Origin of the sequence: Porphyromonas sp. HMSC077F02 (assembly GCF_001815465.1) — a bacterium.
Taxonomy (GTDB): domain Bacteria; phylum Bacteroidota; class Bacteroidia; order Bacteroidales; family Porphyromonadaceae; genus Porphyromonas_A; species Porphyromonas_A somerae.
This window is the reverse complement of sequence record NZ_KV820669.1, coordinates 1-57,671: the sequence shown is the minus strand read 5'-3', so window position 1 is coordinate 57,671 and position 57,671 is coordinate 1. Positions and strand designations below refer to the sequence as shown.

General features: G+C 45.9%; 48 protein-coding genes (1 of these 48 running past the window's edge). 20 read left to right on the top strand and 28 right to left on the bottom strand.

Annotated features, from left to right (window positions below; all coding sequences use genetic code 11):
• The 14 genes from HMPREF3027_RS04985 to HMPREF3027_RS09605 form a co-directional block, all read right to left on the bottom strand.
• Positions 1–45: the beginning of a GH3 auxin-responsive promoter family protein gene (locus HMPREF3027_RS04985; RefSeq protein WP_070707422.1), read on the bottom strand. 1,467 nt of this gene lie to the left of the window's left edge; 45 of the gene's 1,512 nt are visible here — the first part of the coding sequence; its start codon is at positions 43–45; its stop codon lies off the left edge, out of view.
• A gap of 12 nt (positions 46–57) precedes the next feature.
• Entirely contained in the window at positions 58–300 is a 243-nt protein-coding gene (gene xseB / locus HMPREF3027_RS04980; protein WP_070707419.1) for an exodeoxyribonuclease VII small subunit, read from the bottom strand.
• The gene (gene xseA / locus HMPREF3027_RS04975; protein ID WP_070707417.1) at positions 293–1,726 is read right to left on the bottom strand and encodes an exodeoxyribonuclease VII large subunit; all 1,434 of its coding nucleotides are present in this window, start codon (positions 1,724–1,726) and stop codon (positions 293–295) included. The genes xseB and xseA overlap by 8 nt, the downstream gene beginning before the upstream one ends.
• 6 nt (positions 1,727–1,732) lie before the next feature.
• Positions 1,733–2,323, bottom strand: coding sequence for an RdgB/HAM1 family non-canonical purine NTP pyrophosphatase (rdgB, locus tag HMPREF3027_RS04970; RefSeq protein ID WP_070707416.1), 591 nt, complete (start codon positions 2,321–2,323; stop codon positions 1,733–1,735).
• Positions 2,320–3,255: a YitT family protein gene (locus HMPREF3027_RS04965; RefSeq protein WP_246830533.1), complete on the bottom strand. Its 936-nt coding sequence runs from the start codon at positions 3,253–3,255 to the stop codon at positions 2,320–2,322. Before HMPREF3027_RS04965 ends, rdgB begins: the two co-directional genes overlap by 4 nt.
• A 65-nt stretch (positions 3,256–3,320) precedes the next feature.
• The gene (gene leuS, locus HMPREF3027_RS04960) at positions 3,321–6,113 is read right to left on the bottom strand and encodes a leucine--tRNA ligase (protein ID WP_070707414.1); all 2,793 of its coding nucleotides are present in this window, start codon (positions 6,111–6,113) and stop codon (positions 3,321–3,323) included.
• A 182-nt stretch (positions 6,114–6,295) separates the two neighbouring features.
• Positions 6,296–9,145: an aminomethyl-transferring glycine dehydrogenase gene (gcvP, locus tag HMPREF3027_RS04955; RefSeq protein WP_070707412.1), complete on the bottom strand. Its 2,850-nt coding sequence runs from the start codon at positions 9,143–9,145 to the stop codon at positions 6,296–6,298.
• Between the two features lie 75 nt (positions 9,146–9,220).
• Entirely contained in the window at positions 9,221–9,844 is a 624-nt protein-coding gene (locus HMPREF3027_RS04950) for an MBL fold metallo-hydrolase (RefSeq protein WP_070707410.1), read from the bottom strand.
• Positions 9,845–9,852: 8 nt separating this feature from the next.
• Positions 9,853–10,500 carry a 16S rRNA (guanine(527)-N(7))-methyltransferase RsmG gene (gene rsmG / locus HMPREF3027_RS04945; protein ID WP_083317517.1) on the bottom strand — a complete coding sequence of 216 codons (648 nt, stop codon included), beginning with the start codon at positions 10,498–10,500 and terminating at the stop codon, positions 9,853–9,855.
• Positions 10,490–11,368, bottom strand: coding sequence for a DUF3298 and DUF4163 domain-containing protein (locus HMPREF3027_RS04940; RefSeq protein ID WP_070707408.1), 879 nt, complete (start codon positions 11,366–11,368; stop codon positions 10,490–10,492). Before HMPREF3027_RS04940 ends, rsmG begins: the two co-directional genes overlap by 11 nt.
• Before the next feature lie 5 nt (positions 11,369–11,373).
• The gene (gene recQ / locus HMPREF3027_RS04935) at positions 11,374–13,581 is read right to left on the bottom strand and encodes a DNA helicase RecQ (protein WP_070707406.1); all 2,208 of its coding nucleotides are present in this window, start codon (positions 13,579–13,581) and stop codon (positions 11,374–11,376) included.
• 340 nt (positions 13,582–13,921) lie between these two features.
• Positions 13,922–15,193, bottom strand: coding sequence for an ATP-dependent Clp protease ATP-binding subunit ClpX (gene clpX / locus HMPREF3027_RS04930; protein WP_070707404.1), 1,272 nt, complete (start codon positions 15,191–15,193; stop codon positions 13,922–13,924).
• Between the two features lie 17 nt (positions 15,194–15,210).
• The gene (gene clpP / locus HMPREF3027_RS04925; RefSeq protein ID WP_018028208.1) at positions 15,211–15,918 is read right to left on the bottom strand and encodes an ATP-dependent Clp endopeptidase proteolytic subunit ClpP; all 708 of its coding nucleotides are present in this window, start codon (positions 15,916–15,918) and stop codon (positions 15,211–15,213) included.
• 263 nt (positions 15,919–16,181) lie between these two features.
• The gene (locus HMPREF3027_RS09605) at positions 16,182–16,325 is read right to left on the bottom strand and encodes a hypothetical protein (protein ID WP_168165875.1); all 144 of its coding nucleotides are present in this window, start codon (positions 16,323–16,325) and stop codon (positions 16,182–16,184) included.
• A gap of 552 nt (positions 16,326–16,877) precedes the next feature.
• Here HMPREF3027_RS09605 and HMPREF3027_RS04920 point away from each other — a divergent pair.
• The 4 genes from HMPREF3027_RS04920 to HMPREF3027_RS04905 are packed head-to-tail and all read left to right on the top strand — an operon-like array spanning position 16,878 to position 22,910.
• Positions 16,878–17,585, top strand: a complete 708-nt coding sequence (locus tag HMPREF3027_RS04920; RefSeq protein ID WP_018028206.1) for a Crp/Fnr family transcriptional regulator — start codon at positions 16,878–16,880, stop codon at positions 17,583–17,585.
• Between the two features lie 4 nt (positions 17,586–17,589).
• Entirely contained in the window at positions 17,590–18,957 is a 1,368-nt protein-coding gene (locus HMPREF3027_RS04915; protein WP_018028205.1) for an MATE family efflux transporter, read from the top strand.
• Positions 18,954–20,090 carry a metallophosphoesterase gene (locus HMPREF3027_RS04910; protein WP_070707401.1) on the top strand — a complete coding sequence of 379 codons (1,137 nt, stop codon included), beginning with the start codon at positions 18,954–18,956 and terminating at the stop codon, positions 20,088–20,090. The genes HMPREF3027_RS04915 and HMPREF3027_RS04910 overlap by 4 nt, the downstream gene beginning before the upstream one ends.
• 6 nt (positions 20,091–20,096) lie before the next feature.
• Positions 20,097–22,910 carry a M16 family metallopeptidase gene (locus HMPREF3027_RS04905; protein ID WP_070707399.1) on the top strand — a complete coding sequence of 938 codons (2,814 nt, stop codon included), beginning with the start codon at positions 20,097–20,099 and terminating at the stop codon, positions 22,908–22,910.
• A gap of 111 nt (positions 22,911–23,021) precedes the next feature.
• On the opposite strand, the gene HMPREF3027_RS04900 is transcribed toward HMPREF3027_RS04905, so the two are convergent.
• From HMPREF3027_RS04900 to xerA, 3 genes are all read right to left on the bottom strand, one after another.
• The gene (locus HMPREF3027_RS04900) at positions 23,022–23,606 is read right to left on the bottom strand and encodes a superoxide dismutase (protein WP_021902684.1); all 585 of its coding nucleotides are present in this window, start codon (positions 23,604–23,606) and stop codon (positions 23,022–23,024) included.
• 248 nt (positions 23,607–23,854) lie between these two features.
• Complete coding sequence (locus tag HMPREF3027_RS04895; RefSeq protein WP_288171408.1) at positions 23,855–24,148, bottom strand: HU family DNA-binding protein; 294 nt, start codon at positions 24,146–24,148, stop codon at positions 23,855–23,857.
• Between the two features lie 224 nt (positions 24,149–24,372).
• Positions 24,373–25,281, bottom strand: a complete 909-nt coding sequence (gene xerA / locus HMPREF3027_RS04890) for a site-specific tyrosine recombinase/integron integrase (protein WP_083317516.1) — start codon at positions 25,279–25,281, stop codon at positions 24,373–24,375.
• Positions 25,282–25,413: 132 nt separating this feature from the next.
• On the opposite strand from xerA, the gene dxs reads away from it, so the two are divergent.
• The 5 genes from dxs (at position 25,414) to HMPREF3027_RS04865 (ending at position 32,298) form a co-directional block, all read left to right on the top strand.
• Positions 25,414–27,315, top strand: a complete 1,902-nt coding sequence (dxs, locus tag HMPREF3027_RS04885) for a 1-deoxy-D-xylulose-5-phosphate synthase (protein ID WP_070707395.1) — start codon at positions 25,414–25,416, stop codon at positions 27,313–27,315.
• 6 nt (positions 27,316–27,321) lie between these two features.
• Positions 27,322–28,665, top strand: a complete 1,344-nt coding sequence (gene trkA / locus HMPREF3027_RS04880) for a Trk system potassium transporter TrkA (RefSeq protein ID WP_018028198.1) — start codon at positions 27,322–27,324, stop codon at positions 28,663–28,665.
• Positions 28,666–28,675: 10 nt separating this feature from the next.
• Positions 28,676–30,172 (top strand): TrkH family potassium uptake protein, encoded by a 1,497-nt coding sequence (locus HMPREF3027_RS04875; protein ID WP_070707393.1) that lies wholly within the window; start codon positions 28,676–28,678, stop codon positions 30,170–30,172.
• Between the two features lie 19 nt (positions 30,173–30,191).
• A complete protein-coding gene (pdxH, locus tag HMPREF3027_RS04870) occupies positions 30,192–30,842 on the top strand; it encodes a pyridoxamine 5'-phosphate oxidase (RefSeq protein ID WP_070707391.1) in 651 nt (216 codons plus the stop codon).
• A gap of 862 nt (positions 30,843–31,704) precedes the next feature.
• Positions 31,705–32,298, top strand: coding sequence for a cupin domain-containing protein (locus HMPREF3027_RS04865; RefSeq protein WP_083317515.1), 594 nt, complete (start codon positions 31,705–31,707; stop codon positions 32,296–32,298).
• A gap of 170 nt (positions 32,299–32,468) precedes the next feature.
• Here HMPREF3027_RS04865 and queG read toward each other — a convergent pair whose 3' ends face one another.
• From queG to HMPREF3027_RS04845, 4 genes are read right to left on the bottom strand one after another with little or no spacing between them, the layout of a single operon-like run.
• Positions 32,469–33,398: a tRNA epoxyqueuosine(34) reductase QueG gene (queG, locus tag HMPREF3027_RS04860; RefSeq protein ID WP_070707389.1), complete on the bottom strand. Its 930-nt coding sequence runs from the start codon at positions 33,396–33,398 to the stop codon at positions 32,469–32,471.
• Positions 33,399–33,404: 6 nt separating this feature from the next.
• Positions 33,405–34,175, bottom strand: coding sequence for an MBL fold metallo-hydrolase (locus HMPREF3027_RS04855; protein ID WP_083317514.1), 771 nt, complete (start codon positions 34,173–34,175; stop codon positions 33,405–33,407).
• A gap of 1 nt (position 34,176) precedes the next feature.
• Positions 34,177–35,223, bottom strand: coding sequence for a UDP-N-acetylmuramate dehydrogenase (gene murB, locus HMPREF3027_RS04850; protein WP_070707387.1), 1,047 nt, complete (start codon positions 35,221–35,223; stop codon positions 34,177–34,179).
• Positions 35,224–35,233: 10 nt separating this feature from the next.
• Positions 35,234–36,523 (bottom strand): replication-associated recombination protein A, encoded by a 1,290-nt coding sequence (locus tag HMPREF3027_RS04845; protein WP_070707385.1) that lies wholly within the window; start codon positions 36,521–36,523, stop codon positions 35,234–35,236.
• 314 nt (positions 36,524–36,837) lie between these two features.
• Between HMPREF3027_RS04845 and HMPREF3027_RS04840 the strand changes: the two genes are divergently transcribed.
• From HMPREF3027_RS04840 to HMPREF3027_RS04795, 11 genes are all read left to right on the top strand, one after another.
• A complete protein-coding gene (locus HMPREF3027_RS04840; RefSeq protein ID WP_246830532.1) occupies positions 36,838–38,358 on the top strand; it encodes an ArnT family glycosyltransferase in 1,521 nt (506 codons plus the stop codon).
• Positions 38,359–38,372: 14 nt separating this feature from the next.
• The gene (locus HMPREF3027_RS04835; RefSeq protein WP_070707514.1) at positions 38,373–39,104 is read left to right on the top strand and encodes a glycosyltransferase; all 732 of its coding nucleotides are present in this window, start codon (positions 38,373–38,375) and stop codon (positions 39,102–39,104) included.
• Between the two features lie 25 nt (positions 39,105–39,129).
• A complete protein-coding gene (locus HMPREF3027_RS04830) occupies positions 39,130–39,759 on the top strand; it encodes a lipid-A-disaccharide synthase N-terminal domain-containing protein (RefSeq protein WP_070707383.1) in 630 nt (209 codons plus the stop codon).
• A gap of 7 nt (positions 39,760–39,766) precedes the next feature.
• Complete coding sequence (locus HMPREF3027_RS04825; protein ID WP_070707381.1) at positions 39,767–40,789, top strand: NAD-dependent epimerase/dehydratase family protein; 1,023 nt, start codon at positions 39,767–39,769, stop codon at positions 40,787–40,789.
• A 43-nt stretch (positions 40,790–40,832) separates the two neighbouring features.
• Positions 40,833–41,051 carry a large conductance mechanosensitive channel protein MscL gene (locus tag HMPREF3027_RS09530; RefSeq protein WP_141756230.1) on the top strand — a complete coding sequence of 73 codons (219 nt, stop codon included), beginning with the start codon at positions 40,833–40,835 and terminating at the stop codon, positions 41,049–41,051.
• A gap of 105 nt (positions 41,052–41,156) precedes the next feature.
• Positions 41,157–42,209, top strand: coding sequence for an aldose epimerase family protein (locus HMPREF3027_RS04820; protein ID WP_083317522.1), 1,053 nt, complete (start codon positions 41,157–41,159; stop codon positions 42,207–42,209).
• Between the two features lie 32 nt (positions 42,210–42,241).
• Positions 42,242–43,684, top strand: a complete 1,443-nt coding sequence (locus HMPREF3027_RS04815; RefSeq protein ID WP_070707377.1) for an MFS transporter — start codon at positions 42,242–42,244, stop codon at positions 43,682–43,684.
• A 7-nt stretch (positions 43,685–43,691) separates the two neighbouring features.
• Positions 43,692–44,849, top strand: coding sequence for a galactokinase (galK, locus tag HMPREF3027_RS04810; protein WP_070707375.1), 1,158 nt, complete (start codon positions 43,692–43,694; stop codon positions 44,847–44,849).
• 241 nt (positions 44,850–45,090) lie between these two features.
• A complete protein-coding gene (gene rpsU, locus HMPREF3027_RS04805) occupies positions 45,091–45,282 on the top strand; it encodes a 30S ribosomal protein S21 (protein ID WP_018028120.1) in 192 nt (63 codons plus the stop codon).
• A 154-nt stretch (positions 45,283–45,436) separates the two neighbouring features.
• On the top strand, positions 45,437–46,423 hold the full coding sequence (locus HMPREF3027_RS04800) for an aminodeoxychorismate synthase component I (RefSeq protein ID WP_070707373.1): 987 nt from the start codon (positions 45,437–45,439) through the stop codon (positions 46,421–46,423).
• 2 nt (positions 46,424–46,425) lie between these two features.
• Positions 46,426–47,022, top strand: coding sequence for an aminotransferase class IV (locus tag HMPREF3027_RS04795; RefSeq protein WP_070707371.1), 597 nt, complete (start codon positions 46,426–46,428; stop codon positions 47,020–47,022).
• Between the two features lie 128 nt (positions 47,023–47,150).
• Here HMPREF3027_RS04795 and pnp read toward each other — a convergent pair whose 3' ends face one another.
• From pnp to HMPREF3027_RS04760, 7 genes are all read right to left on the bottom strand, one after another.
• Complete coding sequence (gene pnp, locus HMPREF3027_RS04790; protein WP_070707369.1) at positions 47,151–49,373, bottom strand: polyribonucleotide nucleotidyltransferase; 2,223 nt, start codon at positions 49,371–49,373, stop codon at positions 47,151–47,153.
• A gap of 45 nt (positions 49,374–49,418) precedes the next feature.
• A complete protein-coding gene (locus HMPREF3027_RS04785; protein ID WP_070707367.1) occupies positions 49,419–49,868 on the bottom strand; it encodes a GatB/YqeY domain-containing protein in 450 nt (149 codons plus the stop codon).
• Between the two features lie 12 nt (positions 49,869–49,880).
• The gene (gene ftsZ / locus HMPREF3027_RS04780; RefSeq protein WP_246830531.1) at positions 49,881–51,230 is read right to left on the bottom strand and encodes a cell division protein FtsZ; all 1,350 of its coding nucleotides are present in this window, start codon (positions 51,228–51,230) and stop codon (positions 49,881–49,883) included.
• Between the two features lie 11 nt (positions 51,231–51,241).
• Positions 51,242–52,705, bottom strand: a complete 1,464-nt coding sequence (ftsA, locus tag HMPREF3027_RS04775; RefSeq protein ID WP_070707363.1) for a cell division protein FtsA — start codon at positions 52,703–52,705, stop codon at positions 51,242–51,244.
• A 113-nt stretch (positions 52,706–52,818) separates the two neighbouring features.
• Positions 52,819–54,453: a DEAD/DEAH box helicase gene (locus HMPREF3027_RS04770; protein ID WP_070707361.1), complete on the bottom strand. Its 1,635-nt coding sequence runs from the start codon at positions 54,451–54,453 to the stop codon at positions 52,819–52,821.
• Between the two features lie 9 nt (positions 54,454–54,462).
• Complete coding sequence (locus HMPREF3027_RS04765) at positions 54,463–56,070, bottom strand: THUMP domain-containing class I SAM-dependent RNA methyltransferase (RefSeq protein ID WP_246830530.1); 1,608 nt, start codon at positions 56,068–56,070, stop codon at positions 54,463–54,465.
• Positions 56,071–56,389: 319 nt separating this feature from the next.
• Entirely contained in the window at positions 56,390–57,544 is a 1,155-nt protein-coding gene (locus HMPREF3027_RS04760; protein WP_256374360.1) for an IS1380 family transposase, read from the bottom strand.
• Positions 57,545–57,671 lie beyond the last annotated feature (127 nt).

Sequence of the window (57,671 nt, the reverse complement as noted above, 5' to 3'; positions counted from 1 at the left end):
GCGAAAAGACATTGCTTTATAGATGAGGGAGGTAATCAGATCCATAGTAATTGGGTATTACTGCTCTTGTGAATTGGTTTTTGATTCGTTTTGTTTCAATTCACTGAGGATATTATCCACCTCATCGCTTACCTTTGAGATCTCCTTTCGGCAATGGGCAATTAAAGCTACCACCCTTTTGCTCTTGGCTAGGATTTGGTCAATAGGTAACTGCTGACTTTCCAACTCGTTTAGGATCGCTTCTGTCTCTGCAACCGCCTCATCGTACGTTAGCTCTATATCTGTATCTTGGTTATTCATCTTCTTTTTTCTCTATAGATTGAATGTTTGTGGTAATCTCCCCATCAAGTAATAACACCTTTAGGCTATCTGATAATTGTAATGAATGGACACTTTGGATAGGCTCACCATTTTTCAACACTGGCAGAAAGCCGCGCTTCATGATATTTTGAGGACTATGTAGCTCAGCTATCCGCTCATACTGCACCTGAGTTTCGAGCATTTTCCGAGGCAAGTTTTTCAGCCAAGAAGTTAGCCTCTGAGAAAGGTAAGTAATCATCTGCGCCCCTTGGTGGTTCTTTGAATTGTGGAGCTGTAGCAGATGCTCCAAGTGTAATTGATTAGAATGAACTCTATCTGTCTCAAGTCTTAGACGCACGCTTAGATTTCTCTCAAGAGAGTGGCTAAAGTCGCTGAGTTGGAGTAGTGATTTCCGTTCGATTTGGCCTAAAATAAGTTGGCTTCTCTGCGATAGGTAGTCTAGCTTTTGACTTGACTTCTCCATTGACTCGGTGAGGATAGCCTCAAGTCTGCTCTCAGCATTAAATAGCTGAGTAACGACTAACTCCATTCGCCTTAGGAGAAAGTCGGCAACTGCGGTCGGCGTTTTTTGGGGTGTATGAGCAACCATATCGGCCACAGAGAGGTCTTTTTCATGACCTATACCGGTAATAATCGGTAGCGGAAAATTGGCAACAAGACTACAGAGTAAATAATCATCAAAGGCAGATAGATCCATCTTGCTTCCCCCACCTCGGATGATTACTACAGCATCAAAATCCTCAAGGTTTTCTGCGATCTTGGTAAGTGAGTTGGCAATAGAGGCGGTGGTTCCCTCACCCTGCATCATTGATGAAAACAGCGTAATCTTAAGAAGTCTACCAACTGGATTTTGGGAGATTTGCTTTTGAAAGTCGCCCCACCCTGCAGCTGTAGCGGATGTAATCACCGCCACTCTCTGGATAAGACTTGGAAGGTACTGCTGGCGATTTAGATCCCATATACCATCAGCCTTGAGTTTGTTGATGGTCTCCTGGCGTAGTCGCTCCAGATGCCCTAAAGTGTACTCAGGATTAATATCATAAATAGTCAGGGAAAGCCCATATTGAAGATGCATATCAACCTTCACTAGCATCATCAACTCCATTCCAAAAGTGATGGGTCCACCAGTCACTTGGTAGAAACGAGGCAGTACTTGCGAAGCACGACCCGACCATAGATTACCCCTTACGAATGCTTTCTTAATGCCATTCTGCGTCTCGACAAGATCAAAGTAGACATGCCCATTATGTGCAGACTGACTTATATTGGAGACTTCGGCAGTGATCCAGTAGTACCCTCCAAGAGCATTATTAAGCACCCCCTTGACATAGCCCAATAGCTCGCTAAGCTTCATTGCTTGGAAGCTTTGTTGCTGTGGCTTTGAAAGTGGTGCATCGTATCCCATAATGAATTAAACCTCTTGATTTTTAAGAAAAGCTATCAGCTTTTGGATGGCCATTCCCCTATGGCTAATCTTGTTTTTCTCGGACTCGCTCATCTCTCCAAAGGTAATTGAATAGCCATTGGGCTGGAAAATAGGATCATATCCGAACCCCTCTGCACCAGTTTTATGATCAATAATTTGACCATTGACAGCTCCTTCAAAGAGGTGCTCTTCGCCATCCAAGATAAGGGCGACCACCGTGCGAAAGCGAGCACTACGATTTTGAATACCTTGCAGTTCGCCTAGCAGCTTTTGGATATTATCCTCCGCTCTGCACTTAAGACCAGCATACCTTGCTGAGTAAACTCCAGGTTGACCATCTAAGGCCTCTACCTCTAGCCCTGTATCATCGGCAAAGCAGTCTAAGCCGTGACGTGCATAGCCTTCTCGTGCTTTGATTAAAGCATTTTCAACCAAAGTATCACCCGACTCGACTATCTCCTCCATATCCCCCAACTCTACGAGCGAGGTAATTTCTAAAGCAGAGCCAGAAGATAAGAATATATCTCTTATCTCCTGGGCTTTATGTGGGTTATGAGTAGCAAATAACAGCTTCATCCTTTGAGCTCACTTGGATGATTAACAGTCTCCATTTCAGACTCTTTTAATGCCACTCCATCTGGAGCCTGTGTCTGAATCTTCTTCTTATTATTCACTTTGATCACATCAAATCCTTGACCATACACACCTCTAACGAGTGTCTGAGTGATGAAGGCATTGGGGTCTACATCCTTTACAATTCTAAAAATATTGATGCTCTCAGTCTTTTTAGCAATCACCATCAATACTTTAACTTCCTGGTGTGAGTAGGCTCCTTCACCATTTAAGAAGGTTACCCCTCTATTAACACCCTTGAGAATAGCATTGGCCATCTCTTGATGTTTCCTTGTAATGATGAAGAACTGCATACTCTGCCGTGACCCATTAAGGTAATAATCAACGGAGGAGTTGGTGATCAATACTTGTAGCATACTGAAGACCAATTTATCAGGGCTCTTGAAGATAAACCAGCTGGCAGTGATGGTAATCACATCAATGTAAATCAGTGCTCTACCGATAGAGACCTGTCTATACTTATTGATAATGGCCGCCACAATATCTGTACCTCCAGTAGATCCGTTCATGGAGAAGACAATTCCTAAGCTAATACCGATCATTATTGAACCAATAATCATCGCCAAAGCAGGATTATCTTGCAATGGGATCATATCATGATATGCAGGTAGGATATACTGCTCAATAGAGGTGGTAGAAAGGCCTAGGAAAGCGACGCTGTAAACTGTTTTAAGGCTAAAGCGCCATCCAAGTACCTTGATAGCCACTAATAGTAGTGTAAAGTTAATGGCGTTGTAAGGGACAGAGAAGGGAATGTCAAAACCCCAGCTAATCACTGATGCGATACCAGCAAGGCCTCCACTTGTAATCTTGTGGTAATAGATAAAGCAAAAATAGGAAACTAGATAGATCAGTAATCCTAATGTTATGAACACATAATCTTTGATTATGGACCAAGTTTTTTTCGACTGCATGTTCTTATTATGATATGAAAGTTAATTTATTTACTGGTAACAATATTGACTATGCGGCCAGGCACCACAATGATGCGCGCGATCGCCTTGCCGTCTAAGTATTTTTCTAGCTCAGGAGACTGGCGTACCTCCTCCTCAATTTGTTCTTTGCTCATTTCTGCTGAAAGAGTTAGCTGAAAACGCACCTTTCCGTTGAAAGAGATCGGGTACTGTATCTCACTCTCCTTAAGATAAGCATCGTTGTGTACTGGATATGGAGCATCTACAATGCTCTCATTATGGCCTAGCAGATGCCACATTTCCTCTGCTAAGTGCGGAGCAAATGGTGCCAATAGCACGGTGAACTCCTCCAATATCTTACGGTTATTGCATTTAAGAGCAGTGAGGTCATTGATGCATATCATAAAGGCACTTACGCAGGTGTTGAAAGAGTAGCTTTGAAGCCCTTGATTTACCTTCATAATACAAGTATGTAGCACCTTCAACTCCTTTGAAGTTGGCTTATCATCAGAAATTGAGAGCTGGTCACTGGAATCAAAGAGTAGTGCATAGGTACGACGTAGAAATCTGAAGACGCCGTCAATACCATTGGTATCCCAAGGCTTGGATTGGTCCAAAGGCCCCAAAAACATTTCGTATACCCTTAGTGTATCCGCCCCATATTCTCTAATAATATCATCGGGGTTGACCACATTGAGGTACGACTTACTCATCTTCTCCACGGCAAATCCGCAAATGTAAGTGCCATCATCCTCAAGGATAAACTCTGCATCTGCAAATTCAGGCTTTGACTTTCTGAACGCTTCGATATCAAGGCGGTCATTGTGCACAATATGGATATCCACATGAATAGGCTGTACATCGTACTGCTTCTTTTTATTCAAGCTCACATATTGATTGCTTCCTTTAATACGGTATACGTAGTTGGAGCGTCCTTGGATCATTCCCTGATTTACTAACTTCTTAAAGGGCTCTTCCTCGCAGACATAGCCTAAGTCGTAAAGGAACATATTCCAAAAGCGGCTGTAGATCAAGTGACCTGTAGCGTGTTCGGAACCACCAAAATAGATATCTACCTCCCTCCAATATTCATTTTTATCCTTAGAAACAAGAGCAGTATCATTGTGCGGGTCCATATATCGGAGGTAGTATGCCGAGCTTCCTGCAAAGCCAGGCATAGTGCTTAGCTCAAGCGGATACCCTTCTTCTGTAGTCCAATTCTTGGCTCTACCGAGTGGTGGCTCACCACTATCTGTAGGTAAAAACTTATCAACTTCAGGCAAGATTAATGGCAACTTGCTCTTGTCCAAAGCATAGGGCATCCCCTCTTTATAGTAGATAGGGAAAGGCTCGCCCCAATATCTTTGACGTGAAAATATAGCATCACGTAATCGATAGTTAACCTTACGGCATCCTATCTTCTGTGCTTGTAAGAAATCGATCATTTTATAGATCGCTTCTTTCACCTTTAAGCCATTAAGGAAGTCGGAGTTTATCATCACCCCTTCTTGACTATCTACAGCCTCCTCCCACTCATTAGGATCCTCGGCGATTTCAACCCCTTTAGGCTTCACTACAGGAATAATTGGTAGCTCAAAGTGCTTAGCAAAAGCAAAGTCTCTTGTATCGTGGCCTGGCACCGCCATCACCGCACCAGTACCATAACCCGCCAGTACATAGTCGCTTATCCAAATTGGGATAGGAGACTTAGTGACTGGGTGAATCGCATACCCTCCACTGAAGACACCGCTCACAGAGTGGTCAATCATTCTCTCTCTCTCGGTACGCTTCTTGGTCCTATCCAGGTATTCCTGTACCTGCTCAGCCTGCTCAGGAGTGGTCACCTTACTTACCAATTCACTCTCAGGAGCCAATACCATAAAGGTCACACCAAAAAGTGTATCAGGTCGTGTGGTGAATACTGTGATAGCCTCCGAGCAATCTTGGAGCTGGAATTGCACCAACGCTCCTGAAGACTTGCCAATCCAATTCCTTTGAGTCTCCTTCAGAGAGTTGCTCCATTCCAGTTTGTTCAGCCCCTCAAGTAATCTATTGGCATAACCCGATACGCGCAATTGCCATTGCTTCATCAGCTTTTGCTCTACGGGAAAGCCACCACGTACTGAAAGGCCTTCGCTTACCTCGTCATTGGCAAGTACCGTTCCAAGTCCAGCACACCAATTCACCATCGTTTCACCTTGATAGGCGATACGATAGTTCATCAGCACCTCTTGCTGTTCGATTTCACTCTTAGAACGCCATTCATCTGCAGTAAAACTCAGCTCTTCGCTACATGCCACATCAAGCCCCTCCGTACCACATTGCTCAAAGTGCTTGATCAGCTCTGTGATTGGTTGGGCTTTTTCGGCAACATTATCATAGTAGCTTTCAAACATTTCAATGAATGCCCACTGAGTCCACTTATAAAACTTTGGGTCGCAAGTCATCACCTCCCTACTCCAATCATAGCTAAAGCCGATGCTATCTAGTTGTTCTCGGTACCTCTTGCTATTAATTTTAGTTGTCTTTTCTGGGTGTTGCCCTGTTTGAATGGCATACTGCTCAGCTGGCAAACCAAAGGCGTCGTAACCCATAGGGTGGAGTACATTATATCCCTTATGTCGCATATATCGACTTAGAATGTCACTGGCAATATATCCAAGTGGATGCCCCACATGTAATCCAGCTCCAGAGGGGTAAGGGAACATATCCAAGATATAAAACTTAGGTTTAGAGGCGTCCTCAGTCACCTTGTATATCTTGTGTTCCTCCCAATATTGTTGCCACTTGTTTTCTATCTCTGTAAACTTGTACTCCATATCATTTATTAGATCCGAAAAAACAAAATCACACTCCCCTACAATTATTGTGCAAAGTTACTCAATTCAGCTTGTATTGCCTAATGTTTGGGGCTCAATAAAATGCATAAACAAATTTAGGGGCAAAGCATTTCTGCCTTGCCCCTAAATATCAGTATAGTTATTACGTCCAAAGATACGGACTAAAACTCACAGCATGAATAGGTAGCAACAAGGTTGCGGTCACCAAATCCATTATCTGCTCTTCCCACATTAGTCCAATACTTATCATCCTTCAGATATGGCAGTGCAAAGGCAGCCTTTTCACGTGAATATGGATGGGTCCAATTATCACCAGCCACCTCGTATAGTGGGTGAGGAGCATTTTTCAGAACGTTATCCTCCTTATCGGCACTACCATTAGCCACCTCTTGGATTTCATCCCAAATCGTTTCCAGCACACTGATAAAGCGATCTAACTCAGCAAGCGACTCACTCTCGGTAGGCTCAATCATCAGTGTACCGTGAACTGGGAATGATAGCGTAGGTGCATGGTAGTTAAAGTCCATCAGACGCTTAGCGATGTCATTTTCGTCAATACCGCTCATCTCCTTCACCTTGCGGCACTCAAGAATCAGCTCGTGACCTACATATCCAGTATGTCCACTATAGGTAATACCATAAGTATCCTTCAGCCTAGACGCCATATAGTTGGCATTGAGGATTGCTGTACTGGTTGCACGCTTTAGACCCTCACGACCTAGCATACGTATGTAGGCATAGGTAATTCCCACAATTGCAGCACTACCAAATGGAGCAGCAGCTACAGGGATAAAGTCGTGCCCATAAGCTACAGCGTGGCTTGGCAAATAAGGCTTTAGTTTCTCTGTAACGCAAATTGGACCCTCGCCTGGACCTCCACCTCCGTGAGGTATCGCAAAGGTTTTATGCAGATTGAGGTGGCATACATCAGCTCCCATAAATCCAGGATTGGTATAACCGACCTGTGCATTCATATTGGCACCGTCCATATATACCAGAGCACCACACTCATGTACCGTATCTATCAGCTTGCGTATCTCTGCCTCAAAGATACCGTGGGTACTAGGATAGGTAATCATAGTTGCAGCCAAGCGGTCTTTATTATCCGTAGCCTTCTTCACGAAGTCATCTACATCAATATTACCATCGGCATCCGTATCGGCAATGATAATCTCATAACCTGCCAATGATGCTGTAGCAGGGTTGGTACCGTGTGCTGAGGCTGGCAGTATGATAAGGTCACGCTGAGTCTCTCCCTGAGCCTTGAGATACTCAGTGATGACACGAATACCTGAGTACTCACCAGCCGCACCAGAATTTGGCATAAACGACACCCCTGGTAGACCAGTAATGGTTCCTAGTAGACTTGCTGTATTATCTAGCATCTCAATATATCCTTCCGTCTGATCTGCAGGAGCATAAGGGTGGATAAAGGCAAATTGAGGATTAGAGAGGATAAAGAGCTCTGCAGCAGCATTGAGCTTCATAGTACAAGATCCCAAAGAGATCATGCTCTGTGCTAGAGAAATATCCCTCTTCTCTAGCCGCTTAATGTAGCGCATCAGCTCCGTCTCAGTATGGTACTTTTGGAATACCTCAAACTGTAGGAAGTCGCTTGCTCTACGGAACTGATCTTCCACTTGAATGTACTCATTTGGTAACTCAGGCGTAGGCACCTCAATACCCTTAGCAGTAGCAAAAATATAGTATAGAGTACCAAGGTCGGATAGCAGTGTTGTCTCATCTACACTAATACCAATCGCCCCATCCTCATAGTACCTGAAGTTTACTTGGCAATCAAGAGCGATCTCCCTAATCTTGCTTTGCTCATCTTTGCTCAACCCAGTGATATAAAGGGTATCAAAGAATTGCTTGTTGGACTGAGTATAGCCCATTTTAGCTAGTGTTTTGCTGAGTACTACAGCATAAGTATGGATTCGGCCAGCTATATCCTTAAGGCCTTCAGGGCCATGATACACAGCATAGAAAGAACTCATCGTGGCGAGCAAAGCCTGTGCTGTACAGATATTTGAGGTAGCTCTTTCACGCTTGATATGCTGCTCACGCGTCTGTAGTGCTAGGCGGAAAACATTCTTACCATTAGGATCCTTAGAGATACCTACAATACGCCCTGGAATTACACGCTTGTACTCATCGGTAGAAGCCAAATACCCAGCAGAAGGACCTCCGAAGTACATAGGCACTCCAAACCTCTGAGCTGAGCCAAAGACAATGTCCGCGCCAATCTCACCTGGAGGAGTGAGCAGCACGAGCGACATAAGGTCTGCAGCCACAGCCACCTTAATCTCCTTCTCCTTAGCTTTTGCGATAAACTCCTTATAGTCCTTTATCTCACCGTGGTCATTAGTATATTGTACGATAGCACCAAAGTAGTCCTCTGCGAAGTCAAAGTCAGAAGCCTTACCCTCCACTACCTCAACATTCCAGCGAGCCGCACGAGTACGGATCACACCCTTCGTAGAGAGGAATAGATCCTCGGCAATAAACAGCTTATTAGCATTTTTGCGCTTTCTGCTTCTGATATTCAGCAACATAGAGGCTGCCTCCGCACCAGAAGTAGCTTCATCTAGTAGCGAGCAATTGGTTAGAGGAAGGCCTGTAAGCTCCGTAATCACAGTCTGAAAGTTAAATAGAGCCTCAAGGCGACCTTGAGAAACCTCTGCCTGATAAGGAGTATAAGAGGTGTAATACCCTGGATTCTCAAGCACATTACGCTGGATAACAGCTGGTGTATAGGTATCATACCATCCCATACCGATATACGAGGTAAATACCTTGTTTTTCTGTCCGAGTTCATTGATATGCTCTATCAGCTCCCGCTCCGTCATAGGCTCAGGTAGGTCCAGCTCCTCCTTGAGCCTAATATTGGCAGGATAAACTTTGTCTAAGAGCTTATCAATGCTCTCTACCCCGATGCTCTTCAGCATCTTCTGCTCATCATCGTGGTCGGTTACCCCCACGTGACGAATTGTAAAATCATTGGTGTTCATACGCATTTGTTTTTATCTTGTAAAGTGTTGTTTGTCATCAGTTATATAACAGATTTAGGCCTCTTATTGTTGTGTTCAAAAATTAGCTCTTTCTGCCTTAATCGTTGTCTCTGGACCATGCCCCGATAGCACCACCGTCTCCTCTGGTAATTGCAGTAATTGGTCTATTGAGTTCATCAACGTGCCATAATCTCCACCCCATAAGTCATAGCGCCCCATTCCATTCTTAAATAGCACATCACCGCAGAGCATTACCCCACTAGTGGAGTCGTAAAAAGTCACATGCCCTGGCGAGTGTCCAGGGGTCTTCAGCACCTCCAGCGTCGTATTACCGAAGTGCACAGGGCCCTTCAACTGCTTTGGAGTAAAAGAAAAACTACCTTCCTCGGCAGGAATACCAAAGGCCACTAATTGCTGCTCAATTGAAGGGAGACGCGAAATCTCGAGCGAAGTCGCTTCCGTTTCAATCCCGAAGTGCTCCTCTATAAACCTTGCCCCTAGCACATGGTCAAAGTGCAAGTGCGTCGCCAACGACCACTCCAGTTGCAACTCGTGTTGTTCCATAAAGTTGCAGAGCATTTGGCACTCCCTTTCATTCGAAAAGCCAGGGTCAATGATACAAGCAATATTGGTCTCATCCCATAGAAGGTAGGAATTGACCTGTACCATATTCACCGTAAACCGCTTATATTGTAGCATAATAGAGATTATCTAACAGGGTAATAAACTATCTTCTTCGTCTCAAAAAAAGGCAAATCTGGCAAATAAGTACTCAGTTCCACCTCCTTAATCGACTTGCGAAATGGCTTTAGCTCCTCCGTAAGATCACCGCCTTTGAGCGCAATCACCCCATTTCTCAAGGTATTAGATTGGTCGCTCGTATCAATGATATCCTCTCCAATACGAACGAGATTCTTCATAGGCATCGCTGCACGACTGACGATAAAATCAAAGAACCCTGCTCCCATATCTTCAGCCCTCGATTGTAGCACCAAAGTATTTCTTAGCCCTATCGCCTCTTTAATACTTGTTGCCACTTTCACTTTCTTGCCGATGCTATCAATAAGCGTAAATTGGCATTCGGGGAACAGGATAGCCAAAGGAATTCCAGGCAAACCGCCCCCCGTACCTACGTCTAGAATAGCGGTCATCGGCTTGAAATCGGTATACAAACCGATACTCATAGAGTGCAGAATATGATTAACCACTAGATTATCAATATCCTTCCGTGAGATCACATTGATCTTTTCGTTCCATTCCTTATAAAGTGCTGGAAGCGCCTCCAGCTGCTCCCACTGCTCCTCTGAAAGATGTGGGAAATAGCTGCCAATTACCTCCCTTATTTCACTCGCCATGCTTTCCAAGTCTCTTATATTCATTAGTAAAGTAAGGGGCCAATTCGTCATAAGATAGATGCAACTCTATCGGACCAGTTGAGTAAGTAGCCAATTCGTATGGATTGTAGTAAAACGTAATGCCATCCTTATCAAAATAGAGATTATTGGTCACTTCTAAGGCATGATAATTGAAGACCCCCTTATACTCAAGTTCTTCACGTGTTTCCACCTCAAAAGAGTGCATCAAAGCATTAAATAACAAGTCGAGCAAATCCTCATCATTAGGCTCCTTGAATAGCGACGAAACAGTAATTAATGCCTTATCATTTAGATTATAATTAAGGGTAGAAGCGAACTGATTGGCATGTGCGCCACCTGAGTATTCAATTGTCTTCGAAATCAAAGACAAAATACCATGCTCCGAATAAGTAATACTATCGCTATACTCATACTCTCGGCTGAAAACGCTGTATGAGCCAACATCAAAGTTGAGCTTTTTAGCCTGCTCTAAGTCGAGCTTATAATCTCCCACCTGCTCTTCCACATACTTTTCGAGATGAGCCTTTACTCCCTCTTTTGAAAAGTCTTCCAAAGGAGCCGGGTAAATTCGCTGCGCTATAGACTTTACCAAGCTGTCTCGTATCTCGGTATAGTTATTATCCGAAAAAGTCGGATACGACATTTTTATATCTACTTTACACGATGGCATGGCATCATCGCCTTCCCACTCCTCAAGCACGTAAGGGTCAATATACTCAGTCGATGCCTCTACAGCCTCCCAAGTAACCAAGCCGTCAAGCGAATCAATCTGCTTACTTTTCGTACAAGAGACTTGGGCTAGCAATAAAGTCCCCACCAGCACCCCAATTACCCTATTTCCTTTCATATAACTTAGTTCGCCATCTCCGAAATAAACTTCACTCTAATCAGCCTTATCTCCTCCTCTTCATATACTCCCAATTCACTCATAGCTGTCTCAATATCGTCCGTCACTGAGTGCTTGAAATAGTCAAAGATCTCATCAATAGCCTCCTCCTCCATTACATCGCTAATAAAGTAGTTGATATTGATTTTCGTGCCACTATATACGATTGCCTCCAGCTCACTGAGCAATTCGGGAAAGTCGAGATTGTAAGTATTGGCAATATCCTCTAGGGATACCTTTCGGTCGATCATCTGCACGATAGAGACCTTTAGCTTCGACTTATTAGGCACCGTACGAATACGGATATCTTCAGGGCGATCTATTTCATTATCATGTACATACTCACTAATGACCTCCAAAAATGGCTTGCCATACTTCTTTGCCTTACTCAGTCCTACCCCCGAAATATTCTGGAGCTCCATTTCATTGATAGGATAAAAGGTAGCCATATCCTGTAGGCTCGATTCCTGAAAAATCACATAGGGAGGCAGATCCAACTGCTTCGCCATTTTCTTCCTCAGGTCTTTTAGAATTGAGAATAACTGTGGATCAGCCACTCCTGCGCCTCCAGTAGCACTCTCCTCTGTGGGGATCTCTAAGTCATCATCATCCTCTATATGTATCTGGAAAGATTTTGGGCTCTTGATAAAGGTTTTCCCCTTTTTGGTGAGCTCCACCACGCCAAAACGCTCTACATCCTTCTCAATATAACCATCAATCAGAGCTTGCTGTAGGATCGTTTCAACCACCTCCACCTCCATATCACTACAGCAGCCAAACTCTTCTAATTCGGTGTGGCAAAAGTTCTCAATATCGGCACTATCCACACCCATTACAAAGTTGATAATATACTCTGTCTTAAATTCCTCCTTCAAGCTCTTAATTGCCTGAAGAATAGATCGTAATTCATTTTTTGCTTCCACAGATTTTCTATGACTCAAACAATTATCGCAGTTATGACAATTATCAAAATGATACTTTTCACCGAAATAATGTAGTATATACTTTCTTCGACATATCGGAGAGGTCGCATAGCCAGTGATCTCATCAAGTAGCTGGCGACCCACCTCACGCTCATTATTACTTTTGTTTTTGCTCTGTAAGAGCTTTCGGAGCTTCTGGATATCCTCATCGCAGTAGTATGCAATGCAAATTCCTTCGCCTCCATCTCTCCCCGCCCTTCCCGTCTCCTGATAGTAGCTCTCCAAGCTTTTCGGGATATCATAGTGGATCACATATCGCACATCTGGCTTGTCAATCCCCATGCCAAATGCGATGGTAGCTACAATCACATCAATATCCTCACTGATAAAGGAGTCTTGTGCCTCTGCACGCACTCCACTCTCCATACCCGCATGGTAAGCCATCGCCTTGATGCCATTCGTTTTCAGCACCTCTGCAAATAGCTCCACCTTACGCCGGCTCATACAGTAAACGATGCCAGTCTTACCCTCATGTGTTTTAATAAACTTAATGATATCCTTATCAATATCCTCATCCTTTTTCCGTACCTCATAGTACAGATTGGGACGGTTAAAAGAGCTCATAAAGATATTGGGCTGCTTCATCTCCAAGCACTTAATGATATCCTCCTGCACCACAGGCGTGGCAGTAGCGGTAAGAGCGATAATCGGGCGTACCATAATCTCCTCCACCACCTCTCGTATCCTTCGATACTCTGGGCGAAAGTCATGACCCCACTCCGAAATACAGTGTGCCTCATCTACGGCATAAAATGAGACGTTAATCTCATGCAGCAGATCCACATTTTCTTTCTTTGTCAGGCTCTCAGGTGCCACATAAAGCATCTTCGTCACCCCACTTCTCAGGTCATCATGCACCTGCTCTAACTGAGCTTTAGAGAGAGAGGAATTCATAAAATGCACAATCCTCTCATCACTTGCATTGGCACGCAATGCATCTACCTGATTTTTCATCAAGGCAATCAATGGAGAGATGATGATAGCCGTCCCGTCCAATACTAGAGCAGGCAATTGATAGCAGAGCGACTTCCCACCACCAGTGGGCATCAAGACAAAGGTGTCTTGCCCCCCCAATACACTGCTGATGATTTCAAATTGCAAGTCCTTAAAGGCATCAAAGCCAAAAAACTGCTTCAACACTTTAAACAATTTAGCTTTCAATTGGCTATCAATAGTATCTAGAGCATTCATAGAGAGTTCTCCTAAAAAACACTTAATTCATAAGTCCTAAAAACTTCCAATGCTTAAAGGTACCAAAAAAAGTTGATACCACCTACAAATACCACACCACTCAAAAAAAATAAACTCCACCACCCTTCCCACTACAAGAGTCTCCGAGGAGATCCGATTTGTTGTAGCCCCCATGTCGGAGGGGCGATAGCTCCGACCGACTAGGAAGAACCCCATACCCCATCTTCCACGACGCCTTGTGAGTTGGGCACCCCACCAGGCTCAAAATTAAAAAGCCTTGCGTCACCTTCTATCGGTCGTCAGACCTGTCCGATCAGGCACCGCCCCAAAAGGGCATACCCTATTCACCCAAGATCTCCTCCGCCATCTTAGCCGTCACTCGCACCTTCTTTTTAGAAGATGATGGAGCTTCATACATTACATCTCGCATCAGCTCCTCAAATATCGAGCGTAGCCCTCTAGCCCCTGTCTTTAGAGCAATAGCTCTATCCACAATCAGCTCATACACTGCATCATCTATCTCCAGAGTGATACCCTCTAGCGACATCAACTTTTGATATTGCTTCGCGATCGCATTCTTTGGCTCCGTCAGTATCGACTTCAGTGCCTCCCGACCGAGTGGGGTCAGATAAGTGAGTACCGGTACCCTCCCGATCAGCTCGGGAATCAATCCGAATGACCTCAAGTCGGCAGGCTCAACATACTTCAGTAGGCTCTCGTCATCACTATCGAGGTGTCGGTGGCTCAATTTATTGGCATAGCCCACCACACGAGTATTCTTGCGCTTAGCGATTTTCCGCTCAATGCCTTCAAACGCACCTCCGCAGATAAAGAGGATATTCTCCGTATTCACTAGCACCATCTTCTGCTCCGGATGCTTGCGACCTCCCTCAGGTGGTACATTCACATCGGCACCCTCCAATAGTTTCAGGAGCCCCTGCTGTACCCCTTCACCCCCCACATCGCGGGTGATACTGGGGTTATCCGCCTTGCGGGCGATCTTATCCATCTCATCTATAAAGACGATTCCACGCTCCGCCGCCTGCACGTCATAGTCTGCCACTTGTAGCAATCGTGAGAGGATACTCTCCACATCCTCCCCCACATAGCCAGCTTGGGTAAATACAGTCGCATCCACAATGGTAAATGGCACCTTGAGCATCCTTGCAATCGTCTTGGCGATTAAAGTCTTACCTGTGCCAGTAGGTCCTACCATCATGATATTGCTCTTTTGGAGCTCTACATCATGAGCATCGCCACTATTCAGCTTAGCTTTCGAAGCATTTTGCTCGTTGTAGATCAGTCGCTTATAATGATTGTAGACAGCCACGGAAAGGGTCTTCTTTGCCTCCTCCTGCCCAATTACATACTGGTCTAGAAAAGCAACCATCTCACGAGGTTTAGGCAGCTCATCCATACTTGGCAGAGCGAACCTCCCCCTATGCGCTTGCTGATGCCGCACCTCCTCTACCGCCTTATGAACCGTAGTAGCACACTCATCGCAGAGATTTCCCACCGGCCCCGGCACCAAGAAGTCCACCATACTGGCAGGCCGTCCACAGATATCACACCGCTCCTCCTGATTGTGCTCCGAATGATTTCGTTTTGCCATTGATACAATATAGACTATTACTTAGTTTCTTTCCGAAGTACCTTATCCACCGCACCGTAGGCGAGCGCCTCATCGGCAGTCATCCAGTAGTCGCGGTCACTATCATTGGCAATCTCCTCTACCGTCTTGCCGGTATGTCGACTGAGGATTTCAAAGAGCTCCTGCTTTACCTTAATGATCTCCCGTACCGTGATCTCCATATCCGATGCCTGACCCTGAGCACCGCCCAGCGGTTGGTGTATCATCACTCTGGAGTGAGGGAGCGCATACCGTTTTCCCTCTGTACCAGCCACTAATAATACCGCGCCCATACTTGCCGCCATGCCTGTGCAAATGGTGCTCACATCACAATTGATATACTGCATCGTATCATAGATCCCGTAACCGGCATAGACCGAGCCACCAGGACTATTAATGTAGAGCGAAATATCCTTGCCAGGGTCGCTCGTCTCTAGGAAGAGCAGCTGTGCCTGCACCACATTGGCCACGTAATCATTAATGCCGGAGCCAAGAAAGATAATCCTATCCATCATCAATCGACTAAATACATCCATCTGTGCCACATTCATCTGCCGCTCCTCTATAATGGTGGGGGAGATATACCCCTCCGCTACAGCGCTGCTGCTAACCATCTTAGTATAGTCACTCACCAATTGAGAATTAATCCCAAGATGCTTATGTGCATACAATTCAAACTCCCGCCCCATCTCTTGATTACTCAACATAGTCATATACTCATATATATATTATTCACACTTTCAAAGGACAACCTACTAAGCGAAAGCTATCTGCCCTCACTTTGTCACCTACCCTTTTGATGAGCAAACTTATATATAAATAGTGAGATCCACACCCGTTTCACTATTAAAGCTTCAAAAAAAATAGACCCTCGGAGGTAAAGTGGTGCATCAAGGTTTTAATATTTAGGGAAAATAGCAAGACAACATCTCGCCTCACCCCTTCCCCAACCAACCTTTCGGTTTTCACATTAGGTTCCACTTTGACGAAGGAGAGAGTGGCGGGGAAGGGCATTATAAATACCAGTCATAGGAACTATATCAGTATCAAATCCATACTTACCACCACGAGGTACTACAATGAGAATGTTGCACGAAGTGCCATTCTCGTACATTTGCTTCAAATGTGCCGAGACTTTGTACGAAGGATGAGATACAAGGTGCTGAGGATGAGGGTGAATGGAGCGTACTCACGTACGTGACCGAACCCGAATTCCGATAGCAACGCCGCAGATCGCCTTCGTGCAACAGTCTCTACAATATTCGACCCACATAACAAGGTGAAAATCCACCTAAAATAGGGGGCATAGAGACCCTAGTCGCAATTGCCTAAAACTCAACACTATATAAAATCGCTTACTGAGTTGCAAGAAAGCTTTTGCTTTGTTGCAACTCGGCAAATGCTGAGTTGCATCTCGCCGATTGCTTAGTTGCATCTCATTTTTCACTCTACTAGGATAGAGCTTTTATGGAGGCCTTAGCGTTATTCATCTACCTTTGTGTATACGCCCATTCAAGCCCTCTCTCTATGAGCTATTCAACGCTTGGTACTCAGGTGCCTGCTCTTAGGTAGGAGCGACGTACAACGCGACCTCTGGCACAAAGGTGCCAGAGAGGTATGATGAGGTAAAAAATTGGTACCTTTGTAGGAGGTTTAGAGAGATGTGATGAAAGAAAGAAGTGAAGTAAAGAAGGAGCATAGCCCGCACCTATCAAATATTATGCCACAGCTTTGGGGGCTTCTCTCGGATCATGAGCGGGAGGAGCTCTTGATCTGGAGCAGTTACTATATCTATAAACGTGGTGAGGTGATCTATGATGCTACGGTAATTCCGCAGAATGCATTTATCTTGGTGGATGGGCAGGTGAAGGTGACGCAGGAGGCTGACCGCACTCAGATACTCAGTCTCGTTAGGGCACGTGAGTTTTTTGGTTATGAAGCCTACTTTGCACGAGAGAACCCGCTAACGAGTGCTACGGCAGTGGAGACGAGTCTTATTTGCTTGGTACCGATCCGTAGCCTGGAGACGATCATTCGTAGCAATGCGAGTGTGGGGCTCTACTTTATGAATGACCTGGCCTTGCGACTAAGGGAGCGCAATCAATTGACGATTACGCTGACCCAAAAGCACACGCGGGGCCGGCTGGCGGAGTCGCTTCTACTTTTGCGGAGAAAGTATGGCACTGAGGCGGACGGGCGGACTATTAGGGCTTATCTGACGCGTAATGAGTTGGCGGACCTAAGTAATATGACTACTAGCAATGCGGTGCGGACGCTTCGCTCCTTTCAGGAGGAGGGGGTAGTGGCTCTGAATGGGCGACGGATTAAGGTGCTAGATGAAGAGAAGCTTCAGCGGATTAGCAGGCTAGGATAAAAGTATGGGCGGAGGTAAAGGCAACACGATCACGACGTATGACCTGGGCACGCTTCCTATTGGGCAGCTACTCAGGTATTATGCGGTACCGTCGATTGTGGGGACGATGGTCAATTCGCTCTACAATTTGGTGGATAGGATCTTTATTGGACAAGGGGTGGGAGGCTTGGCGATTTCGGGCTTGGCACTCACCTTTCCGATCCTTATCTTTTTACAAGCCTTTGGGATCCTAGTAGGTGTAGGAGCCTCCTCTAGGATCTCTATCTTGCTTGGGCAGAAGAAGCGAGGAGAAGCGGAAAATCTATTGGGTAATGCCTTTGTGCTCTCTGTAGTATTGAGTCTCTCTACCATCACTCTCTGCTACCTACTGATGGAGCCGATGCTCTATGCCTTTGGCGCTTCGGCTGATACGATCCCCTATGCCATGGACTACTTAGGGATAGTGATCCCGGGGAATATCTTTGCGAACCTCACTTTTTCGTACAATTCGGTGATGAGGGCGACTGGGTATCCTCGCAAAGCGATGGTGACGATGATTATTGGGGCGGTGCTGAACGTGGCTTTTGATGCCCTATTTATTTTCGGACTAGGATGGGGAATCAAGGGAGCAGCATGGGCTACGGTGCTGAGCATGTTTGTGGGTATGCTCTTTGTGATGCATCACTTTACAGATACTGGTGCCTTTCTCCGCATTCGCGCTAAGAACTTCAAGCTCCAGTGGGGCTATGTATGGGGGATTCTGAGTATTGGGGTGGCACCTTTTGTGATGCAATTGGCAGCAAGTATGGTGCACCTATTTAAGAATAGTAGCCTAGTAGCTTATGGAGGCGACTATGCGGTGGGTGCCCATGGGATCTCTAATAGTATTAGCACCACTATCTTTTTATTTATCCTCGGTTTGGCTATTGGAATGCAACCGGTAGTGGGCTATAACTTTGGGGCAGGAAATATCCATAGGGTGAAGGAAGCTTTTATCAAAACGGTGAGGCTCAACGTAATAATAGGAGTGGTGGGCATCGTGATTACTCAGCTTTTCACAGAGGGGCTAGTGCGGTGCTTCACTACTGATGATGAGCTCATCCGTGTCTCTAAGGAGGCTGTGAGGATTGAGAATATGGCGTTTTGGGCTGTTGGTTTTCAGGTAACTTGTGTCCACTTCTTCCAAAGTATTGGTTCGGCGAAGCAGGCAATGATCCTTAGTATCTCTAGGCAGGTAGCCTTTTTGATCCCTCTGATCTACTTCCTTCCAATGATATGGGAGTTGAAAGGGGTTTGGCTGGCAACTCCGGTGGCTGATGTGCTCTCCTTTACCATATCTTTAACGTTAATCGTGCTATTTTTCAGGAAACATAAAGAAGAAAAGAAGGTATGAGGATGCTATTGATATCACTGGCGGGACAGGTGCTACTGAATGCTCTGTTTCTACTATGCGTATGGTGGGCCACTAAAAAAGGCTCTCAGTGGCGTAGGATAGCGATTGGTTGGGTTGTTTTCGAACTACTATACTTCCTGGTGATCGTGATATCTAAGGTGCTTTACCACTCTAGGGGTGAGTACCTAAGAGTGGGCACCTCTCTATTTACCAATTACTATGTATTTATAGTGATCCTAATGATGCCCCTACTCTGTGGCTACTTCATCATTTGGCTTTTGGGGAAACTTAATGTGGTGAAGCAGGCAGAACTACGGCTAAAATTACGTAGTTGGCTTCTCATCGTGTTGCTTCCTATTACTGGAGCGCTCTGTATTAAAGGCTATTACAACTCCATAAATCCAGTGGCAACGCACTACCACATCACACTACCCTACAATGGAGCTCCTAAGGAACTAAAGATAGCCTTTATAACCGACCTACACATAGGAGAACTGGTGAAAAAGGAGGTGCTACAGAAGATGGTAAAGATGGTGCAAGAGGAGCAACCCGACTATGTATTGGTAGGTGGGGATCAGGTGGATTACTACTTTGATTACGTGGAGCGGGACCCTGAGATATCTGAGCTGATCCTTAGTTTGCACACTGATAAGTCGCGTATCTTTCATGTGCTTGGTAATCATGAGTATTATATAGATCATGAGCCTAAGCGGAAGTGGTTAGATGAGGTGGGCACGCTCCTTGTGGATAGTGTGGTGCAGCTATCGGACTCTCTCTATCTGATCGGCCGTGATGATGCCTATAATGAGAGTAATCGACTTCCATTGAAATCACTTGTGGAGCAGGTACCAGAGGGAGCCACTACCATTTTGCTTGATCACCAGCCCATTGAACCAGATGTGGAAAGGGCATTAGGAATCGACTTGGCTCTGCATGGACACACTCACGATGGCCAGTTTATCCCTTTTAAGTGGTTAGTATGGCTCAATTTTGAAAACTCTTATGGATATCTACACAGAGGAGTAACGCATTATATTACTAGCTCTGGACTAGGCTTTTCGTCTTCACCTATATTGCTTGGCACTCTCAGCGAAGTGGTGATTATTCACCTAAACCTAGAAGGGGAGAAATAATCATTTATGAATGACTCAGTTAAGGAGTTTATTCTCCATAATGGTCTAACTGTATGGATCTCTACTGACTCATCTGATTCTAAAGTGTTTGGGCAGGTGGTGGTAAGGGCTGGTGCTAAGGAGACCCCTAATAGTGGCGTAGCACACTATTTTGAGCATATTATGTTTAAGGGAACTCAACGAATTGGCACGGTGGATTATGAGCAGGAAGCACCTATTCTGAAGGAGATAACCAAACAATATTCAAAGCTACAAACAGCTAAAAATAGTGCCGAACGGGAGAAGGTGCAAAGCAAAATTAATGAGCTTAATATTGAAGCTACAAAGTATGCCATCCCTAATGACTTCAATCACCTGATCTCGAAGTATGGAGGGAGTGGGCTGAATGCTGGCACATCGTACGACTATACTCTATTTTACAACTCGTTCTCGCCTCAGTATCTGGAGCATTGGTGCGAGCTGAATAGTGAACGGATGATTGCTCCTGTATTTAGGCTCTTTCAAAGTGAGTTGGAGACGGTCTATGAGGAGAAGAATATGTACTCCAATAATATCAGTACAGAACCGATTCAGAGAATTATGGAGCGCTTGGCAGCCCCCCACCCTTATAGATATCCTATTATCGGTAGTACAGAAGCTCTGAAATCGCCCGATATTCGTGCGATGGAAGAATTTTTCAGGGAGTACTACTATGCCGAGAATATGGCTTTGATCTTGACCGGAGATATCAAGGAGGAGGGGTTGCTACCTCTGCTTGAGCGGACTTTCGGAAGAATCAAATCGGGTGGTCGGAAACCTCTGCAACTCCCTCAGCCCATGCCTTTTGATGGACACGAGAAAATGACCATAAAGGTACCTATCCCATTTGTGAAGGGGCTGGGGTTCATTTGGCACACGGTACCCAATAATCATCCGGACCAGGTAGCATTGTCCTTGGTACAGTCTCTTTTGAATAACGATGGCAAAACGGGTCTACTGGATAGGCTTACGATTGATGGAAAGGTGATGGAGGCAGCGGCTATCAACTTTGCACTCAATGATATGGGGCTGTTTGGGGTCTACATCATGCCAAAGTTGCTCCAAAGCTCTTATCTAGTTAAGAAAAGAGTCCAAAAGGCGATTGAGCAAATTAAGAGAGGAGATTTTAGCATTCAAGCTCTGGAAGAGGTGAAACAATCGCTGTACAAGGCCAACCTCCTACAATTAGAGTCGAGCGAACAAAAAGCTAAGCTTCTTTCGTCACTTTTTGCACAGAATGAAACGTGGAGTGACCTGATGAGGGAATTGGATTTGCTTAGCTCAATAAGCAAGGAAGAGGTGGTGGAGGTGGCACAAAAATATTTGGACGGCAACTATCTGGAGGTTAAGAAGCAAACTGGAAGATATGCCGTTGAAAAGCTACCAAAGCCTCCCTACCAGCCCGTGAAAGCACCGAATCAAGGTGCGAAGTCTGAATTTTCACGACACCTAGAGACGCTAGAAATCCCGAAGCTACCTATGAAGTATTTGGACTTCAAAAAGGATGCGGAGCAGAGGGATTTGTCGGCAAATGATCTGGTTCGATTATATAAGGTGGGTAATGAGATTAATGATCTTTTTTCTCTCGATTTGCTCTTCTTCCGTCAATCCTATTATCACCCACTCCAAACTTATTTAGAGCAATATTTGGATTTAGTTGGTGGAGCCGAAATGAGTGCACACGAGCTAAATCAAAGGTTACAAAGTTTGGGGGCGACTATCACCTATGAGTCCAAACCTAGTTTCTTCTGTATTCGGATTTCTGGATTTGACCACTACCTTAGTGAGACAATAGCACTTGTTGGCTCCATTTTGAACGATATAAAGGTAGAAAAGCCTCAGATTAAGAAGCTAATTGAGGCAAGGAAGATTTCAGATAGAGCGATAAAGGCTGATATCACGGAGCTCTCAAAGCGACTATTGGACTTGGCAAGATATGGAGAAAAGGCACCTTACAAGGCAGACCTTTCACTGTCTAAAATAAAGCAGCTGAAAGCCCAAGATATGGTGGAAGAGTTTCACCATCTACTACAATCAGAACTGGATATTCACTACACTGGAAAGCTAGAGATAGAGAAGGTCGCCTCTTGCATCAAGAGTAGCTTCAATCTAGATGCCATATCAGAATGTGGAGAGGGCTACTTTTATGTGCCCTCTGTCCTCCCATCTGGCAATCGCATTCTACTCCACAATGAGCCTAGTGCTACTCAAGTAGTCATAAAAGGGTATCTACCTATGGGAGTACTATCGGACTATGAAAAGAGTATTCTCAGAGTTTATTCGACCTATCTAGGCAGTGGAATGAGCTCACTCCTATTTCAAGAAATCCGTGAGTATCGTTCTTTAGCATACAGTGTAAGTAGTTTTACAAGTTTTGCCCCCCACTCTATTCATGACGGGCAAACGGATTTACTAGTATACCTAAGCACGCAAACTGATAAGTTGCTAGAGGTCATTGAGCTTCTCAATAAACTGATACATAGAAGTCCTGATGACCCTAATAGACTTGAAATAGCTATAAATACCCTGCGGAGCGATGTCCGAAGCACTTACCCAGCAATGAGGATGAAGAGCCGAACAATTGCTTCTCATATACGTCAAGGCTACAATAAGGATATTGCTTTGATTATTGAGGATAACCTGAAATCAATAACCCTACAGGAGGTTCTTGACTTTCATATAGACAAGGTTATAAAGTCTCCTATCACACTGTCGATGATAGGAAATATTGACGATAAGATGGTTGCTCAACTTTCTGAGAGCTTTCAAATCACTAGAGTTTCCAAAAAACATCTATTGTAGAACACTGTCTTTTGAGGGGCATCTTTGCAGAGACGCCAGTTCGAAACAAATAAGATGGGCATATCTGGCTTTTCGCTAGATATGCCCATTATTCACTTAGTGATCAGCTATTTATCTATCAGCGTAGCGCTTGTTGATCTCATCCCAATTGATGATCTCCCAAATCTTAGATAGATGCTCTGGCCTACGATTCTCGTAATCTACATAGTAGGCATGCTCCCATACATCAGCACACAAGAGTGGAGTTAGGCCATCCACTACAGGGTTACCTGCATTGGTGTACTTCCCAATAGAGAGCTTACCGCTCTTGTCAGCAGAAAGCCAAGCCCAACCGGCTCCAAAGAGAGAAGCTGCATCAGCTTCAAATGCCTTCTTAAACTCCTCTAGTGAACCCCACTTCTCCTCTATTGCCTTAAGAAGCTCTGCCGATGGCTTACCACTTCCCTTAGGGGCAAACTGTAGGAAGTAAAGATTGTGATTAAGGGTTTGACCAGCATTATTGAATATACCGCCCTCAGACTTCTTCACGATATCTACGAGCTCCATATTAGCAAACTCAGTACCTTCAATCTGCTTATTTAGATTGTTTACATAGGTCTGTAGGTGCTTACCATGGTGAAGACCTATAGTCTTCTCACTAATCACTGGCTCTAAAGCATTAGGCGCATAAGGTAGTTTTACAAGTTCAAACTTCATAATTTTCTCATTTATGTTATTATTAAGTGATAGCATCAACGATTTCTGTTTCGGTTAGCTTCCCTAACCAGCACAGAAAAAGTCATAGCTTATTATATCTGTCTCTAATGGTATAACAAATGACTACAGAAAAGGTTTGCCAAAACAATGCGAACCCTCAAAGCTAGATCAATATGCTGTGAGAGTTCGCATAAACCATCAGTCACTTATATCAGAAGTAACTGAATGTGGTTGATTCTAAAACCACATTACTTCTTTTTGTTGAGGTCAAGAGCAGCACCTGGCTTGAAGCGCACTACCTTACGAGCAGCAATCTTCATCTTCTTACCCGTGCGAGGATTCACACCCTCACGAGCTGCACGCTCAGTAACAGAGAATGTACCAAAACCAAGGATAGCTACTTTTTCACCCTTCTTCATCTCTTTGGTAATTACCTCGATACCTGCATCTACAGCCTTTTTGGCATCAACTTTAGTAAGCTCTGCTTTTTCAGCAACAGCTGCAATAAATTCAGTCTTATTCATAATTTCAACTATTAAAATGTAAGTGTATAATAACTTCTATTAATTTCTAACTCTTAAGAAATAGATACCAAATAATCCCTCTAGACCTACTACTGCATGAGCAATACCACGGCATCTAATCTTTCGCTTTCAAATATAGAGCAAATATTTGATATATTGATTAGTTCGGTATATTTTTAGATTATTTAATTATCAGGGTTGTTTTTGATAGATATCATTAGTCTGAAATATATAACAGGACATCAATGATTGCGTGGATGATACTGTAATATCTCATTTCTAAGAGTAGACCTATCCAAATGGGTATAAATCTCTGTAGTGGATATATCTGCATGACCAAGCATATCCCTTATGGCTTGCAAGTTGGCACCACCCTCTAAAAGATGGGTTGCAAATGAATGTCGCAAAGTATGTGGGGATATTTTCTTTTTCAAGCCAACTTGTTTAGCCAGGTCTTTGATAATCATAAATATCATCTGTCTACTGATTCCTGTCCTTACTCTATTCAGAAAAAGGTGATGCTGATAGGGCGGTTTTGGAATAATGGCTTGCCGTATTGGTAGATATTCATTAATTCGCTCCACAGCACTCTCCGACATAGGCACTAATCGCTCCTTAGTTCCTTTTCCTACCACTCTAATGTACCGCTCCTCCAAGAAGAGACATGAAAAAGTTATATCACACACTTCAGAGACGCGAAGCCCACAACTATATAATAGCTCCAAAATGGCAGCATTTCTAACGCCATGCGGTGTGCTAAGGTCAATAGCAGATAACAAGCTATCAATCTCCTCTACAGTTAAAACCTCCGGAAGCTCACGGGCAACCATCGGACCTTCAAGCGACTCTGTAGGATTATCCGTAACAATCTCCTCTAACTCCAAGAAGCGATAAAAACTCTTGATACCACTAACTATGCGTCTAAGACTCTTTTTGCCAAGCCCTAGATCTACGAGATAGGAAAGGAATTGCTCCAAATTATCATAGGATAGGTCCAAATACCTCTTGCCTATCATATCACTAAATTCAAGGAGGTGCTTGACATCATTTTCATAGCTTTGGATGCTATTGCTTGCCAAGTTTCTCTCTAATAGGAGGTACTCATAGTAGTCCTCCAATATTTCGTCCTTTAGTATCATTTCTTTATCCATAATTCAAAGATAACAAATAATCAATACACTCTCAATACCGATTCCCGAATTATCGAGTGTGCTAGATTGAGTGGAATTGACTAACTTTGCATATATGATAAGAACGCAATCTATTATTGACACACATAAAAGATGCAGCAAAGTAATTACCCATTATTAGATACAATAGACTCACCCGACGATCTAAAAAAACTGCCCCTCACAGACTTACCCAAACTCTGTGAGGATATTCGGTGCTTTCTCTTAGAGACGTTGAGCAAGGTTCCTGGCCATCTAGGAGCCAATTTCGGTGTAGTTGAACTGACTGTGGCGCTTCATTATGTGTTTGATATTCCCCATGATGAGATAGTATGGGATGTAGGGCACCAGTCATACGTACACAAGATACTAACGGGTCGAAAAAAGGATTTCTCTACGCTTCGCCAATGGGGAGGTATAAGTGGCTTTACCCACCCTAATGAAAGTCGGTACGACTCATTTATATCCGGTCACGCTTCCAACTCCATTTCAGCCGCCTTAGGAATTGCTATAGGAGCATCACTGCAAAATCAAGAGAAGAATGTAGTCGCTGTTATTGGAGATGGTGCCATGACCGGTGGCCTAGCATTTGAGGGACTTAATAATGCCTCCAACCACCCCAATAACTTACTCATTATACTCAACGACAACCATATAGGTATTGACCCCATCACTGGTGGACTCAGTAAGTATTTGGTTCGAATCAATACGAGTAAAGTATACAATAGCCTCAGACATAAGGGGTATCAAGGATTGAAGAAGCTTCGGCTTATCGATGACTCTAAGAAGAGAAATTTACTCCGCTTCAATAATAGCCTGAAGGCACTCATCAATAATGATAAGAATCTCTTTGAAAGCTTCAGTATACGGTACTTTGGACCTACTGATGGGCACGACGTGGTTGAACTAGTTAATACCCTCAGAAGCATTAAAGACTTCAAGGGTCCAAAGTTACTTCACCTCAAGACCATCAAAGGCAAGGGCTACAAACCTGCTGAAGAGAGTGCTGTGGTATGGCATGCTCCAGGTCCCTTTGACCCAAATACAGGTAAGAGGAATGTGGCACCTGAGCTTCCCGACACCCCACTTAAATACCAAGAGATTTTTGGGCAAACCCTCCATGAGCTCGCAGAGATGGATGAGCGAGTAGTAGGTATCACCCCTGCCATGATTTCGGGTAGTTCCTTTAATTTTATGCAACACGAGTACCCCAATCGTGTCTTTGATGTGGGTATTGCAGAAGGCCACGCCGTAACATTTGCTGCTGGCCTTGCACTCAAAGGGGAGATACCATTCTGCAATATTTACTCTAGCTTTCTACAGCGTGGATATGACGAGGTAATCCACGATGTAGCGATGCAGTCAGCCCCAATCATTCTGTGCATAGATAGAGCTGGGCTCGTCGGCGAGGATGGGATGACACACCAGGGAGCTTATGATATTGCCTATCTCCGCACCATTCCTGGCCTCACCATCATGTCGCCTATAGATGAAAAAGAGCTCCGCCAGATGATGTTCACAGCCTACAAGCATCATAAGGAAGGACCATTTGTGATACGTTTTCCAAGAGGAAAGGGTGCTTGCAAAGATTGGAAAGTGCCATTTTCGGAACTAACTCTTGGCAAGTCCATAGAGCTCACAACTGGAGAAAAGGTAGCATTTGTATCCTATGGACCAGTAGGCAATGAAGCCAAACACGCTGTAAAAGAGCTAAATTCTCTCGGATATCACCCAGGACATGTCAATCTCCGTTTTGTAAAACCTCTAGATACAGAGATGCTTGACTACTTAGCCGAGAAATACGACACCATTATCACGGTCGAAGATGGCTCATTGGCAGGTGGCGTAGGTAGTGCCCTACTAGAATATTATGCAGATAAGGGAACTCCTATCCGTATTAAAAGAATAGGCATACCAGATCAGTTTATTAAGCAAGGAGCTGTGGCTCTTCAGTATCAATATGTAGGCTTGGATGCTTCATCACTTATTGATACAGCTATCCAGATGTTTAAGTAATAACTTATGAAAATATTAATTGTTGGAGCCGGAGAAGTAGGCACTCACCTAGCTGAGATGCTATCACACGAGGATCATGATATTGTGCTCCTCGATTCAGAGCCTACCAATCTAGACTTTGTCTACAATAACAGGTTGGAGATTATGCCATTCGTAGGGTCTCCGATTTCCTTCAAGGATCTAAAGTCAGCAGGTGCCGAAAGGACCGACCTATTCATAGCTGTAACCCCAGAGGAGTGCGACAACTTAGTTGCTTGCCACATGGCTAAAACTATGGGCGCCAAAAAGACCTTAGCCAGAATTAATAATAGCGAATACCTGCTCCCTAATTATAAAGAGCACTTTACCAACCTTGGGGTGGATGATATGATCTATCCCGAACAGCTAGCCGCCCAAGAGATTGTTAGTAGTCTTAGTCTACCGTGGGCCAAGCAATATTGGACCATCTTTGATAAGAAACTAGACCTCGTTGCAGCTCGAGTGACTCCCTCCTCCCCTCTCGTTGGGAAAAAGCTGATCAATCTCTCAGACTTTGAGGATAAGGTGATGCATATTTTGGCCATTGTACGGAATGGCCATACCATCATACCACGTGGTCAGGATGGCATTGAGGTCAATGATGTCCTTTACATCACTTCTATGCCCAAGTACCTCGATCAGGTGAGGAACTTCTGCGGGCAGGATAAGCTAGAAGTGCATAGAGTCATCATCATGGGCGGTAGTAGAATCGCCCTCAAAACGGCTCAGCTACTCCCTGATGATCTGAACATCAAGATTATAGAGCGAGACTATGATAAGTGTATGAAAATCTCCGAAGTGGTCGCCGATCATACCCTCGTCATTCATGGAGATGGCAGGGACCCCGACCTATTGGTCAATGAAGGGATCAAGAAAACCGATGCCTTCTTGTCCCTCACCAGTTCATCGGAGAGCAATATGCTCGCCACCCTCAATGCCAAAAGGCTTGGGGTACCCATCTCTGTTTGCCAAATAGAGAATCTCGACTACCTCGACATAGCCAATGAGATGAAGATAGGCAACCTCATCAATAAAAAGCTGATTGCCGCTTCCGTCATATTCAGATACCTACTCAATATTGATATCTCCAATGCCAAAACCCTATCCATAGGGCAAGGTGAGGTGCTCGAAATAAACGTACGTGAAAAGTCATTAGTCACCACCAAGCCGGTGATGGAACTTAATTTACCACAAGAAATTACCATAGGCGGCTTGGTGAGGGATGATCAAGTAATACTCGTAGAAGGTAAAACTCAGATTCTAGCTGGCGATATGGTGATGGTTTTCTCCCAAAACGCCTCTCCAAAGGATCTGAATAAGCTTTTTGGATAGTTCATACGATATGCCATTCATAGATCACAACGAATACGAAACCAAGCGAGGCTTCAACTACAAGTTTGTCGCCCTCGTGCTAGGGCTACTCAGCCTATTCCAAACCATCTTCTTACTGATATGCCTGGGCGTCTCCTTGCACTATCATGATGATGGATTCAAAGCACTCCTCACCACCATTGGCCTTAATTTCGTGGTCGGATTGCCTCTAGCACTCTATGGAAAAGGACAGAATAGCTATGATACAGGGCGAAGAGAGGGTATGGTCACCGTAACCCTTAGCTGGGTATTGACATCTCTATTGGGTATGATGCCCTACCTATTAGGCGGCTTTATCCCCAACGTTTCAGAAGCCTTCTTTGAGTCCATGTCGGGCTTCTCGACCACTGGAGCCAGCATCCTCACCGATATCGAAGCACTCCCACGTAGCATCTTGCTTTGGAGAAGTATCACACAGTGGATCGGGGGCATCGGGATTATCGTATTTATTGTAGCCCTAGTCCCCTTCGCAGGAGAAAGTGCCTCCGTAGTTTACGACCACGAGACCACCGGCATTACCCACGACCGTTTTGTGCCCCGCATCGGCGTCATGGCGAAGTGGATCATGTTTATCTACATCATTCTATCCATCCTTTGTGTACTCCTATTGTGGGCTGGTCCCTTTACATTGTACGAAGCAGTTTGTCACGCTGCCACTTGCATCAGCACCGGAGGATTCTCGATTTACAATCAATCTATTGCCGAGGTTAATTCCGACTATATCATTATCGTCCTTACTATCTTTATGCTCTTTGGTGCCACCAGCTTCACCCTGATCTACTTCGCTACCGTTCGCAAAGAGCCCAAGAAGCTGTTCCGAGATTCAGAGTTCCGCTGGTTCATTTCCATCATCGTAGTCATCTCTATTGCCTCAGCCCTTTGGCTCTACTTCGGTGAATACTACACCTCTTTTCCTCAAGCATTGGAGCACGCTACATTTCAAGTAGTCAGCTTGTTCTCCACCACGGGATATGTGATTCAAGACTACAACTTTTGGGGGGCACCATTTTGGATCATTGCTCTATTCCTCATGTTTGTGGCAGGGTGTTCAGGCTCCACTAGTGGAGGGCTCAAGACCATCAGGTTCAGCATCCTCACCCGCAATCTCCTCAATGAATTTACCCGACGCACCCACCCCCAAGCCATTGTACCATTAAGGTATAACGGCACAGTGGTCAAGGATAAAGTGATCACACAGGTGTACAACTTCTTCTACGCCTACCTCACCCTATCCATTATCGCCACCTTTTCTATTTCACTAGAGGGCTACTCCTTTACCGATGCCGTATCCGCCTCCATCGCCTGCATATCCAGTTCAGGCCCAGGGCTCAGTGCCTTCGGACCTTTCTCCAATTATGCTAGCTTAGGCGACTTCAATACCTTCCTACTCGCCTTCTTAATGCTAGTCGGGCGCTTGGAGATATTCACCGTCATCACGCTACTACACCGTAGCTTTTGGAGAAACTAAATTAAAGAAATATATTACTATGGACTTACATGTAGAAGACATTAGAAGGGATTATAAAGTAGGTAGCCTGTCCAAAAAGGATATGCCCGACGATCCCATTAAGAAAATGGAGGAGTGGCTGGAAGAGGCGATCCACCAAAAAGTAATTGAACCTACCGCTATCATTGTAGCCACCTCTACCCCCGATGGGCACCCATCAACTCGTACAGTTTTGCTTAAGGAGCTAAAGAATGGGAAGGTTATTTTCTACAGCAACTACGAGAGCCGTAAAGGCCAACAAATCAACGCCAACCCACATGTATCGGTCACCTTCCTGTGGCATCAACTAGAGCGACAGATTCATGTAGAAGGGACCTGCCAACATGTGGCTCCAGAGGTTAGTGATGCCTACTTCAGTAAGCGACCCTATATGAGTCGTGTAGGAGCTCGTATCTCCCCTCAGAGTCACCCAATTCCAAATCGAGCATACATTGTAGCAGAGTTTGCGAAGGAAAGCCTCAAGTACACTGGTACTCTACGAAGAGTACCCAGACCAGATACATGGGGAGGGTTTGAAGTCACGCCCACTAGAATTGAGTTCTGGCAAGGGAGAGAGAGCCGACTTCACGATCGATTCCTCTACGAACTCCAACAGGATGGCACCTGGTCCCTCGTACGCCTAGCCCCTTAATAGGAGTTGCGTTATCGGACCAAAGTAGAAAGCCAATAAAAGGTCTCAAACGCTAATGTTTGAGACCTTTTTATTATGTGAATGAAATTGTCCTAGGGGGGTGTCTTTCAAAGGTGTAATGGGAGAATGTTTGCACGAAGTGCCATTCTCGCACATTTGCTTCAAATGTGCTGAGACTTTGCACGAAGGATGAGATGCAAGGCGCTGAGGATGAGGTGAAGGGAGCGTACTCACGTACGTGACCTAGGCCGAATTCCGAAAGTAACGAAGCAGATCGCCTTCGTGCAACAGTCTCAATAGAGTGAATAAAAACTCTTGCACGAAGGCCCATAAAATTGAGTTGCATCAAAGCAAAAGTTTAGTTGCAACTAAGCAAATGCCGAGATGCAACAAAGCAATCGCTTAGTTGCAACTAAGCAATCACCGAGATGCAACTAATCCTAACACTTGTATATATACCAGAAAATCAGAAGGTTAAAAATGAAGACACAGCACTGCAACTTATCCGTTAGTTTTTTCATAATAGTCTCTATTTACCTACTTCAAATTGAATTGGGGACTTGGCCTATCGTTCAAAGCTCTCTCCCATCAAAGCACAATTAATATAGGTAGTACCACCTTCCTCTCTCACACCATAATCTTCGTGAATATTCACTTCTTCAAAATTAAGATCGGAGCTAAGCGTGGCCTATCTCTGATTATCTCAAAGGCAAATCACTACAGGCATATTTCACTATAATTGAGCCCAGAGCCTTTTAGGCATTTGCTTCATATTTAAATAGTTAACATTGCCTGTTTGTTCTTTTTTGCGTAGGTTTGTAGGGAATGGTAATTGATAACTAATTATAAACCAGAAATTAAAATGAAAAAGAGATTCTTTAGTCTGTTGTTTTTTGCAACAGTGATTGCTTTCGGCAGCTGTACCGAAGAAAAGAGAGATGAAGCAAAGGCTGAGGCTCAGGAGGAGATACAGGAACTTAGAGAAGAGGTTAATGAACTACGCAGTGCCTTAGGAAAGAGAGAAAAAGTTGCAAAAAGAAGTGATATCAACTTCACTGACTATGGCCCTGAGTTTCTATCCCTAGATATTGAAGAATATACCGAGGAGAATACAAATTTCCGCACCACCCTATGGACAGGAGAGCAGATGCAGCTCACGCTGATGAGCATACCAGTAGGCGGAGATATTGGTGAGGAGATCCACACAGATATTGAGCAATTTATCCGTATTGAAGAGGGTAAGGGTGAGGTCTTTATCGGTGAGACACAAGAGACAATGAAATCGGTAACGAAAGTGGGTGGCGATGACATCGTAATCATCCCTAAAGGCGTATGGCATAACATCAAAAACATTGGTGATAAGCCGATGAAACTATACAGCATCTATGCTCCAGTAGAGCATCCAATGGGAACCATCCACGCCACCATGGAAGAGGGCCAAGCGCACGACCACTAAGTAGTACAGCTTTGTTCTACAGATAGATTAAAGGCTACACCCAAATTGAGTGTAGCCTTTATTTTTTCACTAATACTATTAAATCACAGATGCTCAGTAGTCATGACGGTGCCTTCTTTAATGGCTTAGGGGGAGGCTAAGAGTTCGGGGCAGTAGTAATAGTCTTTTCTTCATTCTGGGTTATTTGATAAGTATATTTCAGCATTTCGTTGCATCTCAGGGAGCTTTGCCCTTGTCATTGCTGTGCCATAAAAGAGGCGAGCGTAGTGCATTTCATCGAGCTTCTCGAGGTCCTTCCGCTCGAGGTGTAGGAGCTGAGGGAAGGGAGTGAATAGCGAGGAGGGGCGAGGGTGGTGGTTGTAAGGGCAAACATCTTGGCAAGTGTCGCAACCGTAAAAACGGCGTCCGAACCGCTGTGACAGCTCTTGGGGGATGGCGCCTCGGTGCTCTATGGTGAGGTAATTAATGCATCGGTGGGCATTCAGCCCCTCCTCCGTGAGTGCCCCTGTGGGGCATGCTTTCAGACACCTTCGGCAATCGTGGCACGATAGGGGCGAGGGGTGAGGGCTTTGGTCATTCTCTAACCTGAGGGAGGTCAATAATTCTCCAAGGAATAGGAAGCTCCCCACCTCTGGTACAATGAGATTGCGATGCTGGCCGATAAAACCTATCCCCGACTGCTCCGCCCAGTATCGTTCCAAGAAGGGGGCGGTATCGACCATTGCCCGATAGGTATGGGGCGCCACCTCGGTATGGATCCGCTCGGCAAGTCCCAAAAGCAATCGTTTCATCACCTTGTGGTAGTCGCGACCAAGAGCATACTTAGCCACTTTTGGAGCACTTGGTTCTTGTCTCTGAGGGGGGTAATAACTCACCGCCAAGATGATGACCGAGGAAGCTTCTGGCAGGAGTAGCTGGGGGTGCTGTCGTTGCTCCATATATCGCTCTAGGTAGGTCATACCAGCATGGTTACCGTGCGATAGCCAATCTTTGTACACTGCTATTTCACTATCCGAAACCATGGTAATAGGTACAAAACCGACCGCATCGACGCCCATCTCCGTGGCGATAGCTCGTATTTGGCTATTGAGCGGGTTCATTTTTCTTTAGAATGTCAACTCCAATCGATCATAAGCTGGGAAGACGCCCTCTGGGCACATTTTTTCGATCTCTTGGTGCGTACCAAAAGTATGGGCGAAGTGGGTGAGATAGGCTCTTTGGGGCTTTATCTCCTCAATGAAATGGAGTGCTTCTTGGAGGGTGATGTGTGCAGGGTGTTCATAGAGCCGTAGGGCATTGATCACGAGGGTAGGAATCCCTTTGAGTTGCATCATCGTCTCCTCTGGTAGCGTTTTACAATCGGTGATATAGGCCATATTATCGAATAGGTACCCTACAATAGGGAGCTTGCCATGCATCACTCGGATCGGCTCTACACGGCTCCCATCCTTAAGTACCAAAGGGGTACCTACCGTGACCTCGTGCATCACGATATGGGGTACACCAGGGTAGCGGTGATCTACAAAAGCGTAGGGAAGGCGGCGCATGACCGCCTGAATAACATTGTTCTCTGCATAGACAGGCACTTCGGGCTTGTCCCTAAAGAGTGGTCGCATATCGTCGACGCCACCGGTATGGTCGTAATGCTCGTGTGTGAGGAGGATGCGATCAAGATTGTGGCACTGCACGCTTAGTAACTGGCTACGGACATCTGGACCGCAATCGATCAGGATATCCTCGCCTCCGTATTGAATTAGTGCCGAAGCTCTATATCTCTGGTCGCGTGGGTCTTGTGAGGTACAGGTGTGGCAGTCGCAGCCAATTTCTGGTATCCCTGTGCTGGTTCCGGTTCCTAAGAAGGTGAGTTTTCCCATCATTTTATCTCCCTATATTTCCAATGCTTTCCTGTGCCCCACTCCGTACCATGCGCACCTCGGGGTGTAGCTCAATATCAAATTGCTTACGCACAGCCTCTATGATCCGCTCGGCAAAGTCTACCACTTCGTAGCTATAGGCATCGCCATAATTGACAATCACGAGGGGTTGCTGCGGGTAGGTACCTACTTTGCCTTCCCTTACCCCCTTGAGCCCCACCTGCTCGATCAACCAGGCGGCAGGAATTTTGAACTTCTCCTCTGGCAAAGCATAGTGCGGCATCTCGGGATTCTGAAGCATGAGGTGGATAAAGTGGGGTTTATCTACTATCGGATTCATGAAGAAACTACCTCCATTGGGGAGTACCTCGGGATCGGGCAACTTGCTTTCTCGGATACGAATCACCTCCTCCACAATCCTTTTCGGAGTGATGGAAGGTAGCTCACGCAGCGCCTGAAGGCCTGCATAATGAAGGTCGGGCTTTGGTAACTTTGAAAGCCGATAGTCTACTGCATAAATTACCTCGAACTGCTGTGCTTTCTCCTTGAAAATAGAATAGCGATAACCATATCGACACTCCTCGGCCGTCCAAGTACGCTCTTCGCCTGTCTCTAGATTGATGCTATGAACTGCCTCTATCACCTGAGATGCTTCTGCCCCATAAGCTCCGATATTTTGGACTGCCGAGGCCCCTACCTCACCAGGGATCAGGGCTAGATTCTCCAAGCCCCATAGTCCTTTTTCCGTGGTTTCAAGGACCAACTGGTGCCAGTTTTTGCCCGCTTCCACTCTTAGTAGTAGGGTCTCTTTATTCTCCTCCAAAAGCTCCACTTTGTCCCCTGAGTAGTGCAGCACCGCCCCCCTAAAGTCGCCAATAAAAAGTAGGTTGCTTCCCCCACCCTTGATCATCATGGGCAAGGTACGGAAATACTCGTCTCGAGATAGTTTCTGGATATCCTCTTTCGATTCGAGCTCAATGTAGAAACTCGCTTTGCAAGCCATTGCAAAGGTGTTGAGCTCCTTTAGTTCAAAGCCTTTATGTATCTGCATGATATTTATTCTAATGTTTTTTATTCTTATTTCTCACCTCCGCAAGTCTCGCTTCGTGTGGGTTATCGGCAGGTTGCCAAAAACTACTTCCTAGCAGAGCATCTGGAAGGTATTGTTGGGGCACGAAATGACCAGGGTAATCGTGTGGGTAGATATAATCTTTGCCATACCCCAGCTCCTCCATCAGCTCGGTAGGGGCATTGCGTAGGTGCATAGGCACCGGGTGGGCAGGATGATTCCGCACGTAAGCCAGTGCTTGGTCAATGGCTAGATAAGCACTATTGCTCTTGGGGCTACAGGCAAGGTAAATCGTCGCTTCGGCTAGAGGAATACGCCCCTCGGGCCACCCAATTTTATCCACTGCATCAAAAGCACTCTGGGCAATCAGAAGGGCATTGGGATTGGCGAGCCCTATATCCTCAGCCGCCAAAATCACCAGCCGTCGGGCAATAAAGCGGGGCTCCTCCCCACCCTCTATCATCCTAGCCAACCAGTAGAGCGCTGCATCTGGATCCCCTCCCCTCACACTCTTAATGAATGCCGAGATAATATCGTAGTGCATCTCCCCACCCTTATCATAGACGGCTGGATTTTGCTGTAGATAATGGGCGACCAACTGGTTATTGATCAATACCCGCTTATTTTGGTACGCATCGGGCATAGTGGTGAGGAGCTCCAAGATATTCAGAAGCTTCCGTGCGTCCCCACCGGAGGCGGCAAAAAGGGCATCTGTCTCCTGAATATCAAACTGGTACTCCTTCAGCACCACATCCTCCTTCGTCACCCGCTCCAAAAGTTGTTGCAACGCATGGGCGTCAAGCGACTTCAGCACAAAGACCCGACAGCGGGAGAGTAGTGGCCTAATCACTTCAAAGGAGGGATTCTCCGTCGTGGCACCAATGAGGGTGATGCTTCCTCGCTCCACAGCGTGAAGCAGAGAATCTTGCTGCGACTTGCTAAACCGATGTATCTCATCAATAAATAGGATCGGCGTCTTACCACCACCAAAGAGGCCACTTCGCCGTTCGTCAGCTTTCTGAATCACTTCACGAACCTCCTTCACACCTGCCGAGACAGCACTAAGCGTGAAGAAGGGAAGCCCCATCTGCTCACTGATGATATGCGCCAAGGTAGTTTTCCCTACTCCTGGAGGGCCCCAAAGGATAAAACTCCTCAACAGGCCACTCTCCAGCATCTCGTACAGGGGAGCACCTTTCGCCACAAGATGCTCCTGCCCTACATACTCCGATAGCTGTGTAGGACGCATTCTCTCAGCTAATGGTGCCAACTGATCGCTCATAAGCCACTTTCAAAAATTGATTCTTCTATCCCTATTATATTACCCTCCTTATTTTCAATCTGTAAATATACCTATTTTTTCAGCCAATAGAGAGAGGCTCCCCAAAAAAACGTGAGCGTAGGGCCTGATATAAGTGAGGGTGTGGGTATCTCCGCCTTTCTAAGTATATTTGCATTACAATGTGAGTTGAAGATAATAAACATGCGCATACATTCATAAAGATTACATAGTTAGTGGCTACAATAGCAGAGAAACCGCTGAGCAGCAAAGCGTATTACATAGCTTTCTGCATTGCATTATTACCGATATTACTGTTGCGTGATTTTACACCCTCTAACGAACTGAGGTACCTCAGTATCGCTGATGAGGCGTTGCGGAATGGCACTTTCTTCACGTTTTACAATCACGGCCTTCCCTATGCCGATAAACCGCCTCTTTACTTCTGGTGGATCATGCTAGGAAAATGGCTCTTCGGAACGCATCAGATGTGGTTTCTGACTCTGGCATCGATGATTCCGGCACTAATCACAACTCGGGTAATGGAGCGATGGGTGGCGCCCCATACGGACGAAGACACGAGCAAAATAGCTCGTATGCTGTTACTGACGGGCGGGCTCTTTACCGGTATGGTGGTGACGCTACGTATGGATATGCTGATGTGTATGTTCATCGTGTTATCGCTCCGCACATTCTATACGATGGCGAACTCTTCGGAAGTGGAAGGGCGACAACAGTGGGGAGGGTGGCTCTTTCCCCTCTATATTTTTCTAGCGGTATTCAGTAAAGGGCCCTTTGGGCTACTCATTCCACTACTTTCGACGATAGTCTATCTCCTCATTACGGGGCGTATCAGAGAGATGGGTCGCTACTGGGGTTGGCGTACGTGGGGGGTGCTGGTGCTCCTATTTGTGGCATGGTTTGGCTGTGTCTATGCCGAGGGAGGCAGGGAGTATCTCAACAACCTGGTATTCCACCAGACGATAGACCGTGCTGTGGACGCCTTTCACCACAAAGAGCCTTTCTATTACTATGGTCTCTCTATCTGGTATTCCATTGCACCTTGGTCACTTCTAGTGATTCCTCTGATGTTGGTGGCTGCTTTCAAAGGTGGCTTCAGGAGTGACCTAGAGCGTTTCTTTTTTGTGGTGTTTCTCACTACTTTTATTTTGCTTTCTTGTGTGAGCTCCAAGCTACAGGTCTACCTATTGCCTGCTTTTCCCTTTGTAATCTACCTTGGGGCGCTTAACCTTTCAAGGTTTAGTGGGCAGTTATGGGTACGACTATTATTTATCATCACGGCTGTTATTTTTATTTTGGTGCTTCCTCTGGTATGCTACTTTGCTCTTTATAATGCCGATACTGCCTTCCTCGATCATACACTCATTTACTTTGCCGCTGCCATCATGACGCAAGGTGGGGTGGTCGCACTACTGAATGCTTTTAGAGCAAATGGAAGCTTAGAGTCTGGCTTATGCGCCCTAGTATATTCTCTTACTTGCACTATCTTTTTGGCGGGCTGGGCACTGCCTTCAATCAATCCGTGGATAGGATACGGAGACTTGTGCCAAGAGGCGAATGAAATGGCTAAGGAAGTGGGTGCTGAGCATTATGTGGCTTATGGAATGCACCGGCCCGAAAATATGGATGCGTACCTTGAGCAACCGATTATAATAGTAGAAAAAGAGGAGGTGGAGACCATTTATGCACTTTCTAATGCTGTGGTGATGATGCCTGCTAATTATTTAGAAGAGCTGGGGAATGTGGAAGCAGAGGTCGTGGGACCGTATGCGATCATTAGATCGGACAAACTACAGCAAAATAGTAAATTAGATTAAGAAATAGAATGAGTGTGAATAAAACATCGGAATACGAACTGACCATCATTGTGCCAGTTTTTAATGAGGAGAGTAATATCTACCCGCTTGAAGAAAAGCTCTCGGCTTTTTTACCTGAGGCACTCTGCAAGAGCTGTGTGCTATTTGTGGATGATGGATCTAAAGATGGTAGCTTGGGTCGGATTCAGGAAGTTTGTGCTCGGCAGAGTGGCTTTTATTATTTAGCACTAGCAAAAAACAGTGGGCTGAGTGCTGCACTAAAGGCGGGAATTGATGCAGCTCAATCAACGTATGTGGGCTATATGGATGCAGATCTGCAGACGACACCCGAGGACTTCAACCTGCTTCTCCCCTATCGTGAGGAGTATCAGCTGGTAACTGGTATTCGGGCTAATCGTAAGGATACGGCATTCAAGAGGTTTCAGTCTCGTTTCGCCAATGGTTTTCGCAACATGATGACGCACGATGGGATGCAGGATACGGGGTGCCCACTCAAGATTATGCAGACTGACTACGCTAAGCGGATTCCATTTTTTACTGGGATGCATCGATTTCTCCCTGCCCTTATCCTTCTTCAGGAGGGGAAAATAAAGCAGCTGCCTGTTCGTCATTTTCCACGACTGCATGGGGAGTCGAAGTACCATCTTTGGAACCGTCTGTGGGGACCTTTTATGGATTGCTTTGCTTACCGTTGGATGAAGAAGCGCTATATTAATTACGAGGTTTCTGAGGGTAATTTTGAGTAACCTGCTTGTGAGGCGTTTGTAGGGAATGAGTAGTCATATTGCCATACTTTCGATCGGCTTCCTTGCGCAAGCTTTTTTCTCGGCGCGCACTTTGGTGCAGTGGGTTCTATCGGAGAAAGCGAAGAAGGTACTCTCACCCACTATCTTTTGGGTTCTGAGCCTTTTGGGGGCCTATCTCCTCTGCATCTACGGATGGCTCCGAAATGACTTTGCAATTATCCTCGGTCAGTTTATCTCTTACTACATTTACCTCGCCAATCTCAAGCTCAAAGGGGTATGGCAACGGCTCCCGAAGGTGGTAGGTTATCTACTATTGGCGACCCCTATTGTGGCAGTGGCGTTTGTAGCACAGAATGCATCAGAGTTTGTTGCACGATTTCTGCACAATGAAGAAGTGGCACTCTGGTTGCTGATATTTGGCTCGATGGGGCAGGTTCTCTTCACGCTCCGCTTTGTCTATCAATGGATCTATTCACAACGACGAAAGGAGTCGCAACTGCCAGCTGGTTTTTGGATCATTAGCCTGACCGGCTCTATCCTTATCCTGACCTACGGCATCATCCGAGCAGATGCGGTGCTGATTGTTGGGCAGATGTTTGGTGCAGTGGCCTACGCACGTAATCTTTGGATCATAACGCACGAAAAGAAGGACTAATAAAGGAATGAAGGTATTAGTGACAGGAGCAGCTGGATTTATTGGGGCTGCATTGGTGAAAGCTCTCGTGGCTGAAGGTCATGAGGTGGTGGGTATCGATAATATCAATGATTACTATGCACAATCCCTAAAATATGCTCGCCTAACCGATGCTGGCATTGACACCTCTAATATCGCTGAGGGGCAAGCTGTGATGAGTGCCCACTCACCTCGATATCGGTTTGTAAAGATCGATCTGACCGACCGCGTAGCAATGGATCGGCTCTTTGCTACACACCGCTTTGATGCTGTATGTAATCTTGCAGGGCAAGCGGGGGTACGCTATTCGATAGAAAATCCTTTCTCCTATGTGGATAGTAATGTCTATGGCTTTCTAAATATCCTTGAGAATTGTCGGCGTTATCCGGTACGGCACTTGGCGTATGCCAGTTCTAGCAGTATATATGGGATGAATGAGCAAATCCCCTACTCCGAAGAGGATAAGACGGATAGCCCAGTTAGCCTCTATGCAGCAACTAAAAAAGCCAATGAATTGATGGCTTTCTCTTATAGCAAACTCTACGGTATTCCAGCTACAGGGCTTCGTTTCTTTACAGTGTATGGCCCGTGGGGGCGCCCAGATATGGCCCCATTCTTATTTATGAAGTCGATTCTTGAGGGCAGACCAATTCGTGTATTCAATCACGGTAATATGCAACGCGATTTCACCTACATTGATGATATTATTGATGCAGTACTCTTGGTCTTGGCAAAACCATCTTCAGAGGAAGTGCCACATCGGGTCTATAATATCGGGCACTCTAGCCCTGTACAGCTAATGGATTTCATTAGAGTAATTGAGGAGGTGACAGGGCACCGAGCGATCATGAAGATGGAAGAGATGCAACCAGGCGATGTAGTTTGCACTTATGCCGATATAACCCACCTGCAGCACGATTTCGGTTTCGTTCCCCGTACCTCTATCCAACAAGGTATCCGCTCATTCTACCAGTGGTACCAAGAGTATACCCACCTATTCAAGTCCATGTAGGCTTTGCAGTAAGAAGATTTGGAGAATAATCAATTTAAGTGATATGGTGCAAACTGTCATTACATATATTATCATTGCCGTAGTGGCATTCTTAGTCTGTCGCTACCTTTGGAAAATGTTGAAGCCACCAAAGAAGGAGGTGCCAACAGCCTGTGCTGGTTGCCCACTAGCAGAGACTTGTCAGAAGGGGAAGAAAGAGCCAAGCGACGAGAAGGAAAGAAGCAAAGAGGCAAATTGTGCTACCAAGAGGAGCGATATCTAAGGAAAAAAAGTTATCTTTGATGCGAAGCTTAATTAATAATCTTATTCATGGCCGGCAGTTCATCTAAATTAGAGAGCGATGGACGAGGCTTTTCAATTAAAGGATATGGATAAAGAGAGATTTAAGGGGAGGGTAGATGGCAAGGAGGTAGCACTTTACACCCTCAGCAATGCCAATGGGATAGAGATAGATATCCTCAACCTTGGTGCTAAGATAGTAGCCATAAGGGTACCAGACCGTGAGGGAAAGAAAGTAGACATTGTGCTGGGGCACGACTCTTTGCAAGATTATATTGATAGTGAAGAGGCCTACTTTGGCGCTATCTGCGGGCGATATGCCAATAGGATTGCAAAGGGAAAGTTTGCCATCAATGGTAAGGAGTACTCATTGCTCATCAATAATGGACCTAATGCCCTCCATGGTGGCAAGAAGGGATTTAATAGCGTGGTTTGGACGGTAGAGCGGGCATCTGCTTCGGAGCTGGTGCTCTCCTACATATCGAAAGATGGAGAGGAGGGGTATCCAGGCGAACTCAAGGTGCAGGTGACCTATGGTCTCTGCCCTGTCACCAACAACTTTGCTATCGCTTACGAAGCAACCACCGACAAGTCAACAGTGCTCAACCTCACCAACCACGCCTACTTCAACCTCTCTGGAGAGGGCGATCCTTCGGTACACGACCACACACTCTTGATCAATGCAAAGGAGTACCTACCAACCGATGAGACAGCTATTCCCTACGGAAAGCCTGAAGCGGTAGCCGGCACTCCTTTTGATTTTATAGAGCCCCACCTTATTGGTGAGCGGATAGATACCGATATGGATCAGCTCAATTGGGCAAGGGGTTACGACCACACCTTTATCCTAGATAAACCGCTAGGTGAAATGGGACTTTGTGCTGTCTGCTCTAGCCCCAAGAGTGGCATAGAGATGAAGATTAAGACCGACCAACCAGGAATGCAGCTCTATACAGGCAACTGGATGAGCGGAAATATGCGTGGCAAGGGCGACAGCAGATACCCAGCACGCTCAGCAGTCTGCTTTGAGACACAACACTATCCTGATAGTCCCAATAAGCCAGAGTACCCCTCTACTCTACTCCGGCCAGGCGAGACCTTTAGAAGCCAAACTATCTTTAGCTTCAACACTATTGAGTAATATATTTATACCTTAATAATAGACTAATTCCAATGACAACAACAACTAAACAGACACAGCAAAACTACCTGGTGCCTTTTATCATCATGGTAGTTTTGATGGCATTGGTGGGATTGATTACCAATCTCAATCAGCAGTTCCAAGCCCCTATGAAGGCTGCTTACCTACTGCTAGGCGGTGCCAATGCCGACACACTAGCGACTTCTCTCAACTTCGCCTTTTTCCTTGCTTACCTAGTGATGGGACCAGCAAGTGCCAATTATATTGGCAAGAAAGGCTACAAGCCCGCCCTTCTACTAGGGCTGAGCATCCTCTGCATCTCATTTCTAATCTACATGAGCTCTGCATGGGTATTTGACAATGTAGATATCAATAAATTCCAAGGATTTATTGATGAGGCAAGAGGCATTGAAGACCTCACAAAGCAAGAGGGCATAGCTCCTGGTGACGCACTTCAGGCAGCCCAGACTCAAGCAGCTCTGACTGGCAACTTCCAAGTTCAAGAGGTGAACGGAGAGTACAATGGACTACTCTACACCAAGGGAATGGTGATTCCAGTGGCCTACTGGGTATTCCTACTAGGCTCCTTTGTGGCTGGTACGGCACTCACCTATCTACAGGCGGTGATCAATCCTTACATCGTTGCATGCGATGTAAAAGGCACTACAGGTGTTCAGCGCCAGAGCATTGCAGGTACAGGTAATTCATTGATGACCACACTAGGGCCAATCTTTGTAGCTTATGTGATCTTTAGTGGCAAGGACGGGCTAGATATTAGCCTCAATAGCCTATACATCCCCTTCCTAGTTCTCCTAGTGCTCGTAGCAGCATTGGCCTTCTCACTCACCAAGATTCACCTACCAGAGGTAGCAGGTGGAGGTGGCAAGAGTGAGCATCTGCGAGAGAGTGTTTGGAGCTTTAGTCACCTCAAACTAGGTCTGATTGCTCTATTCTGCTACGTAGGAGTAGAGGTGTGCGTTGGTGCCAACGTGGTACTATTTGCTCAGGGCGACCTCGGCTTTGCCCTTAAGGATGCTGCCTTGATGGCTTCACTCTACTGGGGTGGCCTATTGGTTGGCCGATTTGCAAGTAGCTTCCTCAACAAGGTGAGTGCACAGCTCCAACTATTGGTTGCAGCGTCGGGTGCCATCCTTCTGATTGTGCTAGCAATGATCACCAAGATACCTTGGTTCCTCTGCGGAGTGGGTATCTTCCACTCCATCATGTGGCCTGCTATCTTTGCACTTGCTATTGATGGTCTAGGCAGATACACCTCCAAGGCGTCAGGTGTGCTGATGATGGGATGCTTCGGTGGAGCTCTATTCCCAGTAATTCAGGGAATCCTCAAGTCTGCTATCGGAAGCTGGAACCCCACTTGGCTCTTTGTAGTACTGGGTGAGCTATTTATCCTTTACTACGCTATCTCCGGACACAAGGTAAAGAAAACAGATACAGGTGTCACCACTGAAATGTAATGAATATATGAGAGATATAGAATTTGTAAGGAGCCGTTTTATCAAGCACTTTGATGGCTCTACAGGATACATTTACTTTGCTCCAGGGCGAATCAATCTGATCGGTGAGCATACCGATTACAATGGAGGCTTTGTATTTCCAGGAGCGGTAGAGAAAGGTATTTTGGCAGAGATCAAGCCCAATGGGACCCAAAAGGTAAGGGCCTACGCCATTGACCTCAAGGACTATGTAGAGTTTGATCTCACTGATACCGAGGCCCCCACCGCCAGTTGGGCAAAGTACATTTACGGCGTTTGCAAAGAAATGGAGAAACTAGGGGTAGAGGTAAAAGGCTTCAACACCGCCTTCTCTGGCGATGTGCCTCTAGGGGCAGGAATGTCTTCATCAGCAGCATTGGAAAGCTGCTATGCTACTGCGATCAACGAACTATTTGGTGAGAAGAAGATCGAAAAGATGGAGCTTGCCAAAGTGGGTCAGCGTACCGAGCACCACTACGTAGGGGTAAAGTGTGGCATCATGGATCAATTTGCCTCTATCCACGGCAAGGAGGGGGCACTGATGCGTCTTGACTGCCGCAGCATGGAGTATAAGTACTTCCCTTTCCACCCAGATGGGTATAAGTTGGTGCTACTCGATACTGTAGTGAAGCACAATCTTGCTGATAGTGCCTACAACGACCGCCGCCACTCTTGCGAGCGTGTGGTAGAGGTAATCCAGAAGGATCACCCCAAGGTAACCTTCCTAAGAGATGTATCTATGGAGCTACTTGAGAGCTACAAGGGAAAGGTATCGGACGAAGATTATATGCGTGCAGAGTATGTGGTGGAGGAGATCCAACGCGTACTGGACGTTTCGGAAGCCCTTGAGAAGGACGACTACGAGACAGTGGGCAAGAAGATGTACGAAACGCACAAAGGTATGAGCCAACTCTATGAGGTGAGCTGCGAAGAGCTCGACTACCTCAATGAGATAGCCATGGAGTGCGGAGTAACTGGCTCGAGAGTGATGGGTGGTGGCTTCGGTGGCTGCACCATCAACTTAGTAAAGGAAGAGCTTCAAGACCTCTTTGTAGAGACTGCCAAGGAGCGCTTTGCCAAAAAGTTTGGCCACGAACCTAAGGTATACAACGTGGTTATCTCCGACGGTGCTCGCCGCATCGAGTAACCCTTTACCCCACGATCATTAGTTTAAGGGCTTGCCAATCACTAATTTGGCAAGCCCTTATTAGAGAATGTTGTACGAAGAATGAGATGCCATATTTCGTAAAGTAGACGATGGTTCCAAGCAAAAATTGTAGTGGGAGGAGGTGATTATCTTGGTAGTATTGGATATTCTTTGTAAATTTGCCATCGCACTCAAATGAGTACAACAATTAATGAATTACTAACAACATTTACAGGAGTTTATGATTATTGTAGAAGTAAAACAAGGCGAGAACATCGAGAGAGCACTGAAGAGATTCAAGAGAAAGTTTGACCGCACTGGTACAATGCGTCAGCTTCGCACTCGTCGGGAGTTCCAAAAGCCATCGGCAGTAAAGCGCCGCAAGATGGAAAAGGCTCGCTACGTGCAGCAACTTCGCCAGATGGAGGATTAGTCTGAATACTACCACTCATAGGTGGATGCTAGACGACGAAGTTAGAAGAATAATAATAATAAATCATTTTCACCAAGGAGGTGTTGTTTAATAAATAAAGGGATGGCTAAAGCTCACTGAGCAGTAGTCATCCTCTTTTTATCATATAATAGTGATGCTAAAAACATACAAGGAGGTACTCACTCAGATGAATGAAGCAGGTAAAGCTGGAGTACCATTTTTATTCGTTCTAGACTATGAAAAGAGTGAAGGAGCCATAGTGACCAATCCACAGGAGCAGAGCGATGTGCTTTTTAAAGTCGGGAGTGTCTCAAACTTCAAGGCGCAACCCATCAAAAATGCTAACGAACACATCACCAAACAGCCTGAAAGCCTAGATCAGTATGGCCAACGCTTCAAAGTCATTCAGCAAGGAATGAAGGAGGGGCGCTCGGTTCTTGCCAACCTCACCGTATGCACTCCCATATCCACTCCCCTTACCCTAAAGGAAATCCTATACACCACCAGTGCTAAATACCAGATCTATCTGCCCGAGGCTCGCTTTGTCTGCTTCTCTCCAGAGAGATTTGTACGAGTAACTAACGAAGGCATCATTTCCACAGATCCGATGAAAGGGACTATCACTAGCGATGTCCCAGGGGCTCCAGAAGTCATACTCAATGACTACAAAGAGACCTCAGAGCACTGTGCCGTAGTAGACCTCTTAAGAAAGGACCTTTCTACCGTAGCGACTGATATTGAAGTCTCTCGATTTAGATATTTCACTGAAATCAAAGCTCCGGAGCACACAATCTTCCAAGTTAGCTCGGAGATCAAAGGGCAACTCCCCACGGATTGGACATTACATATAGGAGATATTTTTGACCACCTTCTTCCAGCAGGTTCAATCCTTGGGGCTCCTCGTGAAAGTACTCGCACGCTCATCTCAGAGGCCGAAGGAAGCCACACAAGGGGCTATTACTGTGGCGTCTTTGGCTACTTCGATGGCAAAGAGCTAGACTCCTCCGTTCTTATTCGCTTTATCAGGGAAGATAAAGAGGGTCAAAAGTATTACCACTCAGGTGGCGGAATCACCATTAATAGTATACTAGATCACGAGTACCAAGAGGTGATAGACAAAATCTACCTACCACTTCACTGAATATGGAACCTCTCTTAGAGACCTTTTGCTTAGAGAATAAACAACTTTTCCACCTCAAATACCATCAAGATAGAGTGAGATGGTCAACTGGTCAAGAGATAGATATATCGCTCTTTACAAAAGCGATAAAATCGGATCCCTCTTATACTCTTGCTCAGAAAGGAAAGTGGAGGGTAAGCGTCACTTATTCGCCCAGTAGCATACTTTCCATACGCTTTGTGCCCTACCAAGTGCCAGAAATAGGATTACTGAAGCCCACCACAATAAAAGAGAACTTTTACTCGTACAAATGGGCTGATCGCTCTCAATTTGAAAGCATCAAAAAGGAGCTTCCTCGTGGCACAGAGCCTCTGTTCATCTTGGACGGCTTGGTTACCGACACCTCATTCACGAATGTAGTACTCGAGAAAGATGGGCAATTATTCACGCCCAAAAGCTACCTACTTAAAGGGACTAAAAGGTGCTGCCTTTTGGATAAAGGGATAATACATGAGTGCGATATAACGCTTGAAGATTTAAGACATTATGATACCATACACCTTGTCAATGCAATGCTCTCACCCCACCAACTGACACTCCCCATTGAAGCAGTGCTCTAGTAGGGAGAAACTAATTCAGCAATATTCCATAAAAGAACGTAGCGGAGTAAGAACACTTACCCCGCTACGTTCAATTTGAAAAGTTACAGCCTATATACAGTATATAGGTGGTACTAAGTCAATGGTGATCAATCATTGTTGTTGTGGCGATTGTGGTTGCGATTACCACGGTTTGGTCGGTCGCCATTATTGCGAGGGCGATCATTGCGTGGACGCTCAGGACGCTCTACATATCCCTCAGGCTTTTCAATAGCAGCCTTACGAGATAGACGGAACTTGCCAGTCTTAGGATCCACTTCAAGAAGAACCACATTGATCTTCTGGCCTTCCGCTACACCAGTCTCCTCAATGGTCTCAAACCTACGCCAATCCCACTCAGAGATATGGAGAAGTCCCTCTTTGCCAGGCAAGAACTCTACGAATGCACCGTAAGGCATCACACTCTTAACGGTTCCCTCGTACACCTTACCTACCTCAGGAATTACCACAATGGCATTGATCATCTCGAGTGCCTTATCGATTGGCTCCTTACCAGCAGCAGCCACCTCGATAATACCTTCGTTCTCTACCTCCTCAATATTTACAGAGGCACCACTCTCCTCTTGGATACTCTGAATAATCTTACCACCAGGGCCAATCACTGCACCAATAAACTCCTTAGGAATGCGCATAGTAACGATTCGTGGAGTCTGTGGCTTAAAGTCGGCACGAGGTGCAGGAAGAGTCTCCTCAATCTTGCCAAGGATATGGAGGCGTCCCTCCTTAGCTTGTGCAAGAGCTCTCTCTAGGATTTCGTAGCTAAGTCCATCTACCTTGATATCCATCTGGGTAGCAGTGATTCCATCCCGAGTACCAGTCACTTTGAAGTCCATATCACCGAGGTGGTCCTCATCGCCCAAGATATCTGAAAGGATCGCGTAATTCTGCCCTTTATTCTCAGAAATCAGTCCCATGGCGATACCGCTCACTGGCTTTTTGATCTGCACACCAGCATCCATCAATGCTAGAGTACCAGCACAAACGGTAGCCATTGAAGAAGATCCATTACTCTCCAATATATCACTCACGATACGCACTACATAAGGATAATCCTCAGGGATCATAGACTTAAGTGCTCGCTGAGCCAAGTTGCCATGACCAATCTCACGACGTCCTACTCCGCGCTGTGGCTTAGCCTCACCAGTAGAGAAGGGAGGGAAGTTGTAGTGCAATAGGAAACGATCCTTACCATGATTAAGCACATCATCTACTAGCTTCTCATCGCTCTTGGTACCAAGGGTCACCGTTGCTAGTGCTTGAGTCTCACCACGTGTAAAGATAGAGGAACCGTGAGGTGCTGGCAATGGGCTTACCTCGCACCAGATTGGGCGAATGGTCTTGGTATCACGACCGTCAAGGCGCTTTCCTTCGTCCAAAATCATCCGACGCATCGCCTCCTTCTCCACATCGTGGTAGTAGCGATCAATCATCGGGCCCTTCTCCTCTAGCTCCTCCTCAGTATATTGAGCCTTAAACTCCTCCACAATATTAGCAAAGGCATCTGTACGCTCGTGCTTTGAAGTGCCTGAGGTAGCTACTGCATATGCTTTATCATAGCATACATCGTGTACCTTTTGGCGAAGATCCTCATCATTCACCTCGTGGCAATAGGTACGCTTTTCCACAGTGCCGCACTCCTCCATTAGCTCCAACTGTACCTGACATTGCTTCTTGATAGCTTCGTGAGCTACCTTAATAGCCTCAAGCATATCCGACTCCTGTACCTCCTTCATCTCGCCCTCTACCATCATGATATTATCCATAGAGGCGGCTACCATCAGGTCCAAATCGGCACGCTCTAGTTGCTCCTTAGTTGGATTTACTAGATACTCACCATCCAATCTAATCACTCTTACCTCAGAGATAGGACCGTGGAAAGGCACCGTACTTACAGCAAGTGCTGCAGAAGCTGCTAGCCCAGCCAATTGATCTGGGAGCTCGTTTTCATCACCACTATATAGGGTGATATTAACGAAAACCTCTGCATGATAATCATCAGGGAAAAGTGGTCGCAGTGCCCTATCAACTAGTCGACAAATCAAAATTTCATAGTCCGAAGCCCTACCCTCTCTACGGGTAAAGCCACCTGGGAAACGACCCACGGCCGAAAACTTCTCTTTGTACTCTACCTGTAAAGGCATAAAATCTACACCAGGATTGGCATCCTGTGCAGCAGTAACTGTTGCCAACAATACGGTGTTGCCCATGCGAACAGTCACAGCACCATCGGCCTGCTTAGCTAGCTTACCAGTCTCAATTGTAATGGTGCTTCCATCACCCATTGTGATGGTCTTAGTGATTACATTCATGATAAAAAATTCTATATAAAAACAGCTTAATTCTCAGTTAACTAATGGTTAGGAGAGCAGTTTCCTAACAATCTGGGAGATCAACTTGCCATCTGCCGAAGCTCCGAGCTCTTTTGTGGCTACTCCCATCACCTTTCCCATCCCCTTGATATCGGTGACACCTAGCTTAGAGATAATCTCTTTCACCTTTTCAGTGATCTTCTCCTCCGACAATTGTGCAGGGAGAAAACTCCGATACACCTCTGCCTCGGCTTCTTCTGCTTCAGCAAGGTCTAGTCGGTCAGCATCGCGATAGAGACTTGCACTCTCCTCGCGTTGCTTCACCAGCTTAGCAATGATTTTCAGTGCGTGGTCATCATCTAGTTCTCCAGCAGCTCCTTTGGCAGTCATTGCCTCTAGAAACTCCTTCTTAATACCGCGAAGTGCTTCCAATCTCACCTTATCACGGCTCAGCATCGCCTGCTTTATTCCCTCATTTACTTGCTCTAAAAGTGCCATATCTAATATTATTTAATCGTCTCCAAAAGTTATTGTTCTTCCAATTGAATTGCCATTTGACTCCATAGAATCACGGCTTGAAAAGCTTGAGTGATTTACAGAAATCGTTGGCTGACTATTCCATGACTGCATGGGTCGCTCCTCAATAAATTGCTTGATGGTATCTAGTTGTTCCTTGGATCTAGTGAGCGTAGGTCTTTGATTGACTAAAGAGATAAATCCATTATTCGTCATCAATTCCTCCGTAAACACCACCGTTTCATACTCCTTATAGCTATTTCCTTGAGCCAATTCACTACCATAGTAGTCGCTGATCTTGGTATCCTCCTCCTCCTTTGTTGCCTTCGGACGCTCGTCGCTGTATTCATCAGCAAACATCACGCTATCATCAAATCCTGAAGCGAGAAGCACAAATCCAAGATCATCCTCCATGCCATCGTCTTCACGAGGCGACATCCCCCAAATGAAGTCAAAAGAGCCCTTGATCTTGGCCGTCATATCCTTCAACTTCTCACTCATACGAGTGGTTGGCTCATGCTCAGGCTTATATATAACTTGTACCAGCAGACGGGTAGCTAGATTGAAGTTGGAGGTATTCAACAATGGCGAAGACAACGCCCGCTCCATCGCCTTTTCTAAGCCCTCCTCGCCACTTGCAAAGCCACGAGTGATGATGGAGACTCCACCCGATTGAAGCGTTCGCTTCACATCGTTAAAGTCCAGATTCACTCCACTAGGGATAGTGATCAGCTCCGAGATAGAGCGTGTACTGGTGGTCAGCGTTTCATCGGCCTTTCTAAAAGCTTCAGAAATCTTCAGGTCGGGATAAATCTTATTCAGTAGCTCATTATTAACGACCAAAATAGCATCTACATTCTTTTTCAGCTCCTCCACCCCATCAATCGCCTGTAGGATCTTCGTCCTTCCCTCAAATAGGAAAGGGATGGTCACGATTCCCACTGTCAGAATCCCCATATCCTTAGCGATGCGAGCAATTACAGGGGCAGCACCTGTACCAGTACCACCGCCCATACCAGCAGTGATAAAGACCATTTCTGTGCCATCATTCAGTGCTTCACGCACCTCCGCCTCACTCTCCTCGGCAGCTTCCTGAGCTAGCCGTGGGTTATTTCCGGCACCCAGACCTTTTGTCGTTTTAGTACCTAGGCAAATAGTCTGTGGCACATCACATACATTGAGATGCTGTCGGTCGGTATTACACAGAAGGAATGAGACGTGGCTCACATTCTGATTATACATATAATTGACCGCATTGCCACCGCCTCCACCTACACCAATCACCTTAATGATTGTTGGCTGATCGTTTATCTCCTTCTTAATAGGCAATATATTCCTCTCCATAACCTCCATCATTAATCCTCGTCATCCGAAAAGTTAGAGTCGTCATCAGACATCGCAAAAAGGTCCTTCAGCCTTCCCATAAATGAGCTTTTACTGTTCTTCTCCTTTTTAGGCTTAGGTGTACGCTCTCTTCGTGGCTTCACTCTTGGTGCTGGGTCTGCTTGAGGCTTCAGATCCTCTTCGTCAAAAGGCAATACCCCCGGCTGAGACATTATATCAGCTTCACCCTCCACAATATGAATTGCTGACTCCTCATGCTGTTCTTCGTGCTGTTCCACCACACTAGGCTCCTCCTCAGTCCTAGCCACATCCACATTTGCCGCATAAAGCATCGCATACAAGCTGTGGAATTCAGGGTTAGCGGTCAGCTCCTGGTTACCACCATCCGAGAAGAATGCAGGGCTCACCTGCTTCACACTCAGCTCCCCACCAAACTTATCCTTGAGATACTCAGGCAAACCAGCTAGCTTCGACGCCCCGCCAGTAATCACCATTCCCCCAGGCACCTTATAGTCACCTTCAGAGCCCTTAGCACGAGCAATAATTGCCTTGATATTATCCACTATCTCGTGGGTACGTGCCTCGATATATTGGTTCACATTGTAGCGAGAAATACGTTTATCCGTCCGCATATCGGGAGCTTTCACGATCAGCTCCTCCTTGTCACTCGTATCTAGAGACAATGAAGCGTGAGCTATCTTTACCCTCTCCGCCTCTTCTGGGCTAATATCTAGATCCGTAAGGTCATAAGTGATTTGATTACCACCCATTGGGATCACCCTCAATGACTCTAGCACGCCGTGATTAAAGTAAGCCACTGTGGTAGTCTCCGCACCGAAGTCCACCAATGCCGAACCTATTCTCTTTTGCTCGGGCGTCAGGACACGCTTACTGAGCTCCACGACTCCAACTAAATAAGGCTCTACCTCTAGATCTAGTTTGTGAGCCAAGACCTCCTCCACATTATCCGTCACCATACGATCAGTGACCACCGTCTGGATACTCACCTGTAGCTTCATTGCCTTCACCCCCACTGGGCGAAGCACCGAGCTACCATTCACAGAGAAGCGAGCAAAGTCGGCATTCAAGAAAAACTTACCATCGGGCTCTTCAATCTTTCCCCATAGACGCTCAATATCGGCCTGAGTGATCTCATGAGGGGCATCATACTCCTCCACCTGCTTTATCAGTAGGCTATGTAGCCCCTGCCCCGAAATACTCGCATATAGGTGGTCTATCTCTATACCTAGATCAGCCTCGGCACGTGATAAAAGTTTGCGCACCTTTTCCGACGTTTCGGATAAGTTAAATACTACGCCCCTCTGCACGGCACCCTCCGATGGCTCACTATCCAGATAGACCGTCCTAAAGAGCTCATCACCCGGGGCCATCTTCTCTGCCACCGCTAGCTTTATGGCACTACTACCAAAGTCTAGGATAGCCACATTTATCTTATCTTCTCTGTGCTCTCTCATCAATATAATATTTGCTTCATTTATGGTTGCCAAGAGCTAAAAAACTCCCTAGCACACTAATTCCCACAAACTTACCAAATTCTATCTTACCCACCTACCCTTTTGAGAAAATATTACCGTCTTTTACGCTTATGCCGAGTGACCCGAAGAGGCTGTTTATGGTATTGAAAAGCATTCAAAGCCTCCTGCACCTCTTCCGACTCACCACGAGCCACCTCAAAAGTGGCATTTCTGTCAAAAATAGTAATCTTCCCCACCGGCACCTTTCTACCCGTGCAATACTCAATCATCTCAATCAGCTTATTGGGATAGAGTTTATTTCGCTTTCCCACATTGATTTGAAGTAAATCCATCCCCTCCGAGGTTCTCTCCTCCTCTTCGCGGGAAGCCTTTCGTTTTTTGGAGTTTTTCTTCTCCGCCTCAGGGATCTCCTCCACCGCGGCTGCATTCTTGTAGTAATCTAGCATTCGCTGAATCTCTAGATAAATAAGCCGTTGTATCAATTCGTCGCTATCTAGCCAGGAGAGCCGATTCACCACACTATCCATATAAGGGGCAATCGCATCCAAGTCAGGCACCGTATGCTCCATACGATGCACCAGCTGCAATAGTTGTTTCTCACAGATCATCTCGGCCGTTGGGAGCATTGCACGCTCGATAGTGATGCCACTCTCCTTTTCGATTCGCCTAATCTGCCCTCGCTCCCTGGCATGGCAAATAGCGATCGAAATTCCCTTCTTTCCCGCTCTCGCGGTTCGACCGCTTCTGTGCGTGTAGCTCTCCACATCGGCAGGCAGACCGAAGTGGATCACGTGCGATAGATTATCCACATCAAGCCCTCGTGCTGCCACATCGGTTGCCACAAGGAGCTGGATCGTTCCATTCCGGAAGCGTCCCATCACATTATCTCTCTGTGCTTGGCTTAGCTCTCCATGGAGAGCATCGGCACTATACCCATCAGCGATCAATTGCGTTGCCACCTCTTGAGTACTACGCCTCGTTTTACAGAAAATAATGCCATAGATATTGGGGTAATAGTCGGCAATACGCTTCAGCGCCAAATAGCGGTCGTTAGCACTCACTACATAGTAAATGTGCTGAATGTTACGATTGATCCGCTGTTTATTTCCTACCGAAACCTCAGTGGGCTCTTGCATAAACTTTCGCACAATAGATCGGATCTCCTGAGGCATTGTGGCAGAAAAAAGGAGCAGATGACGCTCCTCAGGGATATGCGAAAGAATCTCCTCAATATCATCGATAAAGCCCATATTGAGTATCTCATCGGCCTCATCCAGCACCACATCTTTGATTTCATTGAGTGCGATAGCCCCTCTACGGATCAAGTCCAAAAGCCGTCCAGGTGTCGCTACCACTACCTGTGTGCCCCTCCGTATATGCTGTATCTGCTCCTCAATAGATGCCCCACCATAAACCGCCACGATACTAAAGTCGTCCATATGGATAGCATAGCTAGCCATATCCCTCGTGATCTGCATACAGAGCTCACGAGTAGGGGCGATGATCAAGGCCTGTGGACGTTTGAGGTCACTGGTGATATTCTGAATAATAGGCAATCCAAAAGCAGCTGTCTTGCCACTCCCCGTCTGAGCCAATGCCATAATATCCTTCCGCTCCCCTAGAAGCAAAGGGATCACCGCCTCTTGTATCGGCGTAGGAGTCTGAAAGCCCATCTTCTCGATCGCTTTCAGTAGGGGCTTGGCGAGCCCTAGTTCTTTAAAAGTCATAAATAATGATTAGTTGATACTGCTTGACCCCTCTCCTTCAGGCTTCCTCTCACTATTTGGTCGAGGGACAAAGGTTCTAGCGGTCTTCTCTCGTTTCCGCATACGCACTTCTCCAGCTGGAGATGCACTTTCTTCGCTTCTGGTGCGTGATTGGTTACGAGGTCTCGACTTAGAAGCCACCTTGCGGTCACCAAAATCACGTGCGCCACCAGTCCGTCGCTCACGTTCACCATAGCCACCACCCTCACGCTCGTTTCTATCTCCACTGCCAGCACGTTGCCTACGATTTTTCATTCTAAAAGCTCGCTGCTCCTGCTTCATCGCTTCACGCTGTTGGTAGTACTTTTCCCGCTCCTCACGTGAGGGGAGTAGCCCCTGCTGACGAAGCTCCTCCAGGTGCTCATCACGCTTTCCTTCAAAGAGCTCATACCCTCTCAGCTCACACTCTATCATACCATTATAGAGCTTTTCTCGCTGAAAGTGCTTCAATCCGATTGCATTAAAGCCCTCCTCCAAACTGCCACTGATGATCCAAGCCTTCCAACCCGAGAATACATGCTTCAGCGTACTCCCGATAGAGCTATATAGCTTCTCCAGATCCATCGGCTTCAGGCGCTCGCCATAAGGCGGGTTCATCACCAGGATCCCCTCACCTCCAGGTCTATTCTCCTCCGAATACTCCTCAAAGGGCTTCACCTCCAGCTCCACATACCTACTAATACCAGTATTCTTCACATTGGCACGAGTGATCGCAATCGCCTTCGGATGGATATCCGAACCATAGAGCTTGTGATCAAAAGGCTGCTCCTCCCAATCCTCCAACACCTCACTCAGCAGGTCGGCATCAAAGTCCATCCATCGCTCAAAGGCATAACTCTGGCGGAAAATACCGGGCGGAATGCCTAGCGCAATCAAGGCCGCTTCGGTAATAAAGGTACCACTGCCACACATCGGGTCCAGGAAGTTGCACTGACCGTGCCAACCGATCTTCAGCAAAATACCTGCCGCCAACACTTCACTTAGAGGAGCCTCATTCTGACCCACCCTGTAGCCACGCTTGTGTAGGCTCTCCCCACTCGAATCAAGAGCTAGCGTCACCACACTATCGGCAATATGGATATGAAAAAGCAGGTCTGGATCCACCACCGACACATTCGGCCTACGACCACCACGATCGGTAAAGTAGTCGGCAATCGCATCCTTGGCACGATACGCCACAAACTTACTATGGGTAAACTGCTCCGAGTAGACCACCGTATCAATCGCGAAGGTGCTCCGTGGCGTCAGATAACGATCCCACTCAATATGCTCATACAGATACTCATACACCTCATCGGGGCTATGAGCTTCAAACTGTGCCACCGGCACCAATACCTTTAGCGCCGTCCGAAGGTGGATATTGGCCCGGTACAGCAGCCGTCGGTCACCCCTAAAGGCCACCATCCGACGCCCTGGCACCACCTCATTAGCCCCAAGCTCACGAAGCTCCTCCGCCAATACATCCTCCAACCCATACAGCGTCTTGGCTAGCAGATCCATCTCACCTTCCTCACGCTCTCGACCCTCCCATTTCAATTCTTGCTCCATCGCCAACTTACTAGATCTCGCTACTTTCACTCTTAAATTTACATTTCAACACGCAAAGGTAACTATAATCAGCCAAAGTCAGTGAAAGTAAACCTTCTCCCAATTCCGCAGGCTGAGTTTTTATTGCTTTGGTCGGGTACTTATTGATTGTTTTTTTCTTGTGTCCCGACTTTTTAGCAGACCAAAGGTTCTATATGGAAGTCTGCTTATTCTCTATTTATCTCTTTATGATGTATTCATTGTGTTCTTTTGTGTAAATCCTACGTTTATTGACACTCCTATTGCCGCCTTAAGATGCCATTGTCTTAAAGCGGTGATTTTCGTTTTTTATCTGTCTATCAGCTTTCTCCTACCCATCACACATCTGTTCTACATACCGTCGCTGTAAAGCTGTTGCCCCAAAGAGTTGTAAGATGTCACCTGTCTTGCTCTTTACCCACCGAGCTGGGCAAGTGACAAAGCGGTAGATAAACTTTTTGAGTCGTGCTTTTGAGCTAATAAGATGCCCGCATCGCCTTGATACCTCTGAAATAAACTTCGTAAAGAAGTTCCTTAGTAATGCTGTAAGGAACATAAACACAGTGTTTTGATTCAGATCGGAGCTTGGCAGGTGTGCCCAATTAAAGTCGTTATTCATCTGGTCAAATACTCGCTCAATGCTGCCCCTCTTGTTGTAGTACTTTATGATCTTCTCTTCGCTAGTATCCTCATCATTAGTGATGATGCTAAAGTATCGATACTTCATCTCTTCGTCATCAGAAAACATAGTACCCTCAGACCATCCATCCTTGTAGCGATAAAGCACAATCCTGTAAGTCTTCCCCTTGATAAACTCGTCTGCTTCCACACTCCTAGCTTCAATATTTCTTATGTCTCCATTGCTACTTTTGAGCTTTAGTCGTGTCCACCCTGTCTTGCTTTCCTCAACAAGCGACCTATGGTAAGGGGTATTTATGGCACGGATATAAAAGAGATCGGAATACTCCTCCACCACTGAGATGACCTCCCTGCTGTACGAGCCAGCGTCCATTCTTGAACGCTTCACCGTAACTCCCTCCTTTAGAAGTGCTTCATAGGCCAATCGAAGAGTCTGGGCTTCATCAAAAACCACTGGGGCATTTCCGCCACGACCCTCAATGCTTATAGGGTGACCATTGGCAAAGGCAATGCCAGGGGCATACCCCTTTACGTCCTTATAGGTCGATGCAAAGTCTCGTTTCTTTGTCTGGATAATTTGGTTATCGTAGTCGAAGTCGCAGGCTTTGCCACTCTCCAATAGCCCTGCTTCAATAGTCCCTTTTATCAAGAATTCGTTCAGCTTTGAATTGCGGTTGAATGTGTAGTCAATCCCAGATCCCTTCGCTTTCACCAGTTCGTCATCAACCGAAAGTTTCTTAAGTGTCCGAAGTACAGTATCTGCACTTGGAGCCTTTTGTTGGGGGCATTGAGATAATTCGGGAACCAAGAGGTTGATGTCTTCAATACACGTGCCTCCAGATAAAATGCTGAGAAACAGGCATTAATTACCTCCGAATAAGAGTATCCAGCACCAGAACTGCTCCTTACTCCCAGCTCCTTATCGCACAGCTCAAGAATCTTGGTTCATCCGACATTTCGTGTGATACGGCAGT

Bases quoted from the DNA above. Each gene is read 5' to 3' on its own strand.
- xseA (WP_070707417.1), bottom strand. From the start codon at position 1,726: ATGGGATACGATGCACCACTTTCAAAGCCACAGCAACAAAGCTTCCAA.
- rpsU (WP_018028120.1), top strand. From the start codon at position 45,091: ATGATTATTGTAGAAGTAAAACAAGGCGAGAACATCGAGAGAGCACTG.
- HMPREF3027_RS04950 (WP_070707410.1), bottom strand. From the start codon at position 9,844: ATGCTACAATATAAGCGGTTTACGGTGAATATGGTACAGGTCAATTCC.
- galK (WP_070707375.1), top strand. From the start codon at position 43,692: ATGAGAGATATAGAATTTGTAAGGAGCCGTTTTATCAAGCACTTTGAT.
- HMPREF3027_RS04910 (WP_070707401.1), top strand. From the start codon at position 18,954: ATGAGGATGCTATTGATATCACTGGCGGGACAGGTGCTACTGAATGCT.
- HMPREF3027_RS04800 (WP_070707373.1), top strand. From the start codon at position 45,437: ATGCTAAAAACATACAAGGAGGTACTCACTCAGATGAATGAAGCAGGT.
- dxs (WP_070707395.1), top strand. From the start codon at position 25,414: ATGCAGCAAAGTAATTACCCATTATTAGATACAATAGACTCACCCGAC.
- ftsA (WP_070707363.1), bottom strand. From the start codon at position 52,705: ATGAGAGAGCACAGAGAAGATAAGATAAATGTGGCTATCCTAGACTTT.
- clpX (WP_070707404.1), bottom strand. From the start codon at position 15,193: ATGGCAAAACGAAATCATTCGGAGCACAATCAGGAGGAGCGGTGTGAT.
- HMPREF3027_RS09605 (WP_168165875.1), bottom strand. From the start codon at position 16,325: ATGTACGAGAATGGCACTTCGTGCAACATTCTCATTGTAGTACCTCGT.
- clpP (WP_018028208.1), bottom strand. From the start codon at position 15,918: ATGTTGAGTAATCAAGAGATGGGGCGGGAGTTTGAATTGTATGCACAT.
- HMPREF3027_RS04900 (WP_021902684.1), bottom strand. From the start codon at position 23,606: ATGAAGTTTGAACTTGTAAAACTACCTTATGCGCCTAATGCTTTAGAG.
- rdgB (WP_070707416.1), bottom strand. From the start codon at position 2,323: ATGAAGCTGTTATTTGCTACTCATAACCCACATAAAGCCCAGGAGATA.
- HMPREF3027_RS09530 (WP_141756230.1), top strand. From the start codon at position 40,833: ATGGTGCAAACTGTCATTACATATATTATCATTGCCGTAGTGGCATTC.
- HMPREF3027_RS04865 (WP_083317515.1), top strand. From the start codon at position 31,705: ATGAAAAAGAGATTCTTTAGTCTGTTGTTTTTTGCAACAGTGATTGCT.
- xerA (WP_083317516.1), bottom strand. From the start codon at position 25,281: ATGGATAAAGAAATGATACTAAAGGACGAAATATTGGAGGACTACTAT.
- HMPREF3027_RS04795 (WP_070707371.1), top strand. From the start codon at position 46,426: ATGGAACCTCTCTTAGAGACCTTTTGCTTAGAGAATAAACAACTTTTC.
- HMPREF3027_RS04920 (WP_018028206.1), top strand. From the start codon at position 16,878: ATGAAAGAAAGAAGTGAAGTAAAGAAGGAGCATAGCCCGCACCTATCA.
- rsmG (WP_083317517.1), bottom strand. From the start codon at position 10,500: ATGGCGAGTGAAATAAGGGAGGTAATTGGCAGCTATTTCCCACATCTT.
- HMPREF3027_RS04815 (WP_070707377.1), top strand. From the start codon at position 42,242: ATGACAACAACAACTAAACAGACACAGCAAAACTACCTGGTGCCTTTT.
- HMPREF3027_RS04845 (WP_070707385.1), bottom strand. From the start codon at position 36,523: ATGAGCGATCAGTTGGCACCATTAGCTGAGAGAATGCGTCCTACACAG.
- recQ (WP_070707406.1), bottom strand. From the start codon at position 13,581: ATGAATGCTCTAGATACTATTGATAGCCAATTGAAAGCTAAATTGTTT.
- pdxH (WP_070707391.1), top strand. From the start codon at position 30,192: ATGGACTTACATGTAGAAGACATTAGAAGGGATTATAAAGTAGGTAGC.
- HMPREF3027_RS04825 (WP_070707381.1), top strand. From the start codon at position 39,767: ATGAAGGTATTAGTGACAGGAGCAGCTGGATTTATTGGGGCTGCATTG.
- HMPREF3027_RS04820 (WP_083317522.1), top strand. From the start codon at position 41,157: ATGGATAAAGAGAGATTTAAGGGGAGGGTAGATGGCAAGGAGGTAGCA.
- HMPREF3027_RS04785 (WP_070707367.1), bottom strand. From the start codon at position 49,868: ATGGCACTTTTAGAGCAAGTAAATGAGGGAATAAAGCAGGCGATGCTG.
- gcvP (WP_070707412.1), bottom strand. From the start codon at position 9,145: ATGAACACCAATGATTTTACAATTCGTCACGTGGGGGTAACCGACCAC.
- HMPREF3027_RS04855 (WP_083317514.1), bottom strand. From the start codon at position 34,175: ATGATGGGAAAACTCACCTTCTTAGGAACCGGAACCAGCACAGGGATA.
- HMPREF3027_RS04830 (WP_070707383.1), top strand. From the start codon at position 39,130: ATGAGTAGTCATATTGCCATACTTTCGATCGGCTTCCTTGCGCAAGCT.
- trkA (WP_018028198.1), top strand. From the start codon at position 27,322: ATGAAAATATTAATTGTTGGAGCCGGAGAAGTAGGCACTCACCTAGCT.
- ftsZ (WP_246830531.1), bottom strand. From the start codon at position 51,230: ATGGAGAGGAATATATTGCCTATTAAGAAGGAGATAAACGATCAGCCA.
- murB (WP_070707387.1), bottom strand. From the start codon at position 35,223: ATGCAGATACATAAAGGCTTTGAACTAAAGGAGCTCAACACCTTTGCA.
- HMPREF3027_RS04875 (WP_070707393.1), top strand. From the start codon at position 28,676: ATGCCATTCATAGATCACAACGAATACGAAACCAAGCGAGGCTTCAAC.
- xseB (WP_070707419.1), bottom strand. From the start codon at position 300: ATGAATAACCAAGATACAGATATAGAGCTAACGTACGATGAGGCGGTT.
- queG (WP_070707389.1), bottom strand. From the start codon at position 33,398: ATGAACCCGCTCAATAGCCAAATACGAGCTATCGCCACGGAGATGGGC.
- HMPREF3027_RS04905 (WP_070707399.1), top strand. From the start codon at position 20,097: ATGAATGACTCAGTTAAGGAGTTTATTCTCCATAATGGTCTAACTGTA.
- leuS (WP_070707414.1), bottom strand. From the start codon at position 6,113: ATGGAGTACAAGTTTACAGAGATAGAAAACAAGTGGCAACAATATTGG.
- HMPREF3027_RS04940 (WP_070707408.1), bottom strand. From the start codon at position 11,368: ATGAAAGGAAATAGGGTAATTGGGGTGCTGGTGGGGACTTTATTGCTA.
- HMPREF3027_RS04770 (WP_070707361.1), bottom strand. From the start codon at position 54,453: ATGACTTTTAAAGAACTAGGGCTCGCCAAGCCCCTACTGAAAGCGATC.
- HMPREF3027_RS04915 (WP_018028205.1), top strand. From the start codon at position 17,590: ATGGGCGGAGGTAAAGGCAACACGATCACGACGTATGACCTGGGCACG.